The organism is Rice orange leaf phytoplasma (genome assembly GCF_001866375.1).
In the GTDB taxonomy this organism is placed as follows: Bacteria; Bacillota_I; Bacilli_A; order Acholeplasmatales; family Acholeplasmataceae; genus Phytoplasma; species Phytoplasma asteris.
The window spans coordinates 57672-113653 of record NZ_MIEP01000008.1 but is presented as its reverse complement, the minus strand read 5'-3'; the positions used below and the strand labels follow the sequence as shown (position 1 = coordinate 113653).

Here is a 55982-nt window from a genome sequence, read left to right as displayed (position 1 = left end):
AACTCAGTAATCGCCTACAAAAAACCCTTGGGGAACTGCACTTGGAGGACTTGGTGGAGGTATAATTGGAGGCGTGACTGCTGTAGCTACTAAATGGGATATAGTTAAAAAATGGTGGCCTTGGTAAATATTAACAAAAAAAAAGCCATCTAATTTAGTATTTGTGATAAAATAGGTTTGAAAGTTTTTGTATTATTGAGTAATTAGTAAAAAAAATGAAAAAAAGGAAATTAATTATGTATATTTTAGGAATAATAGTTATTTTAAGTTTAATTGGGGGGGTATTTATGGTGGCTCCTTTATGGATATATTTTATTGCAAAAAATGTCAATAATAAATTAAATAACTTAGAAAATATAAAAACTCAAATTGGAATTAACCAAGAAAAATTAATTCAAAAAGTAACTGAAGCATCAAGCAATAAAGTTTTATCAACTCAAGATAAAACTTTATTACAAGAAGAAATCAAAGCTTTAAAAATTGAATTAAACCAACAACAAACAGATTTATTACAAATCCAATTTTCACTAGGTAAATTAAAATTAAAAAATTTTAAAAAAGTTAATCCCCCAAAAATTATAATTATATATTATGTTATTTTATTAAGTATAATGGCTATTTTTGGAGGTTTGATATTTTTAGATAATAAATACGATATAACAAATTCAAAACCTAAAACTTATGATACCCCAAGTAACAAAACTGAAGTAAAAGAAGAATATTTTTTATACGAAGAAATTTAATACTAAAGAAACTGAAAATAATTAAAAATAAGGAGTTATTAACTTATGTTAAAATTAAAAAAATATTTTAAAATAATAAATGTTTTTTTATTAACTTTTCTAGGAATATTATTAATAAATAATAATCAAGTGATGGCAATGGAAAACAATAATAAAAACCAACAAAAAGAAGAATACGAGGAATTTGATGAAGCAATGGATATATTAACTGAAGGTATTAAGTATTTTAACAAAAAAGGAATTAAGATTAATTTAAATAAAATTACTAAATTATTATCAAGAAATCAAAAAAGAAATAGTCCAACAGAAAACTCATCAATAAATTCTAAAAAAATTAAAAAATAATTAATTTAATAAATATTTTAAAAAAATAAAATTTTGTTCAAAAGCAGAAATAAGTTTAGAAATAGAGAAAAAAATAAAATTATATTTTTGGATGATTGGATAGTTGTTAATTCCACTACTCACAGTTCAAGTTAAAATGAATTCAATGTCTACTGAAACACCACTCCACCACCCAAAAAACCTCAAGATTTAAAAATTAATTGATGTTAAGACTTTCCAATGAAGGTCTTTTTTTAGATTTAAAAAAAACTAATTTTAGAAAAAAATACCATACCAAAATCAAGAATGCCTCTTAAACGCATTATTTTGCCCCTCTCGCTTTGATTTAAATACAATTAGGGAATTAACCTAGGATTGATTTAGACCCCTTTTATATTCAATTTAGCCTCTAAGTGACCTCTTAAAAAGCTAGTAAAACACTTACTTTTAATTTTTACAATTTTGGCATAAATTAAAACGAATCATTTTTTTAACCTAATTTAGACCCCCTCATTTGAGGGGGATATTTTTTTTTCACTTTTTTCCATTTTTTATCTCTTCTGTCATCATTTTCGCTAGTGTTTATGGTGAGCATTTTTCCATTTAACCCTGTTATTATATGGCACAACTACCCCAAAATTAAAAACTCCGCATTATTACGTAAAAAAATTTAATCCATGTCGTTTTATAGGTGAGTTTTTCTTTTTTTCGGCCTATATATATAATGGTATGTTTCTAATAAGATTAAACCCTTGGGTAAAATTAAACACCAATTCAAAAAGCCCTCCAAGGCTGTTTTGAATTGGGTTATAATAATTAATACTTAATTCGGGTTTAATCTTATTAGAAACATATATCATTAATATTATTTTATTTAATATTAAATAAAATAATATTAATGATACTAATTAAATATAAAAACCTATCAAGAGTTTTTATATTTAATTAGTATATATAAATTTATTATAATATATCATAATTTATAATGTTTAAATGAAATATATTATCTAAACATGTGCCCGTCAAATTTAACAATTTAACGGTCAAATTGAAAAACCCCTAAATCCCCAAAGGGGACTTTATAGGAGGGGTGTGGGTGTAAGAGTTAATTTGGTTGTACTTCGGCTGGCCGCCTAGTTCGCTCTGCTCGTCTTGGAATACTAATCATATTATATAGTAATTTAATAAATATATTTTAAAATTCAGTTTTTTATTATTTTTTAGTTATAATTATTTTTGGAATTAATAAAAAATATTAAGATAATTGGTGTTAATGATGCAAAAATTAAAGAAAAAAATAAGATTATTACAAAATATGATTTCTCACATTCAAACTATTAATAAAAAAATAGTTTTTAAAATGATTAAACAATTTTCTCAAGAACTCAATTTAACTACCATTTTAAAAACAATTCGTATTAATCGAAGTACTTATTATTATTGGCTAAAAATTGAAAAAAAGTTAAAATTAAAACAAACAAAATATTTTTTGCAACAACAACGTATTCAAACTTTATGTTTGCAATATGAATATTTTTACGGTCATCGTAAAATTACTGATTTATACCAAGAAATTTTTAACGAACCCATTACTAAGAAAAAAGTTTATCTTATCATGAAAGAAAATAATATTTTTTGTAAGTTAAGGCCTAAGAAAAATAAATATTATTATCATAAAAATTTAAAATCTAACCTCAAAATAGTCCCAAATTTGATTAATCAAGACTTTACTACCTCCCAACCTATGAAAAAACTATTTACCGACATTACTTATTTTAAAACTCCCCAAGGTTTTATCTATTTTTCATGTGTTATTGATTCTTTCAACAATCAAATTATCTCTTCTCACATCTCCAACCGCCAAGATAAAGAATTAATTTTAAATACCATTAAAAAAATTCCTCCTTTGAAAAATCCTTGCATTATCCATTCTGACCAAGGTAAAGTTTATCAATCTCTAAAAGTACAAAAAGTTTTAACTAAAAAAGGGTTTTTAATTAGCATGTCTCGCAAAGCAACCCCACGTGATAACGCTGTCATTGAAAATCTTTTTGGCCAGATGAAAAGTATTTTATTCAACCAACATCCCTTTTTATTCCAAAAAACACCAGGCAAAATCAAAAAAATTATCAATCAATTCCCTTCTTTTTGGAATAATAAATGGATTTTAACTAAATTAAATAATTTATCACCTTTGGAATACTTTCAAACTTTTAGATAAATATTTAATTACAGATATTATAAACTTATAACCTTTGAAAAAGGTTGTTTTGTCATACATTTTTTTCTACCAAAAACAATAAATTCCGCATTATTGCGTAAAAAAATTTAATCTATGTCGTTTTATAGGTGAGTTTTTCTTTTTTTCGGCCTATATATATAATGTAGGGATAAAATATTTAAAAAAATATCTTTTGAAACTAGCAAATTATAAAAAAACATTAGACACTTTTTAAGTGTAATGAAATTACTTTGTTAGTTTGAAAAGATATGAAATTATCTATTTAATTTTAAGTCTTAAAGAGTAATTTTGAAATAAAAAAGTGTCTAAAAAAACGGAACAGTGCATTATTGCCATTTGGTATTTCTCCTATTCTTTTGATTATTTGTTTTGTGTTGGATTTCCAAGTTTTGGTTCCCATTGCATTTAAAATAATTTGGGGACCTAGTTTTTTGTTTAAAAACTCTTAAAAACCTTTTTCTACTTGTCGAAAATATGATAATGGGCTTGTTTCAATAACATCGAGTGTGTGATTAGTTTGATTTGCTTTACGGTTTAACCCTATTTGTGGGTCGATTTTTAAATAAACTGTTAAATTTGGTTTAATAAATAATTTAGTTAAATTGTTAAAAAAATAATATTTTTCATCAATTCGATTAGGATATACGCGATAGGTGAAATTAGAGCCTAACCAACGGTCGACTAAAATGATTTTGTTTGTTTCTAAGTGGGGTTTGATGCATTCTTCTTGGGTTTGAATCATATTGGCGAAATTTAAAAAATATCTAGTTAAATTGTGTAATTTGTTATGCGTTAAAAATGTTTCGCGTATGGATTCTCCAATTGTAGAACTTCCTAATCCGCGAATAACGATTACTTCTTTTCCTTGTTTTTTTAATCCGCGCTTAACGCTTTTTATTAAACCTGTTTTTCCGCTACCGCCTAGTCCTTCGAATATAATTAATTTCATTGTAATTCTCCTTTTAATCTAATTTTGGGTATAAAAAAAGACCTTCAAAAATTGAAGGTCTTATTTGTGATTTAGTTTGGTTAATTGTTTTAAATAAATTATTTGTGATAATTCTTTTTTTTGTGTTATGTAGTAATTCTAAATATTTTTTACTGTCTTTAATCATTTTATTAATGAAGTTATTATCTTGGTAAATGCGTACTACATGATAATTGGTTTCATCAAAATAAATTAAAAAATAAGCGAATTTAACTTGGCTACAGTAGAGTTGACATTGAACTTGGGCCCAGTAGTTTTTAGGGACTTCTTTGTTTGCAAAAAAGCCGTTCCAAGATGGGGATGTGGTGTTGAATTCGTTAACATAAGGGAATTTGATTTCTAATAAAGTGTTGGTTTTTGAGTTGTATCCATCAAGTGAGGATGAAAACATTTGGACTTTATCGTCGGTAAAGATGGTATCGGGAAATTTTAGATTAGTGGTTTTTTTAAAAGAAAATACGTACTAAGGGTTCGGTTTTGTTCCCGTGTTCGGTGTATTTGTTGCTTGTGAAAGTGGTTCCAAATATTTTGTCATGGACTAATTGTTCTAAGGTTCTGAATTTATCATTTCCTGTGATACTTCCTATTTCTGATGCATTAATGTATTTTTTACGGTGCAAGTACCATTGCGAGGTTCTTTGGTTTAGATTAGTTATTTGCATTTTGTTGCTCCTTTTTTAAAATTTAGGTAAAAAAAAGACTCTCGCGATGAGAGTCTTGGGTTGGATTTATTTTAAAATCAAAAATATTAGCCTTTAAACAGATTGAATGATGTTGTTTGAGGTTTACCAAATAATTATGTAAAATGTCATTAAGGGATGAAATAATGTGTTTTAGGGGTATTGTTAGTTTTGGGGGTTGTTAATATTTGTATTAAATATATATTAAATTGTTTTTTTAATTGGGATTATTTTAATTTATTTATTATATTTATGTTTTTCGCCATATCTTCTAATGATAAATTTTTATCTTTAACATAATAACTAATTTTTATGGGTTTATTTGGATTTTTTCTAACATTTTTGGTTTCAATGTTATAAATCGTTTGAAGGGGTTTATTTTTTTCCATTGCCATTACTTGATGATTATTGGTGATAAAAAATAATCCTAAAAAAGTAAATAGAACTATTATTAATAAATATAATTGTTTTTTTAATCTAAAAATTAACATTTTTCTCTCTTTTCTATTTTTTATTTATTTTATTTTATGTTGTGTTTTTGGGTGTAGAGGGTGATGTAGGCTTGTTTGGGTTGAAGTGGAGGTAGTAGGTTTTGCTTTTCAAAACGCCTTCAGGACTTCTTTCGTTTGAGGTGCAGTTTACTTCATCCATGAAAAAGTCCTTATCTTCTTCGAGTAGGTGTTTGGGGGCTTCGTATTTGAGTTTTATGTAATGATTTGATGGATCTATACGAACACCATTGCCCCCACCAAATTGTGAATCATTGTGTTTTTCTTTTGTGTAGAAACCATCAAACTCATCTACTCGCATACCCTCATCGTACCATTTGTTGAAGGGGTTTTTGCAAAATGTGACGAGGTCGGTGGGTTCATGTTAGCGGTGGTGACCGCGTCCTAGGCCGTTGAGTCCGTAGAAGGTGTAAGTTCTTTTAATCATCGGAACACCTTCTTGCGCGATATCGGTTAATAGCCAACTTTTATTATTATTTTTTTGTAAATTATTTTCATTATATGTGTATTTTGCACCGCTTTTTGTTTGAAACCGCTCCTCTTGGGTTTCTATTTTGGTTGAGGTAATTTCGTAGATTTTAGGTTTTGATTTGGTTATATCATATTTATTATCTAAAAATAAAAATACTCCAAATCCAACAACTGAAACAGACATCATGAAATAATAAATAATCAAATCCGTCTTTATATTGACTTTTTTAATCCTATTTGTATTTTCTCGTTTTTGAATAAACCAAATCCATAAAGGGATTGACCCAAAAATGATACCCAAAAAAAATACAATAGTTAATATCTTAAATAATTCCATTCTATCTTAAATTTCCTTTTTTTAACTTACTTTTATTTTAACATAAATAGAACAATAATGCAAGAATATGCATTATTGTTACCATCCAAGCCATTGTTTGTATGTGTCCCATTTTGATGCAACAGATGCGGCACCACTAATTAAACCACCTATGCCTCCGCCAATAATCGTACCGACACCAGGTAAAATGGCAGAGCCTAATGAAGCTCCCATTATGGCTCCTGATTTCGTTAAAATAACTGTGTTTACTACTGCACATGTTCTTTCTACACCTTTGTCCCATTTGGAGGTTTTGGTTTTTAGTTGTTCGGCTTTGATGGTTAGGGTTGATTTGTCTTCTTCTAATCTAAGGGTTTGGTCATCTAATTGCTTTTTCATTGCTTTGTGGGCAAGTTGTTCGGTTCTCAATTGCTCTTTTAGTTTTTTGATTTCATGTTGTAATTCTTTGTTTTCGAATCCTAATGAATCGCTTGCGCCTTCAAGTCCTGAGATTGCACCTTCTAGTTGTTGGATTTTGATTGCTTGTTGTTTAAAGGTTTTCATGTTGGCTTCAATTTCGGCGGTTAGTTTGATGATTTGTTCTGCTTGTTCTTGGATGGTTTGTTGTAGTTTTGCTATTTCTTCATCTTTTTGGTTGATTATTTCTTGTAGTTGAATTTCGTTAGCTTCTAAGATGTTGATTTTGCCTTTTAAGTCTTTGATTTGAGTTTGTTTGTTGTTTAATTGGTTGACTAATTCTTTGTTGGTGTTTTGGGTTTTTACTAATTCATCTTGAATTTCTGTTATTTCTTTTTCTAGTTGATGTTTTTCGGTTTTGGAAATATCAAGTTATTGTTGGATTTTGTTTAAATCGTTAGTGTATTTTTCTTTTAGGTTTTTGTTTTCTAATTTTAGAGTATCTATTTCGTTTCTAAAACCTTGTTCTTTAATTTCTAGTTGTTGTATTTTATTTTTTAAGGTTTTGAGGTTTGATTCTTTGTTGTTTATTTCTTTTTGTAGTTTTTCGGCATTTTCATTGTTTTTTGCAATTTGTTCTTTTAGGGTTTCGGTTCCGGTTTCTAGTTCTTTGACAATTTTTTTGTAATTATCTATTTGTTTTTGGATTTCTTCCAAAGTTTTTACGTGTTGTTTTCTCAGGCTTATTGTTTCATCTTGTTTTTGGGTTAATTGTTGTTTTAGGTTGTTTTCGTTTTGTTTAAGTTGGGTTGTTTCTTCTTCTTTGGGTGCTAGTTGAGCTTCGAAATCAACCTTTTCTTGGTTAATATCAGTTTTTAAGGTGTTAATTTCTGAATTTAGTTGTTGTTTTTCTTCATTAGATAAGTTAATTTGACTGGTTAATTGTTGTTCTTTGATGTGTAGTTGTTCTTCTTTTTAGTTAATTTCTTGCTGTAGTTTTTCTAAATCTTGTTTGTTTGAAAACAATTGATTTTCTAATTGATTTTTTTGGGTTTGTAAATTTTGGATTTCGTTATTTTTGTTTTGGGTATTTTCAATTTGATGGTTTAAATTAGTTTGGATATCGTTAATTTCTTGTTGTAATTTGTTTTTGGTTTCTTCTGTTAATTCTTGATTGTTTGCTAATTCTTTTTCTTTTGATTTGAGTTGATTTTCTAAGTTATCTTTTTGATTTTGGATGTTTAACATTTCTAATTGTTGAGCTTGTAAATTAGCTTCTAGATAGTTTTTTTCTTGTTCTAATTGTTGAGTTTTTGCTTTTTCTTGTTGGATTAACTCCTCAACTTGTTTTTTGCATTTCAGGATTTAATTCATTTCTCTTGTTTTCTATTTTTTGTTTATGAATTGGTTGTTGTGTAGTTAGTTGAGGAGTTTGTTCGTTATTGTTTAGTTCAGGAGGTTTGGCTGTTTGTTTGTTTTTTTTTGAGTTTCTCTTTCTTGGGGTTCATCGTTTGTGGTTTGGTTTGCCTCTTCGACGTTATTATTTGTTTGTATTGCCTCTTCGTGATGGTGTGTGTGAGTGTTTGGGTTTTCGATTTTATTTTCTAGTTGTTGAGGTGGATTTGGGTTTCGGGTTCCTTCTTGATAAAATTGGTAAAGTTCATAAGCGGTTGATGCTATAGAAACCCAAAATAAAATTTTACTACCAATTTTACATATTTTACTACCGACATTCGCTATTTTGGAAGTAGCTTTTTTTGAATTATTTTTTTAGTTCCTTTTCGGATAGCTTTTTTCGTGCCACCTTTTAACCAATTACCGATTTTACCAATTCCCAAACAAATACCGATTATACTCAGGGTAGTTGCGAGATAATAACCTAATTTATTTTGGCGTGAAGGTGTTTGATTAGGATTTTGATTATTGCCTGTTGCTTTATTATGGATATACTCGATAAAATCGCGAATTGGTTGAGTAATTTTATCGTATAACGATTTGGTTTTGGTAGCGGCATTGACTGTAAAAGTGTTTATTTGGGAGAATATTTCAGGAAAGAATTTAAAAAGAACCCAATAAATACCACCTACAATTAGTGTGAGTGGTAATAAAATGAGGATTGTAGTTTTTAGTGATTTGATTATTTTTACAAACCAATTATCTTGTTTTTGTTGGGTTTCAACAATTATTTTAGTAGGTTGTGCGGTTCTTTGTTGTTTAATTGGTTTTGTAGTTTTTGGGGTTGATTTAGTAATTCTTGTTGAAGTTTTTTTAATTATGGTTGCTTTGGTGGTTTTTGGGGTTAATTTTCTTTGATTTTTTGTGGGTTTTTTGGTTGTTTGTTGTTTTTTAGTTTTTTTGATTATGATTATTTTTTTTGCCATATTATTTTCTCTCTTTCTAATTATTTATTTTCTTTTGTGTTGTGTTTTTGTGTGTATAGGGTGATGTAGGATTGTTTGGGGTTGAAGTGGAGGTAGTAGGTTTTGTTTTTCAAAACGCCTTCAGGACTTCTTTCGTTTGAGGTGCAGTTTACTTCATCCATGAAAAAGTCCTTATCTTCTTCGAGTAGGCGTTTGGGGCCTTCGTATTTGAGTTTTATGTAATGATTTGATGGATCTATACGAACACCATTGCCCCCACCAAATTGTGAATCATTGTGTTTTTCTTTTGTGTAGAAACCATCAAACTCATCTACTCGCATACCCTCATCGTACCATTTGTTGAAGGGGTTTTTGCAAAATGTGGCGAGGTCGGTGGGTTCATGTTCGCGGTGGTGACCGCGTCCTAGGCCGTCGAGGCCGTAGAAGGTGTAGGTTCTTTTAATCATTGTTTGGTCTTTTGGGGGTTTTAGGTATTTGATTATTCCTTTTTTCCATGATGTATATTGTTCTTCGCATTCTTTTCTGCGTTTTTTGATATCATTCATGTTTTTGTTTTTATTTTGTTTGACGTCTATTGCCTCATCTAGGTCGGAAGGCAACATTACTTCATGAATTTTATTTTGTTTGACGTCTATTGCCTCATCTAGGTCGGAAGGCAACATTACTTCATGAATTTTATTTTGTGATTTATGTTTATTAGTTTTGTTATATGCTTCGTTTATGATAGTTGTTAAATCACGATTTGAATAGTTTTTACCCTTACATTTGTTGGCGATATCATTTAAATGTATATATGTGTGATAACTAATTTGATAAGGTGTGATTAGGAATTTTAAGAAGTCTTCAATTTCGTGGTCTTTGATTAAGTCGATTTTGATTTCTTTGCTAAATCTACTTCTTAGGGCTTTTTCGATTTGATTAAGGTAGTTAGTTGCCCCCATTAAGACAATTTTTTGTTATTACTATTAAATCCATCTAGTTTAGTTAATATATTGTTAATTATGTTTTGGCTTATTTTGTTAGTGTTTTTGTCTTCTCTATTAGCAAGTCCGCTGATTTCATCGATAAAGATAATTGCTTTACCATGTGATTCTGCTTCTTTCCAAATTTTTTCCCATTCTTCAGTTCCTTCGCCGATGTAAGTTTTATCTAGTTTAGAAGGTTCAAATTCAATAAAATGTGCTCCACTTTCATTACATAAAGCTTTCATTAAAAAACTTTTACCTGTTCCAGGAGGGCCGTACAGTAGGTACCCTTTGGGTTTGATTTTGTCATAGTTAACTAAATCGTTGTTATCATCTTTGAAATAATAAATTAAATCTTCTAATTCTTCTTTTTCCCTTTCCATTCCGTATACATCTTTGAATGTGACTTTCTTTTTTTCAAGTTTTGGGGTGTTTGGGTTTTGGATGATTTCAATTTCGTTTTTTAGTTGTTTAATTTGTTTTTCGAATTGGATTAATTGTCCGTCTAAGAATAAATCATAACTTTTTAGGTTTTAGATTTCTTGGGGGTCATCTTGGTGTTGTGGGATTAGTTCTTTTATTCGTTCTTTGTTTGCGTTATTGTAATTAATTGATTGTTGTAAGGTGTTTATTTTTTGATAAATATCTTTGAAGTTGGTGGTTTTATCTATTTCTAATTTAGTTGTTTGGATTTTGTTTTGATTAGTTAATTGTGATTGTGTGTTTTCTACTCGTTTTTTAGTTTGGGTTTTGGTTTCGTCATTGATTTTATCTCGTTTTTGGGTTGTTTTGGTTATTTCTTGATTTATTGCGTTTATATCATTTTCTAATTTTGTTTTTTCATCATCAGTTAAGTTTGTTTGTTTGTTATTTAATTGGTTGGTTTTTTCTTCTAATTGGTTTTTAAGGGTATTTATTTCTTGATTTAAAGTGTTGATTTTTGCTAAATTAGAATTAATTTGTTGAGATAAAATGTTGTCTTCTTCTTTTATTTTTTTTGATTTTTCTATATTTTTTTGGTTGAATAATTCTAATTCTTGTAAACGAGTTTGAATTTTACTAAGTGCTTCTTTTTCTTTGGGGTTTAGTTCTTTGTTATTTTGTTTTGCCTCTTCGTGTTTACGTTGGGGGGGTATTTGGTGGTGTATTTTGGTTATTGTTGGTTGTGAATGATGATTTGGTTAATCCGATAATAAATAAAACAATAAGGATTAAAACAAATATTGATAAAAAAACTAAGATATATTTTTGTTAATGTTTTCGTGTTTTCTCCTTTCGTGTGAATTGGTACAAAAAAAGACTCTCGTGGTGAGAGTCTTGGTTGTTATTTATTTTCCAGGGGTTGGATGGTTGGTTTTTGGATTAATTGGGTTGTTTATTTGTGAGTGGGGTTTTTGTTGGTTTTGAGTTGATTGTAGGGTTTGGGGTTTTGGTTGGCTATTGTTTGTATTGTTTGGTTTTGGGGTTGTTAATTCTTGTATTCTTCTTTTGAACGGATGAGTGTCGTTAGGGTTGAATAGTTGAAGAAAACTAAAAAATAGATGTTTAAATATAAAAAATAAAACGGTAATAAAAACTGCACCCACCATGAAGCCAATAGTAAAATTTGAATCAGTCATTTTCATTGTCCTTTCCGATTGAGGTGTTGTTGTGTTTTTGGGATTTTAACAATCTTTTTCTTTCTTTTTTGTCTCGCCAAAGAGCGACTTTTAATTTTTGGGTTGAGATTTGGGATTGTAGTTTGTTTTGAGAATCCCTTATTTCATCTAGTTTTTTTATTAATTGTTGTTCGCGGTATTCCTGTTTTGCGTTTTTTATTTCTAAGTTTTGTAGTTTTTTGTTTGGGAAAAAGAGGCCCAAAATGGTTTCTTTAATAAAAATAATTATATTTTTAATTAATTTAAAAACTGGTTTAAAACCAGTGACAATAAGAATGGTGAAAAGAGTTGTTTGGATTGCATCGGTTCTTCGTTCTGGGATTTCGGTTGTTGTAAATCCTTTGGTATAATTAAGGAAATAGTTTGTAATAGTTGTTAAAATTGTAAAAATAAACATGGTTTTGTTACCTTTCTGTTCTATTTAATAAGTAAATCGCAAAAAAGATTAAAATTATCGTTAATGTGGCTGATATATAACAAAGTGTTTGTAAATTTGGTTGGAAATAACTAATTGCTTGATACGTTAGAAATGTAGTTATTGGAATTAACAAAACTAAGAGTGTGTGTTTTAAAATATTCATTTTTTTTGGTTTCTACTTTGTTTTTTTGATCTTGTTATTTTTCATTTTGGTTTTTTGGGGACGGTCTTTGAAGTAAGTTCCACGATATGCTTCGGTCATTCCATCACTCATATTTTTTTATTTCTCCTTTTATTTTAATTTTAGTTCTTTAACTTTATCTTTGATGGTTTTAGAGAGTTTAAAAGTTACTACTGTTTTTGCGGGAATTTTTAAGTTTTTTCCAGTTCTTTGGGCGGTTTTTTTGCCTGTGCGTTTATTGATGATAAATTTAGTTTCGGGGGTTAGGTGGGCTTTTCTAGTTTTTAAGATGAATTTACCGAGTTTAGATGATAAAACTACTTCCGCGTTTGATGTGATTGCTTTAATTAGAGCCCTTTCAAATGAGTTATAAAATTCTTCGGTTTGGATTATTGAGGTTTTATTTGCCTCAGCTATTGATTTAATTAATTCTTTTTTTGTCATATTTTGTTTTCTCCTTTGATTTTGTTAATGTTATGTTGATATTGGTGTATAAAAAAGCCCCTTTTGGGGACTTAATTGTGTTTTAAAATTATTTGGTTTTGTTGTCTAAAAAATGATGTTTTGGATGATTACTTTGGTGGTGGTTCGCATTTGTTCTTCGTTAGTTTTATATTTTTGGATTGACAAGGTGCCTTCTACATATACTTTTGAACCTTTATATAGGTATTTGTGGCAGTTTTCGGCTTGAGTTCTAAAAACAACACAAGGGATATATTGAACTTTATCTTTGTTGTTGATTGCTAGATTGAAATCTATTTTTGCGATTTGTTCTTTATTACTGTTGATATATTGTTTTTCTAAGTCGTGGGTAATATTTCCGATTAATTGAACTTTATTTAACATTTTTGGGTTGCTCCTTATTTTTTATTGTTTGGTTTTAGTTTTTGTATTGCTTTATCTTTTAAATCTTCAATTTGTGAAATTTTTAAATTTAGTTTTTGGGCTATTTCTTGATTGGTGAAAATGGGTTGGTAAGTTTCGTTTATGTTTTCTAGGGTGATGCCGAAACTTAAACAAACAACTTTTAATTCGTTTTTACTCAACTTTGTTTTTAGTTTTTTTATGAATTGTTCATAGTTTAATTGTTTAATCCATAATTGATGTGGGTTTAGATTAATTATTCTATCAGGCTCATATTGTTCTTCTTTGAAACTCATATTGTTTGATTTGGTTGTTTTTTGAGGTATTGAAGGTGAGTGGCTTTTTCTTATTATTTCGTTGATTGCTGATTTTATGGTTGGTGTCGCGTAGGCGATGAAATCGTAACCTAAATCTTGGTAATTATTGAGGGCTTTTATTAATCCTAAGATTCCTTCTTGGTATAAATCCTCTCTAGTTAATAATTTAGGGTAATATTTGAATTTTGAACTAATTTTTTTTACTAATGGTAAATGAAGTTCAATTAATTGATTTCGTATTTCTAAATTCTTTTTGTTTTTTAAAAATTATTTAAATAAATTTTGTCTTAACATTTTAATCCTCTCTAAAAACATTTTTAGAAAAGATATGAAAATTATTTTAGTTTTGAAAACAAAAAAAAGAATTTTTAAAAATCAAAAAGTGTCTAAACTTTTGGAACACCTGAGTTTTTTTGTTACTATCAAAAGTTTTCATTGCTTCTGCAACAACTTTAGCTTGTTTATCTGTATCTTGGTGAAATTGTTTTTTGGCTTCTTCTTCCAATAATTCTTTAACAGCAGCTTTAACTGCTTCTGCCACATTTCCAAATGGTTTTTTGTCAGTTACAACTGAAAGTGTTTTTGTCACCATCTTTTTAGCAACTGCTTCTTTAAATACATCTTGTGTAACATATAAAGCTGCCTTATCTTTATAGAAAAAATTCATAAAATTTTCATCCCCAAAAAGATTATTTGTTACAAAAGTGGAAAGAGTCGCGCTTTGGGTGGGATTTAATTTGTATTCGTTCAATTTGCCTTTAAATTTTGCATGAAGACCCTGCGCTCCATCTAGTTCGTAGTTTGTTGTTTCTGTAAGAGAGTCTACATAAGTTTTAAATGATCCAAAATCTTTTAATAAATAATTTACCAATTAGACTTTATGATTAGTAGGAACAGAAGGACCTTGTCCTGAAGTCGATGTTAAAGTAAAAGTTTTATCAACAGCCTCATTTTGGTCTTGTTCATTACCAAAATATTTAGCTGCTTGTTCTTTTGCTAAATCATGAGCTAATTTATCAAAGGCTTTTTCAACTGCCTCTGTTTTGGGGTATTTTTCTCCCCAAACAATATTACTATTCATCATATTAAAAGTAAAAAATAAACTTAATAAAGATAATACATATACTAAACGATTTGTTTTTTTATTGACTGTGTCTGTTGGCATTTTTGTTATTATGCACCTTTCTTTCTTTTTTCTTTCTTTATTTTTATACAAATATACAAAAAATAGCATATTATTAATGAGAGTGAATTTTGAAGAATTAATAAAATGCTATTAATTATATTATACCTCACAAAAAAAAGAAAATAAAAATGCAAAAATTTTGAAGATAGTTTTAATATGTGAAATATAATAAAAAACTACCTAAATTAGGTAGTTCTTTTAGTTTAAAAATATATTTAATTATTTAATGTTTTTATTTAATGATTGAAAAATAAATTAAAGGTTTATTTTTTGCAATCTAAAATATTTTGAATTTGTTGAGGTAATTGTTTGTAGATATTTGTCCAATTTTCATTAAACATTTTTTGACATTTACGAATTTTGGATTTTAATTGTGACATTATATTTTTAACTTGATCTTGATTGGATTCATTTAAAATTAATGTGTTTTTTATATTTTCAAATTCTTCATTAGTTGTTAAAAGTCTTAAATTAGTATAAATTAAATGTTTTATTTTGTTAATATTAACTTTTTTTGGATTGGTTTTCATAGAATATAAAAAATGGAATTTATCATATCCAATAGGACAACAAACACCTTTTTCATCAATGAAAAAAATATTCTTTCAATATTATTAATTCTTATTTGGTAAACTCGTTGTTCATCCATAATTTTTTGATAAAAATATTTACAAACATGTTTTATACGAATTTCTGAAATAGAATGGGAACTATTGGAGTTTTTATTTTCTATAATTTGACGCCAAGTATTTTTTTTATATTTTTCTAAAGAATCAAAAATATTAAAAATAGTTTTTAAAGGAAAATTATTAAAATCGAATTCACCTTTTTTAATAAAATTACTCTTTAGAAAATTACTCTTTAGAAAATTACTCTTTAGAAAAATATAATTAAAATTTTTATCTAAATGTTGTTCTAAATTTAGATCTATATTATCATTGATTTTATTATTATCTAATTTCATTTTCAGAATAAAAATAATAAATTTCTTAATCGCTTATTTCATTTTCATGAAAAAAATTATTTTCATTGTAAGAGTTGCGCCAAGGATCTTCCATATGAGTTTTTTCAGCTAATTGACATGCTTTTAAATTACCATATATATCAAGGATATGATTTATTGATTCTAAGTGTTTTGGTAGGAGCGCCTTCTACTGTAGTTGTTTCGGTTTTAACTCCGTTTGTAGTTTGAGTAACAACTGTTTTGGTAGGTTGGTTGGATTGGGTTGTTGTTTGTGTAGTTTTGTTGTCTTCTTTAACTGTTTTAACTTTTTTAGTTTAAGTTTCTTTTTCAGTTGTTGTTTCAGTTGTTGTATTTTATTCGGTAGTGGTTGTAGTTACTTCAGTTTTAGTAACTGTGCCACCATCTCCAAAAGTTTTAACTGTTACTTTGTTAAGTGATGGTTCAGTAGTTGTTTCGGTTTTAACACCTTCAACAGTTTTAGTAACAACTTTTTTAGTAACTTTTCCATCAGCGTCTTTAGTAGTTACAGTTGTTTTGTTTCCTTCTTTAACTGTTGTAACTGTCTGAACAAATTTATCATCTTCCCCCAAAGTTTCTACTACTTGAGTTGTTGTTGTTTCAGTTGTTAGTTCTGCTCCAACTGTTTGATAAGTATTAAATAAAGAAATAAAAAGTACACTAAATAAAAATAAACTAAAAAATAAAGATTTTTTCTTGCCTAAGCTTACTATTTGCATTTATGCTTGTCCTTCCTTTTACAATATTAATATAGCAAAACAAAATTGCTATTACTTCTATTATAACTCAAAAAACCAATTTAGAGTATTTTTTACTCAATAATTGTAAAAACCACAAAATAACTAGTTTTTATGTTATAATATGTTGTGATTAAGTTGTATGAAATATCATCTTTTTATCCAAATTATCAAAAACAATAATAAATATTTTACCAAAAATAATGAATTAAAAAATAATTGGTAAATGTTTTTCATAATTAATATTTTGCTATTTGCAAAGTTTTTTTATTTATCTTTTTACATGTTTTTCATGTTTTACAATTTTATTTTTATTCTTTATTCTTTAATCTATTTTTAATATTTTATAAATTTACAAAAAAGGAGCTATTCTTTTGAAAAATTACAATGCCGATAGTATTCAAATTTTAGAAGGTTTGGAAGCAGTTCGCAAACGACCAGGAATGTATATTGGTTCAACTGCTCAAAAAGGACTTCATCATTTAGTCTGGGAAATTGTTGATAATTCCATTGATGAAGCTTTAGCAGGACACGCTAACAACATTACTTTAGAAATCCTACCTGGAGAAATTATTAGTGTTTCTGACAACGGTAGAGGAATCCCAGTTGATATTCACACCAAAACAGGAAAACCAGCAGTAGAAACAATTCTAACTACTCTTCATGCTGGAGGAAAATTTGACAGTTCTTCTTACAAAGTTTCAGGAGGACTTCATGGTGTAGGAGCCTCTGTGGTAAATGCTCTTTCTACTTGGTTTACTGTAGAAATTCATCTCAATAAGCAAATCTATTTTCAAAAATACAAAAAAGGAATTGCAGTTTCGCCTTTGGAAGTAATTGGAAAAACTAACAAACGAGGAACTACTATCCAATTTTTAGCAGATCCTGAAATTTTCCAAGAAACTACCATTTATAACTTTGATACTCTCAAAGAAAGAATGCAACAATTATCTTTTTTAAACAAAGGTCTTAAATTAAACATTGCTGACAAAAGATACGAAAAAGAAACTGTTTTTAACTTTTGCCATGAAAAAGGTTTGCAAGACTACCTAGATTTTATTAACACTAGTCACAAACAAACTCCTTTTCACGAAATTTTTTATCTGGAAAAAGAATCCCAAAAACTAGCTTTTGAAATTGTCTTTGAATACACTACCAAAATTCGTCCCCCTAAAAAAGATGCACAAGGAAACGAAATAGAAGAAAAAGAAGGCAAAGATGATATTCCTAACTACACCCAAAGCCAAAAAATCTTTTCTTTTGTTAACAATATTCCTACTCATGAAGGAGGAACTCACGAAGAAGGCTTTAAACTAGCCCTAAACCGTGTTATTTCTAAATATGCTAAGGAGTTCAATCTTTTAAAAAAAGACGAACATTTATTAAGTGAAGACATCTTAGAAGGAATTACTGCTATTATTTCTTTAAAACATCAAGACCCTCAATTTGAAGGACAAACTAAAGCCAAACTAGCAAATACTGAAGTAAGACAAATTACATCCCAATTATTTGGCGAATTTTTAGAAAAATATTTATTAGAACATCCCCAAGATTCAAGAAAAATAATTGATAAATGTCTTCTTTCTGCAAATGCCCGTCTAGCTGCTAAACGTGCTCGTGAAGTAGTAAGAAACAAACCCCTTGATTCTTTAGGTTTTGCCTCCAAATTAGCTGATTGTAGAAGTAAAGACCCTCATATTTCTGAACTCTACATTGTCGAAGGAGATTCAGCGGGTGGTTCTGCTAAACAAGGAAGAGACTCACGTTTTCAAGCTATCCTTCCTTTACGTGGTAAAGTCCTTAATGTAGAAAAAAGTCTAGATGCCAAAATTCTTACCAATAAAGAAATTAAATCCTTAATACAAGCAATTGGTGCAGGAATTAACATTGGTAAAGGCAAAGACTTTAATATGGATAAAATCCGTTATCACAAAATTATCATTATGACAGATGCCGATGTTGATGGAGCTCACATAAGAACTTTACTATTAACTTTCTTTTTCAGACATTTCCGTAAATTAATTGAAAAAGGCTACATCTATTTTGCTCGTCCTCCTTTATACAAATACCAAAAAGGAAAAGGCGCTCCAAAATATTTTTATGATGAAAAAGCCAAACAAACTTTTGCAACTAAAAACAACTTAAAAGATGGTTTCCAAAGATACAAAGGGCTTGGAGAAATGAATCCTAATCAACTTTGGGAAACAACTATGGACCCAGAAACTCGTACTCTTCTCAAAGCAAGCCTCAAAGATGCCCTTAATGCTTTAAGTGATGAAGAAGCCTTAATGGAAGCAGACCAAACTTTTAACATGTTAATGGGAGAAAAAGTCTTACCAAGAAAAAACTTCATCTTAGAAAAAGCCTTAGAAGCTGATTTAGACGTTTAATTATAAATAATTATTTTATACAACTAAAACTAACAAACTATAGCATTAAATAACAACTAATATATATATTTAAAAAGAGGTTAAAAATGAGCGAACAAAAAACTCAAAACAATGAAGCCAACAACCACAAAGACCACGATCATGGCAACATTCAAGAAGTAAACTTAAGCGAGGAGATGAAAAAATCCTTCTTAAGTTATGCAATGAGTGTAATTGTATCAAGAGCTTTACCAGACATTAAAGATGGCTTAAAACCAGTCCAAAGACGTATTTTATATAGTATGAAAGAATTAGGCGTCTACAGTCACGCAAGCTACAAAAAAGCAGCTCGTGTAGTTGGGGATGTTATGGGTAAATACCATCCTCATGGAGATTCAAGCATTTATGAGGCAATGGTAAGAATGGCTCAAGATTTTAGTTACCGTTATCCTTTAGTAGACGGTCATGGAAACTTTGGTTCAATTGATGGCGACAAAGCAGCAGCTATGCGTTATACTGAAGTTAAAATGGCAAAAATGGCAATGGAACTAATCAAAAACATTGACAAAGACACAATTGATTTTGTTGATAATTACGATGGTACTGAAAAAGAACCATTAGTGCTTCCAACAGCTCTTCCCAACTTATTAATTAACGGAGCTACAGGAATTGCAGTAGGAATGGCAACCAAAATCCCTACTCATAATTTAGGCGAAGTCATTGATGGTTTAATTAACTACATTAATAATAAAGACATTTCCATTGATGAATTAATGCAACACATCAAAGGACCTGATTTTCCTACTGGTGGCGAACTTTTAGGCTTACAAAGTTTAAAAAGCGCTTATCACACCGGACAGGGAGCTGTTATCTTAAAGGCTAAAAGTCACGTTTCGGAAGAAAGAGGAAAAACTTCAATCATTGTTACAGAAATTCCTTATCAAGTCAAAAAAACTGATCTAATTGAAAAAATTGCTTTTCTAGTTAAAAACAAAATAGTAGAAGGAATCACAGACCTTAGAGACGAATCCAGTCGCAAAGGAATGAAAATTGTAATCGAACTTAAAAGAGACGCAAACAGTAAAATTATTCTTAACAAGCTTTACAAACATTCCCAATTAAGAATTTCTTTTGGTATCAATATGGTTGCCTTAGTTGGAAAAACTCCCCAATTAGTTTCTTTAAAACAAATCTTAGAAGCTTTTTTCAATTTCCGCATCGAAATTATTAACCGCCAAAAAAGCTTTGAACTCAAAAAAGCAATCGCAAGAAAACATTTAGTAACAGCTCTTATCACTATTTTAGAAGACATCGAAACTGCTATTAAACTCATCAAAACTTCTACAGATTTCAAAGAAGCCCAAAGCAAATTAATGCAAAGATACAATTTTGATGAAATACAAAGCAAAGCCATTTTAGAAATGAGCCTCCAAAGACTTGCTAACCAAGAAACTCAAAAACTTATCACTGAAGAAAAAAACCTCACTCAAGAAATTTTAGAATGCCAAAGTATCATTGATTCCCAAAAGAAAAAAGAACGCATTTTAGAAAAAGAACTTCTAGAAATGAAGAAAAAATACCAAGATGACAGAAAAACTACCCTCAATTTTGATGCGCCCCTAAACTTTGAAGACGAAGACTTAATCGAAGAAAAACCTATCATTATTACAATTACTAACAAAGGCTACATCAAAAGCATGGATATTGATACTTACAAACAACAAAAAAGAGGTGGGCAAGGCGTTTCTGGTATGAAAATCTACGAAGAAGACTTTATTGAACATCTAGCAATCACTTCTACTCACGATTATCACTTATTTTTTACTAACAAAGGCAAAGTCTATCAACTCAAAGGCTACGAAATTCCTTTAGGTCAAAGACAATCCAAAGGAAGCCATCTTGTTAATTTCTTACCATTCGAAAAAGACGAATTTTTAACTTCTTTCACCAGTGTTAAAAACTTTGATCAATCCCAAGATTACTTATTCTTTGCTACCAAAAAAGGCATAGTCAAAAAAACACCTCTCAAAGAATACAGCCACATTTCCAAAAGAGGTCTTATTGCAATTAGGTTAAAAGAAAACGATGAAGTCCTTACAGTAAACAAAACCACAGGCACTAAAAATATCATTCTAGCATCTAACAATGGCAATGCTATTTGTTTTTGTGAAACCAAAATTAAAAGTATTAGTCGCAACAGCATGGGTGTAATTGGAATGCGTCTTGGAAGTGATGAATTCTTAGTAGGAGCTGCTTTATTTGACACTGATTCCGAAGAACAAAACATTTTAGTAATGACTGAAAACGGCTTTGGAAAAATAACCAATGTCAACCAATACCGCATTCAAGCACGTAGTGGCAAAGGCTCTAAAACTATCAAAGTAAACGACCAAAAAGGAAGACTTATTACCCTACAAGTTGTCCTCCCTACAGATGATCTTATTGTTTCTTCTGACAAAGGACAAGTAGTAAGAGTAGCAATTGACCAAATTACCAAAACCAAAAACAAAGCTACCCAAGGAACGCGCATCATCAAATTAAAAACAGGTCATAAAGCAGTTTCAGTAGCGGTTGTCAAAAAAGAAGTACTTGATGTAGATGGCGTAGAAAATTAATTTTAAAACAACAACAAAAGAACAAAACACCAAAGGAAAAAGAACAAAGGTCTTATCATATTATTTTAATCTCATAATTAAAGGTCTAAACGCATATGAAAACCAAAATATATTTAGAAACAATTACTAATACCCCAAAAGAAACCCAAATATTAGGTTACAATTTAGGAAAAAAACTCATCAATCAAAAAAAAAACACTCCCAAAGAAAAACAAAGCAAAACAATCATTTTATTACAAGGCTCTTTGGGTTGTGGAAAAACTATCTTTACTAAGGGTTTTATTAAAAGTTTTGCCATCCTTCAAAATATTTGTAGTCCTACTTTTGTCATTTCTAAAACCTACAAGAACAAATTGCACACTATTTATCATCTTGATTTATATCGCACAGGCCTTGAGACTGAATTTTTAGAAGAACTATTAGAAGACCTTACTTATCAAGATTTTGTTATAGTAGAATATTTTCAAAATTGCAGTTACATTTTTCCTGATTTTGCTTTTTTAGTAGAAATGACATTTTTAAATGAAACTCAAAGAAAAATTACTATCTATCAAAATAGCAACCTTGATAATAAAAATAAAAATGGATCAAAATGATATGCAAAATACTTATTCCAAAATCAACCTTTAAATTTTTTTGCAAATCTCTAACCAAACTTTTGAAAGCGATACGACAATGAATCACAAAAACATTTTAATTCTAGATACTGCCACCAAAAGCCAAATAGTTATTTTAGTTATCCAAGGAAAAATTACTACTTTCAAATCCCGCCTTGGCAAAAACGATTATGTTCCTTGCATGATTCCTTTAATTGAAAGCGTCTTACAAGAAAATAATTTAGGTCTAAACAACTTAGATGCTTTAATAGTTGGTGTGGGTCCTGGTTCTTATACTGGCACTCGTGTAGCAGTTCTTACAGCCAAAATGTTAGCCTTCAACTTACAAATACCTTTATACCAAATAAGCAGTCTATTACTTTTATCTAGTGGTTATTCTTATGCTTCACTTACTCCTTTAATTGATGCTAGAAGTAATGCTTTTTTTGCTTTAAGCCTCAAAGAAACCCACATTTACTTAAACGAAGATAGATTTGAAAGCAGTTTCTTGCAATCTTTTCCTAATCATTTATTAATTGAACCAACTACTATCAAAATAGATTTTTGCACCATCAAACAATTTGCAAAAATTGTTTCCAATTGCCATTTATTAGTTCCTAACTACTTAACCAAAACCCAGGCAGAACTCAATTTAGAAAAAATCGATTGACAAAAAAAGTAAAAATGTTTTTAAAAAAATTAAATAATCCCAAAAAGAGACTTTTAAAGTCTCTTTTTTTTATATATAAAATTGCAAGGAAAGCACTCATGATATACAGATTAGTGAGCAAAAACCTTGTTTTTTATTTTTTTGTGATAAAATGACATTAATAGCAAGTTTTTTATTTTTTGAACTGCTGTGGCAAATTTGTAAAAAGATGGGGTTAAAAAATGTAAAAATGTACATACAAAATAAAAATTATTTTTTCATTTCAATATTTACTTTTTGGTTTTAAAAAAATATATATTATTATTTAATTTTTTTAGTTTTAATGATTACAATTGTTTTTATTTTTTTTAAAAAACATAAAATAAAAAAGGATCTATATTATAAAAATGAATAATGCAAAAAGAAAAAAATCATTTTATTTAAAAGTATCTAAATTATATTTATTAATTTCTTTATTATTTTTTATATTAAATATTACTTATGTTTTTGCAACAACTAATAAGGAAACACAAACATACACTTCATCCAGTAGAGCATATAAACCTCATAATGAAGGCGAAGAAAAACAATTAGACTGGGAAAATCCTAATACTTGGGATAAAGTTTATGATTCTAATAATAAACAAATTTCACAAAGATATTTTAAAGAAGGCAGCGACGAAGATAACAAACAAGTTAATTGGGATCACGATAAAACTTGGGATAAAACGTATTATGATGGCAACTTTGCAGAAGAAGTTCAAGCTGAAGAATATATATTAACTGAAAGGCATTACACATCAAATAGCAAAGAATATAAAAAAATAGTTAATTGGAATCACGATAAAACTTATTATATAGAATTAAAAATTATTAATAATAGACCTTATAAATTAAATAAAAGAAGTTATCTCAATAACAATAAAGAAATAAATTGGAAAAGCCCTAATACTTGGAATAGAACTTTAGATGATAATAGTGGACATACATTAGAACAAAGACATTTTAAAACCTCAGAAGATGATATTTATTGGGAACATAAAGAAAATTGGAATAAAGAATATCAAGATAATGAAATGACAAAACAAACATTTTTTAATTCAGATGGAAGCGAAAAGACAACCAGTTATAGTTCAAGTTCCGAAGATGATGATAGTTCTATTAATGTGTATCTTGCAGATGGCGATGCTTCTATGGATGTGAATTCTGAAGATGATGGTGGCTTTGTACCTTTGGATTCCTTTGGTAATAAGGATGATAATGTGTTAATTACATTTGTAGATGATTCTAAAAAAGAAGTTTTGGAACAAGATGAAAATAACAATATAAAAAAACAAAGACTTTATACAATAGAAGATGATAAAAAAGTAGATTGAGAAAATGATGAAACTTATGATGCCGAATATGATGAAAATAATATAAAAATATCTGAAACACATTATTTAAGAGACAGCGAAAATGAAGATGAACAAAAACCAATTGATTATAAAAAAAGTTGGTTCTTCATACCAAAATCAGCAACTACAACAATAGAAGAAACCATAGAAGAAGGAAGCCCAACTGTAACTTTAATAAAAGTTAATAATTCAATAACTAAAAAAACAAATAAAACAACTATTGTAGGTGATGAATTTCGACAATCTGAAATAACAAAAGAAAAAGATGAAACAACTGAAGTAGATAAAAAAGATGAAACAACTGAAGTAGATAACGAACCAGTAGTGCCAGCAAATACTCAATCCCCAGAAAAAGAACCACAAACAAAACTTACCCCCAAAATTGTTATGGGTGTTTTAGTAACCACTATTTTTGTTTCTTTGATTTATGTATATTTCAAAAGAGAACAACTTTTTAAAAAATAATGTTTAAAATATTTTTATTATTATAATTTTTGATATAAATAATAAATTTCATTAAAAAAATAAGGGATATATATTGTAATATATATTATAAAAATAAATAATCTAAAGAAAAATATTTATCTAAAATATTGTTTTATATTATATTTAATATTTTGTTCTTACAAATTAACTAATATTTTTGCAATAACTAAGGAAACTAAATATACTACTTCATCTCATAGATCATATAAAAAAGAAAGCACAGAAGAAAATCCGCAAATTGATTGGGAATATTCTTGGGATAAAACTTATGATGAAAATGGTAATTTAATTTCTAAAAGATGATACAAAGAAGGGAGTACAGAAGATAATAAAAATGTTAATTGGAAAAATTCAGACACTTGGGATGTAATGCCTAAAGGAGTTATCTTTGAAGGACCTCCAGGTACAGGAAAAACCTTACTTTCAAAAGCCTTAGCTGGAGAAGCAGGTATCCCTTTTTACGCCGTTGCTGGTTCTGAATTTGTCCAAATGTATGTTGGAGTTGGGGCAGCACGTGTAAGAAAACTCTTTGAAGAAACTAGAGAAGCCTCCCCATGTATTATTTTTATTGATGAAATTGATGTTTTGGGAGGCAAAAGAAGTGAAGGAGATTTTGGAGGAAACAGCGAAAAAGACCAAACCCTAAATCAATTACTTACTGAAATGGACGGTTTCCACCAAACTAAAGGAATCGTAGTAATTGCAGCTACCAATAGAATAGATATTATAGATGATGCCTTACTACGTCCAGGAAGGTTTGACCGCAAAGTAACTGTTGGCTTGCCTGATTTAGAAGCAAGAGAAGCTATCTTAAAATACATACCAAAAAGAAAAAAATAGCTACTGATGTTGATTTATTACAAATAGCTAAAAGAACTCCCGGTATGTCAGGCGCAGAACTTGCAGCTATTGTAAATGAAGCTACCATCTTAGCTACTAAAAATAAACAATTAGAAGTTAATATGAAAGATTTAGAAGAATCCATTGACAAAGTGAGTATAGGTCCTGCCAAAAAATCACGCAAAACTGAAGAAAAAGAAAAAATCATGACAGCTTATCACGAAGCAGGGCATGCCGTTATTTTAATGAAACACCCTCATTCAGAATCCAAAGTAAGAACCATTATAATTACTCCAAGAGGAGGAGCTCTAGGTTATGTGTGGCACACTTCTGATAAAGAATATTTTAGTCAAACCGAAGATAAATTAAAATATACTATAGTTTGCTCTCTAGGGGGAGCAGCAGCCGAAGAACTTTTTTTGTAAATCTAGAACAAATGGAGTTTATTCAGATCTAAAATCAGTTACTCGCATTGCTTTTGGGATGGTTGCTTATTCTGGAATGAGTCCTTTAGGATATATTAATTTTGAACATTGTTCAGAACAAACTCGTTATCAAGTAGACCAAGAAGTTAAAAAAAATAGTTGATAAATGTTATAAAACATCCAAAGAACTTTTAATAACTAATAAAACATTAGTTGAAAAAATAACCAAAGCTTTATTAGAAAAAGACACCCTCAACCAAAAAGAAGTTTATTCTTTAGATGAAAAAAATCAAACTCCAACAAAATCCAAAGCAAAAAGTAAACCAAAAATAACAACAACCAAATAAAAAATAAAAGAGTCTTTTTGGGACTCTTTTTTTGTTATATATTATATAAAAAAGGGGTATTATCAAAAATCAAAAAAACAAATTAGGATTTGCTGTAAGATCATATTTTTTAGAAGCTTTAGTAATTTGTTTCTGATAATACGCTGCAATACCTATCATAGCAGCTTGATCAGTACAATATTGCAAACTAGGAAAAATAACTTCCAAGTTAGCAAAAGATGCCATAAACTTTTGTCTTAAACCAGAATTAGAAGCAACTCCACCAGTAACAATTAATTGTTTAGCACGATATTTGGTTAAAGCTCTTTTAGTTTTTTCATATAAAACATCAATAACACTAGCTTGAAAAGAAGCGCACAAATCAGGAATGTTGATATCTTTTAGGTTTTGTTTCATCACTAAATTTACCAAAGTGCTTTTGAGTCCTGAAAAACTAAAATTCAGATTATCATTTTTTAAATAAGGGCGCACCAAATGATAAGTGTCTTTTCCTTGTTGGGCTAATTGATCAATCAAAGGTCCTCCAGGATAAGGCAGATTGAGGTTTTTAGCAATTTTATCATAAACTTCTCCTACTGCATCATCAAGAGTAGTGCCAAGAGGTTTGATTTGGAGGTGGTCCGTAAGATAAAAAAGATCGGTGTGTCCTCCAGAAACTAAAAGTACTAAGGCAGGAAAATTAATTTCATGTTCAATTTGAGCAGAATAGATATGCCCTAATAAATGATTTACTCCCAAAAGAGGCTTTTGATAAGTGTAGGCAAAAACATTAGCGGCGTTAATGCCAACTAGCAACGAACCTACCAAACCAGGTCCTTGGGTAACTGCTACTAAATCAATTTCTTGGGGGGTAAGGTTCGCTTCTTTAAGGGCTTGTTGTAATACCAAAGTCATAAATTGAATATGTTTTCTAGAAGCTATTTCAGGGACTACTCCACCAAAAATTTGATGATCTTTAATTTGGGAAAAAACTACATTAGAAAGTACTTTTTTACCATTTTGAGTAACTGCACAACTCGTTTCATCACAACTAGTTTCGATTGATAAAATATTCATATAATTTCCTTTTTACAATTTTATTTTTACATTAATAAATATAGTTTAAAATAATTAAGTTATCTAAAAATGAAACAGTTAGGTTTTTTAAAAAGAAGGTTGATACCATTGATTATTTTCAATTATTTTAACTGCATTTTGATCTAATTGGTTTTTCCATTCTAAAATAGTTTTGGTTTGTATTATTTGGTTAGGCAAAATATCTGCTAAGGGAGCAAGGACAAAAATTCTTTCTAACATATAGGGATGAGGAATAGTTAATTTAGGAGTTTTGCAAGTATGATTACCCAAAAACAAAATATCTAAATCAATAGTACGCGGTCCCCATAATTCCAGTCGTTTTCTTTTGAGTTTCATTTCTACAGATAATAAAAAATCTAAAAAAAGTAAGGGAGGTAGGAAAGTTTTGATAAGAGCAGCAGCGTTTAAAAATAAAGGTTGGTCTGTTTTTCCCCAAGGAAGAGTTTCATACAAAGGAGAAACTTTCAAAACTTCGCATTGAGGATGCAAATTAATCATTTTTAAAGCAGTTTGTAAATTATTCTTTTTAGCTCCCAGATTACTACCAAGTCCTATGGCTGCTACATTGTTATTAAGTTTCATTGTTTTATACGTTCTTTACTTGGGTATAGTTATAAAAAATAGAAAAATGTTTGCAAAATATTTGTTTTTAGAAAAATATTTGATAAGTTTGACAAGTCATAAATTCTTTTTTTAAAATGTGTTTTATTTGCGTTTTTTATGTTGCAAAAAATTAATGTTTTTCATTATTTTAAAAGGGATAATTTTAAAATATATTTAGGATAACAATATTTGTATTTTTTTCATTAAAGTATCTGCTAAAAGCAAACTATTTTTATTCATTTTGACATTATGTACTCGAAAAATCGAAGCTCCTTTAGTTCTTAACAAAAAATTAGCAGTGGCAGTAATGGCATCTAATGATTCTACTTGCAAAAAGTTTTCAGTTGGAATTATTGCTTTAAGAAATCTTTTACGTGAAAGACCTACCAATATGGGTAGTTCCATTTTAGTTAATTGCTCAAATTCTTTTATAATATCAAAGTTTTCATCAATGTTTTTTTCAAAACCAAACCCAGGGTCAATTACTATTGCCTCTGTTGCAATTTGGGCTTGTTTGGCAATTTCTAAGGAATGATTTAAAAAATAAAATTGGTCTTGCAAGGCATTAGAAAGTTTTTTGCGATTTCTGCCTGTATGCATAATACAAACACCTGCATTTAATGAGGCAATTGTTTGTGCCATTTGAGGATTTTGTTGCAAGCCACAAACATCATTGATAATATGAGCTCCTGCTTTAATGGCTAATTTAGCGGTTTGAAAATGATAAGTATCAACAGAAATAATGGCTTTAGGATGACGTAATAATTCTTTAATAACAGGCAAAATGCGTTTTTGTTCTTCTAAAGGAGTAATTGGGATTGCTCCTGGACGAGTAGATTCGCCTCCAATATCAATGATATCAGCACCTTCTTTGAGACAACGAAGAGCATGATTAACTGCTTTTTGAGTAGTAAAATGTTGGTTCCCATCTGAAAAAGAATCAGGAGTAACATTAATAATTGCCATAATTAAGGCTTTATGAGAAATTTCAATTTGGCGGTTGTGAGCCAGTTTCCATATTTTAGGGTGTTTGGAATAGAAATTAATTGTTTGATTGTTAAGTCCCATCATAAACTTGGTTACCTTTATATCTATGTTTTATAATTTTAAGAATTGGAATAAAGTTATTTTGCCCAAAGATGTTTATTATTAAAGAGGGTTGCCAAAAGACACAAAAAATGTTTTTTCATCAATTCATTTTAGAAAAAAATAATAAGGCTAGGGGGGTTATTAAAATAGATATTTTTATAACAAATTAATCTTTTTCTAAAATAAATGTGAAGGAAAAAAAAGAAAAGACCGTGCTGATACGGTCTTCGCTTATTTGAAAATTAAGTATTGAAATAAATAAGCAATTTATATAATTTAAAATTTTAAAGGAGCTTAAAATTAAAAATAGTTGTTACTTGCAAATCACAAATAATAAAAATAGCAAAACAATATTATGGTTTTTGTATGTTATATTTTATCTGTAATTTTTTTTCTTTAGCTTGGAATCCAGAAGGAAAAACTTTAGAAGCATAAATGGTAAATTGAACAATAATTTTTTTTAAATTACCGTTTTGATCAATAATAACTGGTTTATTTTTATTGTCATAAGAAACAAAACTTTGTTGAGGTTGTTCTTTGTATTTCCATAAAATCTGAACATTAAAAAAATCTTTTAATTGTTCGTTTAAATCAAGGTTTTCAAAAAAATAATTAATATCTAGTTTGCTATTTTTTCCGTTTATAAAAGTTAATTTGTCATTTTGAGTTTTTAGAGTAGCTTCTTGTTCAAAAATAACTCTATCTGTTTGTTCTGTTGTCATTAAAAAATTATGTTCTGTAGGAACTAAAAATTTTTTATTGGTGTCGTGAAGATCTGCGGGTTTAGAAACTGACAATTCTGCAGGAGCAGCAATTTTTAATCCAAAATTACTATCCTTTTTTAATTTATGCCAATCTTCTATAGCATAAGCGATGGTTGTAATAAAAAAAATTAATACTAAAACCAAAAGTATTTTGAAAAAAAGTTTTTTTCTTTGGTAAAATATAGACACTTATTTGGTTCTTTCTAACATCAAGGATATAAAAATATAATGTAACTAAAATATAGCTACAATTTTATTGTATCTTAAAATAGCCAAAAAGATAATCAAAAATATTGTTTAAGTGTTTTTTAAAGGTAGGTTTTAAAAATTTTTGGGATAAAAAGTTTTGACTGTTCTAAAACTTTAAACAAAATAAGGGATTAAAAAATAATGCATTCCATTATAAGTTAATCTGTAATTTCGTTAAGATAAAATCCAAATCCTTTATAGCCAATATGAGCTGCTACTACAGGAGAAATAGCACCATAAAGAGTAGCTTTAATTTGGGGGTTAGCTAAGTTTGTGATTTGTGCTAAAAGTTCTTTGGCATCTTTGTCATCATCTACATAAATAACTTGAATATCAAGTTTATTATTTGCAGTTTTGTGTTCTAATATTTTTTTAAGACAATAATTAAAACAGTTTTTTAAGTTTCTTACTTTTTTTTCAATTGATAACACTCCTTGTTGAAATTTTAAAATAGGATGTATTTTCAAAAGATTGCCAATTAAAAATCTAAATTTGGAGATACGTCCATTATAAGCTAATATTTTTAAATTATTAACAGTGCATAACAAAAAGCCTTTTAGTTTTTCTTCATTGATTTTATCAGTGATTGTTTGAGGGCAAACATCAGGGTTTTGAGTAAGCCAATCATTGATTCTTTGTAAGAAAAAATAAACTCCAGGACCAATATTTTGAGTATCAATAACAGTAATATTAGGATTGTTAAGCATTTTTTTAGCTAAAAGAGCACTATTATGAGTACCACTTAGTTTACTGGATAAAGTTAAACAAATAACGTGTTTATATCCTAAGTCAAATTGTTCCTTGAAAGCTTTAATAAAAAGCTCTGGATTGGGTTGGCTGGTAGTTACTTTTTGTTTGTTTTCAATAAAATTTAGTAAAGTGGTATTGTCAATGGCACCATCCATATAGCTAGTTTCTCCAACAATTAATGTTAAAGGCACTACTGAAATATCTTCAAAAAAGTTTTTGCCATAAGTATTCCCGCAAGTAGAATCAACTACAATGCCTAATTTTCGTTTATTCATTTATTTGTTTCCTTTTCGTCTTTGATTGGTATATTTGGTTTGGGGGTTGAGGTTAGTTGGGATTGTTTTATTTTATAAAATGGGGTTGTATTTTATTTATTTTGTATTTTGAAGAATTTTTATTTTAATTAATTCATAAAAATAGCTAAATATTCTTTAAGTTTTTCTTGTTCGTTAGTTTGAAACATCATCCCTTCTAAAGCAATAGAAATATTTCCTGTTTCCTCAGAGACAACAATTGTCATACTATCTGTAGTTTCGCTAATCCCTAAAGCTGCACGGTGACGCGAACCAGTTTTTTTGTCTAAGTAATCAGCTGATGAAGACAAGGTAAAATAGGCACTAGCGCACAAAATTTTATCTCCTCTAATAATAACTGCTCCATCGTGTAAAGGTGTGTTGAGAGCAAAGATGTTTAATAACAATTCTTTAGAAACATTACCATCAATTAAGATAGCTTTTTGGGCGTATTGTTCCAAAGTATTATTTTTTTCAATCGTAATTAAGGCTCCTATTTTACGAGAAGCAAGTTCTAAAGTAGCTTTAATAATTTCTTTTTGGGTATTATCTCCACCCATAAAAAAGTTTTTTCGTTTGATGTTCCAATGCTTAGACCAATTATTAAAAGCAACTCTTAAATAAGGAGCTTTGATGATGATGATACTAGTTAGAATAAAATTTAATAAACAATCATAAATGTTTTCAGAAATATCTAAACTAAGATATCTTTTAAAAATAGGTTCAACAAAGGTATCATGGTAGCTTTTCAAACAATAAACAAGGGAAAATAACAGCAAAAATAAAAATACCATATTTAAAACTTGATATTTGCGTAAGAAAAAATGAAAAACAATAAAGATACACAAAAACAAAAAAACTGTCCATAAAGGAGAAGTGCCAAACATAGAAATTCCTTTCAAAAATGATTATGATTGATAAATTGCAAAATTTGGGAGGCGAAAAAAGGGGCGATATTAGAAAGCAAAACAATCAATTTATAATTAATTTTTAGCAAGCAAAAAACCAAAGCAAACCATTTTATTTTGAAATAATAAATTTTGAAATAATAAAATAATACAATGATAAAATAACGAAATTAGTTAATACAATTTATAATAATTGTTTGTGTTTTTGAATAAAGATTTTTTTAGCCCATATCATAACTAATGAATAAATAACTACTAAAAATAACAAAAAGGAAAAAATTGTAGGTTTTTCAAAAATTGATTTATCTAAATTAAGGGCTTGACTTACAATAGGCATTAAAGGAAGGAAAGTAGTAATTACCAAACCTAAACAACAACATGCCATAATAAGAAAAGAAGGAAGGTTTTTTTGATTGTTTTTAGCAATAATTTTGTCAGTTCGCAGTAAGAAAAGGGTTAATGTTTGTGACCACATTGAAAAAATAAACCAACTAGTTTGAAATAATTGTGGACTTTGGGATAAGTTTTTTAAAATAAATTTCATTCCACTTAAAAAAGCCACATCCAATAAGAAAGAAAAAAAACCAAACCATAACATAAAACTTTTAATACTTGCAAAATCCCATTTGCGTGGTTTTTGTAAATAAATATAATCAACATTATCAAAAGGAATAGCAAAACAAATCAAATCATAGATAAGGTCTAAAAATAAAACTTGTAAAACTATCATAGGTTGAAAATTAAGACATAAACTAGCAAGCAAAATACTGAGGGAATTGGCAAAATTAGAAGATAGAGTAAATTTAATGTATTTAAGGGCGTTAGTATAGGTTTTTCTTCCTTCTACAACTCCTTGTTCTAAAACGATAAGTTGTTTTTCTAACAAAATAATATCTGCAATTTCTTTAGTAATTTCAGCACCACTATCAACACAAATACCTAAATTAGCTTGTTTCATAGCAGAAGCATCGTTAATTCCGTCACCCATAAAAGCAACGATATTGCCTTTTTGTTTAAAAACAGATACAATTCTTGCTTTTTGTTCGGGGGATAATTTAGTAAAAAGATTAGTTTTTTGAGAAGCTTCGTAAAGAGTATCATCACTTAAATTATCGATGATACTTCCTTGAAGACAATAAGTTGTTTGAATATTTAATTTTTGGGCAATAGCTTTGGTAAGAATATCGTTGTCTCCTGTAAGGATTTTAACAATAATACCTTTTTGTTGCAAAGAGGCAATAGTTTGGGTTGAACTTTCTTTAATAGGGTCTAAAAAAGTAAGCAATCCGATGAGAACCATTGATTTTTCTTCAATTTGTCCAGGAGTAAAACAGGGTTGTTGTTTGGGATTTGAGATAAGTTTTTGGGCTACTCCAACTACGCGATAACCTTTTTGATTATAAGTTATGGTTTGTTGCAGGACTATTTGTTTGCTTTGGTCACTTAAAGGAACAACTTTGCCTTCAAGTTCTACATGATCACAAATAGCAAGTATTTCTTCAATTGCTCCTTTAGTAATCATTTGTTGTTTTTGGGAAACATCTTGTATTACTACACTCATTTTTCTTCTTTTAAAATCAAAAGGAATTTCATCAATTTTGGTAAATTGCTCGGTGATTCCTTGTAAAGAAGGATGTAGAGTTTGGGCATTATTTGTTTTGGTAATAATGGCTTTATCAATTAAACTTTTAAGCCCTGTTTGAAAAAAACTATTCAGATAGGCATGACGCAAAACACGGATATCTTCGTTGCCATTAAGGTCTAAGAAATTTTCCAAAAAGATTTGGTCTTCGGTAAGGGTTCCTGTTTTGTCAGTAAATAAAATATTCATTGCTCCAAAACTAGAAATAGCATTTAGGTTTTTAACAATTACTTTGCGCTTGGATAAAGCAACAATTCCTTTAGAAAAAGAAGTAGCAACAATTAGGGGAAGCATTTTAGGAGTAAGTCCAAAGGCAATAGTAAGAGCAAAAAGAAATGATTGTAATAAAGTATTTTGAGGTTTTTTAAAGTTGAATAAAAATACTAAAGGCGCCATTAAACAAATACATATCATAAGTAATTTAGCAATGGTATTAATACTTTGATCTAAGTGTGAAAGGGATTTTTTTTTAGTAATTTCCTGGCTGATATTACCTAAATAAGTATCTTTTCCGGTGACTAAAACAATACCTGTAGCATAACCAGAAATAACAGTTGAGCCTGCTAAAACTAATTTAGGATCGTCTAAAATAGTTTCACTTTGTAAAAAAGCACACGCCATTTTTTCTACTGGTTCTGATTCACCAGTAAAAGTAGTAGTTTTTACAAAAAAATCTTTAGTTTCTAATAATTTAATATCAGCTGGAATAATATCTCCTGCCGAAAGAATAACAATATCTCCTCTTACTACTTCTTCTAAAGCGATTTCCAATTTAGAATTATTTCGTTTAACTGCAGTTGTATTTTGTACCAAAGTTTTTAATTGAGAAGTAATTTTTAAATGTTTACTTTCTTGACTAAATTGGACAATGACAGAACCCAAAAACATTAAAATAGTAGTTATAATAGTAGCATAACTTCTATTTTCTGGACTGGGAGTAAGAACATCATTAACCAAAGAAATAAGAGTTAAAATTAATAAAACAATATTAAAAGGAGTAATTGCAATTTGGAGTAATTGTTTAGTAAAAATGGTTTTGATTTCTTGGGATAAAATATTTTTACCATACAAACTTTGATGCAACATTACTTGATTTTGATCTAATCCTTGCAAAGAAGAATTAAGGGTTTGTAGAGTTTGTTCTTGGGATTTTTGACTCATAGTTTTTAAAAAATCAATTGTTTCTTGGCGTTTTAAATTTACTTTTTTCATATTAATCAATTCCTTTTTTGAGATTTTTAAAAGTTAAAAGTTAATCAAAAACGATTAAAAACTGAAACTTTAATAATTGATAATTAGGGTAAAATGTTAATATTATAATATAAAAAGCTATGTTTATTATAGACAATAAGTTTTTTTGGTAGTTTTTTGGGTGGGGGGTTGTGTTAGTTTATATATACTATTATATTTGTTTTATAATTATTATTTTATGTAATTAGTTATCTTAATTATGGATTATTAATAAATAAATTAGTTTTGGTTGTTTTTTATTATACAATGACAACTAATTAACTACTATTTTATATATTCCAAATACACAAAAAACACCCTATTAAAGGGCGTTTAGGTTATCTATTATAATATTCAACTATTAATTGTTCGTTAATATCTGGTAAAAATTCGTTTCTTTGAGGGTATCTTACATATTTACCCACTAATTCTTTATCTAAAGAAACATAATCTGCGCGAACAAACTTACTATTTACAGCTTCTTGGACAATATTTAGATTTTTAGATTTTTCTCTTAAAGTAACTGTTTGCCCTGGTTTTAAACGATAAGAAGCAATATCTACTTTTTTTCCATCTACTAAAATATGACCGTGATTAGCTAATTGTCTTGCTTGAGCTCTTGTTTTGGCAAATCCTAAACGATAAACTACATTATCAAGACGAGATTCTAATAGTACTAAAAACATTTCACCATGAATCCCTTTTAGTTTGCTTGCATTATCAAAAATTTTGCGAAATTGCTTTTCTGATACGCCGTAAGTAAAACGTAATTTTTGTTTTTCTTGCAATTGAAGCCCATAATCACTTAATTTAACTTTTTTTTGACCGTGTTGTCCTGGACCATAAGCTCTTTTGCGTAATTCTTTTCCAGTTTCTGAAACCGAATAATTAAGGCGTCTTGAAACTTTCCAAAGTGAACCTGTATAGCGTGACATTTGTAAACTCTCCTTTTTTAAGGTAAGTTTGTATAACCAAATAATTAATAATCGCCTGCTTTCTTTTCTTTCTTAAACAGCAAAGAATTACTTAGAAAAGCCTCTAAAAGGCAAGGGATTAGTTTAATTATTTTAGCTACATCTATTTTACCATCACTAATATTTTATAAAAAAAAGATGAAATAGTCAAGTGTTTTAGTGATTTTCTTTTAATTTTAGTTAATTTGGAAGATGTTTTTTATTTATAGTTAGTTATTTGGATATAAAAACCCCAAACTAAGTAAATAGTTTGAGGTTGTAATTATAAATGATGTTTTATTATTTTGCAGTTAATGAATTATTTTTTATATTTTGTTTTGATTCTAATTGTTCTTCTAATAATATTTTTTCTTTTAACAATTTATTATTAGGTAAATAAGCAAATAGCAAATAGCAACTAACTATCAATACAAAAAGAATAAAATCATAATACATCAATAAATAATTTATCTTGGGAATATTTAATGTTTATGATGAACCTTTATTAGAAGGCACAATATAATAATTATATAAGAGGATATGGAACACATTTTATTTCTGTATTTTTTTCTATTATTACATTGTTTTTCTTTGGATTACTTATGTTAAGGCAAGAATTACTTTTTAAATGTTTGTTTATGGCTTGCTATTTTGTTATAGGTTTGTTGGCTTTTAGGATATATGTAGCTGTAGAAATGTTTGAACATAAACGCTATTATCCTTTAATAAAAAGAAGAAATAAAAAAATTACAAATAATAGGTGTTTTGCCAAAAGATATTAATCAAATTTTAAAAAAGACTTTATTATTCAATTTTGATAAATTGGAAATAATTGGAGAAGCTATAATTAATTCTATATTTTATATCATTTTACTTTGGCTTTTTGTATTTATACCTAAAAATATAAAATGGTTTAAAAATATATCTGATTTTTTTTATTATTTATCTTTAATAATAATATCTGTTGTTTGGGCTGTTATCATTAGATATTTATTAAACAAAACAATTATTAATAAATTTATGAAATTATATCAAAAACAATTATTTAAATAATCATTTATCATATCTTAAATTTCAATCAATAATGAAGGCTAACTTTTTGAAAGTTAGCCTTTTAATAATAACAAATAAATTATAACTAAATATCTTATATTATATAGTTTAAACTTGTCTTACTTTTTCCATTTTTTTCAAAAAGAAAATAACAGTTCCTATAATAATCAAATAAATAATAGAAGAAATATAATAAGGTTTAGGGCTTGCAACACTACTATACAAAGCATTAGAAGCACAAGCAATATCAATAATTCCACCTAACATACTAAAAACAACACAATCTTTTAAATTAATAATAAACTCATTTAAAATAGGAGTTTGTGATCTTTTAATAGCTTGGGGCAAAACAATATAGCGCATTGTTTGAGTATGTGTCATTCCCAAAGACAAGGAAGCCTCAATTTGTCCTTTATCCAAAAAGGAAATATTTTTAGTAATAATTTCTGAAATATAGCCCATAGTATTTAAAATAATTACCATATAAGCAGCAAACATTGGAGTATACCAAGTAGCATTTTGGAAAAAAGCAAACTCTTTTAAGAAAAAATAACTCACAAAAGCTTGCACTAACATAGGAGTACTTTTAATAATCCATATATAAAAATTAATAATTCTACATCCTATTTGATGCAAATAATAAATTAAAAAATGACTTTTCTTTTTGGTAATATTTAACAATTGGAAAAGAACTAACAATAAAGATAAGACAAATCCTCCAAAAGTTCCATAAATCCCAAATTTAAGAGTTGTTAAAATCCCTCTTTTATAAAGAGAAAAGTTATTTTTAAAAATAGACCATATATTTAATGTATCTTTTTCTGAGGTTTGTTTATACATGAATTCTTTTCTTTTATCTGAGGTAAGTTCTTTTGTTAAAAAATCTTCAATGTCTTCTTTGGTAATTTGTTTGTTGTTAATAAATTCTTTGTTAATGTCTTTTTGTTTTTTAAATCCAATAGCAAGTATTCCAGCGGCTTGTTTTATTTCTTTATATAAAGCTGTTTCTTTATCTTTTTCGATGATTTGAGCTTGTTTTATTTCTTCATCTTGTTTTATTTTATTATCTAAAATTATTTCTTTTTTTATTTCTATTTTATCTAAATTATTATGAGTTTGTAAATGTTTTTGGGCAACAGTTACATCAGCTAAATAAAAATATTTGGAATCTGTTTGAACTTTTTGAGCTTGAACATCAAAATTGTTAATTCCTTCTACTTCATTTCCTTTTAATGTTTTTGCTATTTGTTCGTAAAAAGTTCCTCGTTGATATAACATTTTTCCAGGTAATTGAATTTTGTCATTAACTATAAATTCACCCTTATTAGGATTATTTTTATTTATAACAATAACATAAAATTGATCTTCATCATAATAAGAATTATCAGTAAAATCAATTTGGTCTTGTCTTTCTTTTGTTTTACTCATCCCTGAAATAATTAAATCAATATCTCCATTTTGACAAGCAGGAATTAAACTATCAAAATCTATTTTTTTAATTACTAATTTAATTTTTTTATCATACTTTGCATTTAAATAATCAACTAATTCTTTAGCTACTAAAACATCATATCCAGCAACTAAAATATCACTTTCTTTACCATTTATTGTTAAAGGATGCAAGTCTTTTTTATCTTTATTATTAGAAAGATAATTATAAGGTTTATAATTGCATTCCATTCCTACAACTAAAGTATTTTCATCTTTGTTTTTAGTATTTTGAGGATAAAAATCATCATATAATAAAAAAGATACAATAATAGTTAAAATTGTTAAAAAAAGATATTTAGCTTTAAAATAATTCTTAATTCTTGAAAAAGATAATGTTAGCAAATGATTTTCCTTCCTATAAAACAAAAAACCTTCTTAAAAGAAGGTTTGAGAGAGACTTGATTAAAGCGCCTTTACTGTTAAAACAGCAAGAATATTATAGATATTTTCTATAATCTCATAATAAATTATTGCCATAATTATTATTCGGCGATGGTTACCTTTCTTATGCTTCACAGAATGCCTTCTTCACATAATACTCTTTTACACCGCTACCTCTTTTTGATTTTATATAAAATTTTATTTAGTAATCGAAACATATAATAAAAATTTATTATATAGTAAATTATAACATAATTTTTTAAACTGTTTCATTTATTTAGACAACTTAATATTTTAAGATGATGTAGTTTCTATTTTCATTTCATCTGCAATTGTAATTTTTTCATAATCACTTTTAGCAAATTCAATTTCATATTTAATATCAAAAAACACCATCTTTTAAGATTTTATCTATTTTAATAAAGGTAATATTTTCATCTTTAATATCTTCTATATTGATATTTTGATTATGTTTTGTTTGTAATTCTTTTGGATGTGCTCCATTATGCTGGTATTATTATTTTTATTGTTTTTAGTTTTCATGTTTTTCATATTTTGTTCTTTTCCTTTGTTTTTTTACTATAATAAAACTTACTATACTAAAACTTTTACAAATAAAACAGTTTTACGACATGCCAAGATCAAAAGAAACAAAAGAAACATAAAGCAAAAACACAAGGAAAATTAAGGACTTGATTGCTTTGTGACTTATGGCAAAATAATTAAAATGCGATTTACAACAATTTGCACTAATCCTATTTTAACACGTTTTGACAAAATATCCAAATTAAGGAATAACATAAACTAAATTTGGAATTCCATTATAAATATTTTCATAATCTTGATAAACTTATATATCACTTTACAAATTTATCATATAACTATTTAAATTTATTCATTTTGTTCCATTTTTGCATAAAAAAGTTCCAAAAAATCAATTTTTTTCAAAAAAAGCACTTTTTGCTGTTGTTTTTTTAGTAAAATATTTTATCTTAAAAAAACAAATGGAGTTTAAAATGTATAACGAAGGAATGTTTGATGCTTCATCAGGAATGATGACAGGATTAATTGTATTTTTAGTAGCTTTAGCAGTTTTCTTTATTGTCCTTTTTTTACAAATGGGGATATAGTTGCGAAATGAATAGCAAAAGCATTGTATTGCCTTTAATAGTTACTTTTTTATTAGGCGGTATTCTTTGATTTCTTATCGGTTATTTGGTTGGAACTAATAAAAAAACAACACCAAAACCACGATATAAATAATTTTTAATATTTACTTATTTTTTTAAAAACATCCTTTTAAAAATTATCTTTTTTTGCAAATCATCTCTTTTAAAACTATTTTGATTTCAAATTTTAATTCATCAATCAAAAACAAAAAGCAATTTTAATTTTGTAAAATTCAATTACCAACCCAAAAGCATTCTTTAATGAGTGTCTTTTTTTATTTTATCCAAACTAATTAACTTTTTTTGCTTTTTCAAACCACCAAATAAAAAAAATTGCATTTCCCCACAAAAAAACTCCAACCCCTCCAAAAACATCACCAAAACCCAAGTTTTTTTGGTATAATAAAGGTTAAATGTTTAAAAAAATTAAATGATGCAAGGAGCATATAAATGGCAACAAAATTAAGCGAACAAGAAATTATTAGACATCAAAAAATGAATGAATTAAAAAAAAAAAACATTGATCCTTTTGGAAAAAAATTTGTCCCTTCTCATTCCATCGAACAAATTCTTTTGCAATACCAAAAAGCAGATAGTCTAGCTCTCGAACAATCACAAATCAATGTTTGTGTAGCTGGCAGAATCGTTTTAAAAAGAGGACAAGGCAAAGCAGGTTTTTTGCATTTACAAGATTTTAATTTCCGAATGCAAGCATATATAAAACTGGATTTAGTGGGCAAAGATGCTTTTCAGATTTATCAAAATTGTGATTTAGGAGATATCATAGGAATCAAAGGTTTTTTATTTAAAACGAAAACACAAGAATTAACCATTAAAGCCTTGGAATTTATTCATCTTACCAAAGCCCTAAAACCTTTACCTGACAAATTTCATGGCTTGCAAAACCGCGAAGAGATGAGAAAAAATCGCTATGTTGATCTAATCGTAAACGAAAAAACAAGACAAGTATTTTTAACTCGCAGTTTGATTATGAAATACATTAGAAATTTTTTTGATAATCAGGGCTTTTTAGAAGTAGAAACTCCTATTTTACAACCAACTTTGGGAGGCGCTTCTGCCAAACCTTTTATCACTCATCACAACGCTCTTAATTATGATTTTTACTTGAGAATTGCTACCGAATTACCCCTTAAAAAATTAATTGTTGGTGGAATGAATAAAGTCTATGAAATCGGACGTCTTTTCAGAAATGAAGGAATTGATGCCACACATAATCCCGAATTTAGCACTATTGAGGCTTACTTGGCTTATGCTGATATGCAAGATATTATGGACTTAACAAAGCAATGCTTGCAAGAATTGGCCCAAAAATTGTTTGGCAAGTTGCAATTTACTTACCAAAACCAAGAAATTGATTTTTCCCATTTTGCAAAAGTAAGTATGGTTGCATCAATCAAGGAAAAAACAGGAATTGATTTTACAGATAATTTTACCTTGGAACAATGCCTTTCTTTGGCAAAAAAACACCAAATTGAAGTTATGCCCCATTTTAGTAAAGGACATATCATTGAGGCTTTTTTCGGAAAATACGTAGAAAACACTCTCATTCAACCTACTTTTGTCTACGGACATCCACTGGAAATAAGTCCTTTGGCAAAACAAAACGAAGCTGATCCTCGCTTTACTGAACGTTTTGAACTTTTTATTGTAGGTAAGGAATTTGCTAATGCTTTTAGTGAACTTAACGACCCTATCGAACAAGAAAAACGTTTTTTAAATCAATTACAACAAAAACAATTAGGCAATGACGAAGCCAATGACATGGACTATGATTTCCTAAACGCCCTTAATTATGGCATGCCTCCAACTGGTGGTCTTGGAATGGGACTTGATCGTTTGGTTATGCTTTTAACCGATACTGCAAATATTCGTGATGTTATTTTATTTCCACATTGTAAAAATCAAAATAAATTTAGTCAAAACAAAACAGCAAATAAAGTCCTAACGAATAACGATAACGAATAAAGCAAGCAAAAACAAGCAAGCCAAAAATAAATTATTCCCAAAAGCAAAAATCTCCAAATCACCAAAGCCCAAAAATCCGAAAATAAAAAAGGGTAAAAAATATTTTATATAAAATGGGTTAATGATAATTAAATATTTTGTGTTGCAAAAACAACCGAAGGGATAAAAAAAATTAAACAAAAGACAATTATAATTATTTTAGGAGCAATTTTTACATTTTTTTCCTTAATTTTAATTTGTGGAGTTTATTTTTTAACTAACTTTACTTTTGCCAAAATACCAAACTCAAATCATAATTCAACATTCCCAAAACCCAAAGTTCACGATATTTATCTAGATTCAGCCGAACAAGTCCAAAATTATATCAAAGAAAAATTCCCCGATTCTTTTCCTGTTTGCATTAACTACCCTTCTTTTTGTTATTATTTGTGTTCTTTGCAAAATTCAAAAAAACCTTTTTACCTCAAAAATGGCCCAAAGAAATTAATATATGTCTATCAAAAAGACATTGATTTATCCAAATACGGCTATTGCAATAACACTCATAGTGTCGAAGATTTAAAAAATTCTCGATTAGGTATTAAAAAATTTATACCTTTTTGGGTTAAAAGATGGTTCGCAAGCATAACCAAAACAAAGAGATGTAATAATAAATTCGTCGTCATCAAGAACTAGACAGAAAAACTGGGATGGTTCGCCAAATTTGTAAAATTGGCAAAGCCAAAATTGGGAAGACGAATTAGAAGAAAATTGGGAAAAAGAGTTCCAAACAGATTGGGAAGATGAATAAAGTTTTTGCAAATCACAAAAAATAAATAAAATTAGAAAATCCAAACAAACATCCAAACAAACAAACAAACATCCAAACAAACAAACATCCAAAACAACAATACTTTTATTTTTCAGCCAGCAAGGAAGTGCAATTATGAGAGGCGTTTTTTATTTGCAAAGTTTTTATAGCTTATTACAAAGTCTTAATTCTTTAGAAACTTTGGTACAAAAAGCCAAAGAAAATGATTATGATTTTGTTGCTTTGAGCGATGATAATTTATATGGCATGCCAACTTTTTTAAAATTATGCCATAACTATCAAATCAAACCTATTTTAGGACTAAAAATAAATTTTTTGCACAACAATCAACTAGCAACACTTTTAATTTATGCCAAAAAAGACCAAGGAATCAAAAATTTAATTCAAATTTCAACTATTATTAAAAATGAAGAAACACCCCAAATTACCTTAAATCAAATTGCTCATTTAGGTAAAGATTTGTTTGCTTTGATTCCTGGAGAAAATCCCTTTTTTGATGATATGTTTTTTCGCGACCAAAAAGATAAATTTTTTCAAATAGCTACTCAATTACAAAAAATATTTGACGAACTTGTATTAGGTATTTCTTATCAAAACTCCTTTTTGGAATTACTTTCTGAAAACATCATTGATTTTGCAAACCACTTCCAAATTCCTTATGTACCAATTAACAAAACTTGCTATGATACTTTTCAAGCCCAACCAACCTATCAAATACTTGCACAAATGGAAAATAAAAAAAACGACGACCAAACTGATTTATCTTTTTTAACCAAAGATAATTTTGATAGCACATACAACGCCCAAACACATAAAGCAATGTTTGCTTATTTAAAAAAATTAATCTTTTCTATTAAATATCAAAATTATTTACCACAAAAAATGTTGTTGCCTTCCTTTGTTGATTTTTTACAACCCCAAAAAATAACTGCCAAAGAGTACTTAAAACAAATTTCTTATAAAGGTTTGCACCAATACATCGATTTTAAAAACTCTAAATATACCAAATACCAACAAAGGCTAGATCAAGAATTACAAATTATAGCTAATATGGAATATGACAATTATTTTTTAATTGTAGGTGATGTTGTAAGATACGCCAAAAAACAAGGTATTTTAGTAGGTCCTGGTAGAGGCTCTTCTTCGGGTTCTTTGGTGTGTTTTTGTTTACAAATTACAGAGATTGACCCTTTACAATATGACCTTATTTTTGAGCGTTTTTTAAATCCTCAAAGAAAAACTATGCCAGATATTGACCTTGATTTTCCAGACAATACAAGAGATTTAATTATTCAATATGTTTGTCAAAAGTACGGCACCAAACACGTAGCAAGTATTATTACTTTTGGTAGATTTGTAAGCCAAAAAGCCATTATCAATGAATTAGTTAAATTTATGCCCACAGTAAGGGAATTCCAAACTAAACGCGTTTTGGCATATTTGGATAAAAAAAGCACTTATCAAAAAGAAACTTTGGATTTGCAAATGAAAAACTTACTTATAATGGCATCTTATATCGAAGGAATACCACGGTTTACAGGAACCCATCCAGCAGGAATTATTTTAAGCCAAATGCCCCTTGATCAAATTATTCCCTTACAAAAAGGCACTCATAATAACTTACAACAAACCCAATGGGAAGCTTCTTTCCTTGAATCAATCGGACTTCTCAAAATAGATTTTTTAGGATTAAGAAGTCTTACTTTGATTAATAAAATGGTTTTAGCCATTCAAAAAACTAATCCCCATTTTGGTCTTTTTAAAATCCCTTTAAACGACACAAAAACTTTCGAGCTGTTGCAACAAGGAAAAACAATAGGGATTTTTCAATTAGAATCTTATAACGCCAAAATCTTTTTACAAAAAATGATGCCCCAAAAGTTCGAAGACCTAATTGCCTTACTTGCCTTAAATAGACCAGGGCCCTTCGATTCTTTTAATATGTTTTTAAAAAACCGCCATCAAAAAACTACCACTTTTTTTAGCCCCTTAATTGATTTTATCCTCCAACCCACTTATGGCATTATTCTTTATCAAGAACAAATTATGCAAATTGTAGCTGTCTTTGCCAAATACAGTCTTGCCCAAGCAGACCTTTTTAGAAGAGCTATTAGCAAAAAGGAAAAAGATTTATTATTGCAAGAAAAAAACAACTTCATTGCCCAAAGCAAAGAACAAGGACGCGACCTTACAATAGCTAACAAACTTTATGATTATATTTTAAAATTTGCCAATTACGGTTTTAACAAAAGTCACAGTGTCGCTTATTCTTTAATTAGTTATCGTATGGCTTATTTGAAAGCTAATCATTTTATTGCTTTTGTAATTACTTTATTAAATGATGCTATTGGAGATGCAACCCAGACAGAAATTTTGCTCAAAGAAGTTATCCAAAAAGGTATCATTATAGAACCACCCCATATATTTAGTAGCCAAGATAAATATTATTTCAAAGACAATAAATTATTTTTGCCTCTAACTATTATTAAAGGAATAAATGTTGCTTTTTGCCAAGAATTAATGAAAGAACAAAAAAAATTAATTAAAGAACACCAAAAATTAACTAAAACTACCCAAATGCCCCTTTATTATTCTTTTAAAACCTTTAAACAACAATTGTTTCCTTTCCTCACCGAACCTTTATTAACTAATTTAATTTTTGCAGGCACCCTTGATAAAATGGGGTTAAACCGCAATACTTTAGAAAAAAACAAAGATTTAAAAGAAGTTAAATATTATCCATATTCGGATTACGAACCTAAAATACACCCCGAATTACCTTTAAAAGAACTTGTCATTAAACAAAAAAAAATATTAGGCTTTGGACTTCATAATTTATTAATTAATCAAAAAAATAAATCTTAAATATTATTTTATTATTCAAAATTATTGTAAATATAAACACATTATTAAATTATTTAAAATTATTATATTTCTATATTTTGCTCCTTTTGCTTTTTTCATATTTTTTGCTTTGCTTTTCATTTTTTTGTTTTTAATTTGATTAAATCTGTTTTTTAAACAATTACACAATCAATAAAAATAAATAAAAGAGGATAAAAATGAATAAATTATTAATTGTAACAATATTATTAATCATTTTTTGCGCAATACATTTTAAACAAAAAGTCAACATCAAAAAAAATATTGTCTTTTTATCAGAAAAAAATCAGTTTATGGATGCAAACATTTTATTTTTATCATGCCATTTATTGTGAATTAAAAAAAATAAATAATTTCTTTTTGATGAAATTTCTTTGGAACTTCAATCGTAAATGCAACAATATATTAAAACATTTACAAGACATTCACACCATTTTTGATAAATTACAACAAGACCAAAAAAATAACTGATATTTAAATTATGATGCTTTTAACATACGATCAATCAGTAACTTTTTTAAAACAAAAATACGGTTTAGTAAGTGGCTCTTATTTTATGGATGCAAGTTTTACTCAAACTAACTCAAATATCAAAAAAACAGCTGAAGGCTTAGAAATACACCACATAAAAGAATATCAAGCAAGAGGATTATCAAATCCCAAATACGCCAAACACCACCCTTTTGAATACCAAAAAGGCATTAATTTGGTGTATTGTAATTTATTAGAACATTTTCTTTTGCATTTAAAATTTGTGATTATTCCAAAAACCTTTTACATCCTGAAGTTGGCAAAAAGGGAGTAGAAATTATTTTTCATCGTTTAGCTAAAATCTTTTTTGACAATCCTTTTGAATATCAAAAAAAACAAATGCATATCAGCCCAAAAAATTTATTATCAAAAAAGTGATTTTTGGAAATGCTTTTATTTATACCAAAGTTTAAAAGTTTATTTATGACAAAATAAAAATATTTGATTTGTATAATATTTTATGTCATTTATTTTTTTCATCATTTTTGCATTAATTAGTTATCTTTTGATTATAATATATCAAGGAATAAAGGAACAAATATGAAAAAACTATTCTTTTTTGATATTGACCAAACTTTATACAACGGCAAAACCAAAGAAATTCCTTCACAAATCACAAAACTTTTACAAACCCTAGCGTAAAACCCCAATAATATTTTAGGAATTGCTACAGGAAGAAACTACAAAGGTTTAAGCGTTTTAAAGGAACTTACTTCTTTATTTAAGTATTTTGTTGTTCTAAATGGAGCTATTACTTGTAAAGCCACAAATATCGTCCAACAAACTTGCATCCCCCAAGAACTTGTAATTAAACTAAATTGCCAAGCCCAAAAAAAAGGAATCATAGTTCTCAATGTCAGTTTAGAAGAAAAGGGCATAACCCAAACAACAGATCCTGATTATAAAAGTTTGTTTGATAATGCAATGTTGCAAAAAAAATCCCATCAAAAGCAATCTTCATTTAGAAAAACCTATTTACAAAATTAATTTATTCCATCCAAATACCTCCCTTGTTGTTGATTTTTTAAAAGATTTTGAACAACTCCACGCTTATTATTGTAAAAATGGTGTTGTAAGTTTAAGTGCCAAACAAGTTAATAAAGCTTATGGTATCCAAGCAATTATAAAAGACCACAAAGACTGACAATTAATTTGCATGGGAGATGGTTGCAACGATTTTGAAATGCTTCAATTTGCAGATATAGGAATCGTCATGGCAAATACTCATTATGAAACTCTTCACAAAGTTGCCAATTTAACTGCTCCTCACATCGAAAAAACGCTTTATATGATTTTTTTAAAGATTATAATTTGTTATGAAGTTTTTTATCGAAGAAAAAATAAAATGTGTTTTCAATGCGTTTAAAAGGAGAATAAAATGTGTTCAATTTTTGGAATACTAAATATTAAAACCGATCCACAAATGTTGCGTGACCAAGCTCTTAAACTTTCCAGTTTGATGCGTCATCGAGGACCTTATTGGTCAGGAATTTTTGCCTCTCAAAAAGCCATTTTAGCACACGAAAGACTATCAATTGTAGATGTTAATGCTGGAGCTCAACCACTTTATAATAAAACCAAAACCTTAGTACTTGCAGTAAATGGAGAAATTTATAACCACCTAGATTTGCACCAACAATACAAAGATAAATACGAATTCCAAACAGAATCAGATTGTGAAGTTATTCTAGCACTATATCAAGAAAAAGGTGTTAATTTTTTAGATGAATTACAAGGAATGTTTGCATTTATTTTATATGATCTTACAAAAAACACCTATCTTATAGGACGCGATCATATGGGAATAATTCCACTTTATATGGGATATGACCTTAACCAAAATTTTTATATATCTTCCGAAATGAAAGCCTTAATTCCCATTTGCCAAACCCTTTCTATTTTTCCTCCAGGAAATTATTTATCTAGTGAATCTGGCAAAATGGTGAAATATTATAAACGCAATTGGATGGATTATCAAAATGTTTACAACAACCAAACCAACACAATCCAATTACGCAATTTTCTTGAAGCATCAGTAAAAAAACATTTAATGTCTGATGTTCCTTATGGCGTACTTTTATCTGGTGGTCTTGACTCTTCTATTATTTCTGGAATCACTAAAAAATTTGCCAAACACCGCATAGAAGAATCAAGTAAAAAGAGGCTTGGTTCCCTTCACTTCATTCTTTTGCTGTAGGTCTTAAAGGCGCTCATGATCTTAAAGCTGCCAAAGAAGTAGCCAATCATTTAGGAACAGTCCATCATGAAATTAATTTTACTATTCAAGAAGGCATAGATGCTTTAAAAGATGTTATTTATCACATTGAAACGTATGATATTACAACTATTCGCGCATCAATTCCTATGTATTTAATGGCTCGCAAAATTAAAGCTATGGGCATCAAAATGGTTCTTTCTGGTGAAGGTGCTGATGAGATTTTTGGAGGTTATCTATATTTTCATAAAGCCCCTAATGCTCAAGAATTCCAAAAAGAAACAGTCCGTAAATTAGCTTCATTACATTTATATGATTGTGCACGAGCCAACAAAGCAATGAGTGCTTGGGGAGTAGAGGCGCGAGTTCCTTTCTTAGACAAAAACTTTTTAGATGTTGCTATGAGACTTAATCCCAAAGATAAAATGTGTGGCACAAATGGCAAAATAGAAAAACATATTCTACGACAAACATTTGAATCTTATTTACCCAAAAAGATTGTATGGCGCCAAAAAGAACAATTTTCTGATGGAGTAGGCTACAGTTGGATTGATGCTTTAAAACAATTTGCCCAAACCAAAATCACAGATACACAATTAAAAAATGCTTATGTTCGTTTCCCTTACAATACTCCTACAAACAAAGAAGGCTACATGTATCGCGAAATTTTTGAAACCTTATTTCCTTTGCCAAGTGCAATAAGTCTTGTTCCTGGTGGTCCTTCAATTGCTTGCTGTACTGCAAAAGCTATCGAATGGGACAAAGCTTTTAAACAAATAAACGACACTTCAGGAGGCGCTGCATTAGGAGTGCATAATGAAACTTATAAGGACAAATAAATTTTATTCAACAATCCCCAACTTAAATTAACTTTATTTTTTGCTTTTAATTGTTTTGTGCGAACCAAATAATAAAAAACAAATAATAAAATAAAAAAACTAATCCAAAATCACAAATCACAAATTATATTTTTTGCAAACATTTCTAACACCCATTTTGCAACTCCAAATTTTTACAACTTTATCCCAGAAAGGATATTTATATGAACCAAAAACCAAGAAAAGCCTTAATTAAAAAAAACAATTTGCCCCAAACTAACACACCCAAAAAACCTTTTTTAAGTAGCAAACTATTAAGCAATTGCATTATTTTTAACTCTATTGTCATTGTTGTATTAGCAATTTATTTAAGTAAACCTACTCAAACAGATATTTACCAAAAAATCACCCAACTACATTTAACAGCAATGGTAGCAGGAATGTTTTTAGGAGGTACTATTTTAGGATTAAAAAAAGGATCTTTTGGCGTTTCTTTAGGAGTTTTATTAGGAGCTACCTTAGGAATGTGGATATCGTTACTTACTAAAGGAAACATTATTTCGATAATTCAAATTTAGTTTTTAATTTTAATCCCAACCCCAATATTTTTCATTTCCAAAATAAAGAAAGTGTTATCATTTTTATGCAAACCAAAATCAAAAATCTAACCGCACAATTTTACACCAGTTTACAAAAAAACAAACATGATTTAGACCAATTAATGACCTTAGACAAAGAATTTTTAGGAAAAAAGGGCATCTTGTTTGAACTTACCCAAGAGCTAAAAAGCCTTCCTCATGCCCAAAAAGCAGTTGCAGGCAAATTAATTAACGTTTTAAAACAAGAAATTATTTTAACTTTACAAAAAGAAAAAGAAATTTTACAAAGAAACCAACTAAACGCCAAATTGCTCCAAGAAGAAATTGATCCTACTTTACCAGGATTGAAATTTTTCCAAGGAAGCACCCACCCCCTTAATCAAATCATTGAACAAATTGAAGATTTATTTTTATCTTTAGGTTATGAAATTAAAGAAGGCAACGAAATTGAAACTGATTTTTATAATTTTGAAATGCTCAACATGGGCAAAGGCCACCCCGCAAGAGCAATGCAAGACTCTTTTTATATTGACCCCCAAAAACTTTTGCGCACCCACACTTCCAACGTCCAAGTCAAAGAAATGAAAGCTCGCCAAGGAGGACCCCTCAAAATTATTTCTCCTGGAAAAGTTTACCGCAAAGATGATGATGACGCCACTCATAGCCATCAATTTATGCAACTCGAAGGACTTGTCATTGACAAAAACATTAATTTTTCCCATCTCAAAGAAACTCTTTTACTCATTACTAAAGAATTATTTGGCACTTCCCAAGAAATTCATTTAAGACCGTCTTATTTTCCCTTTACCGAACCTAGCATTGAAGTTGATTTAGTAATTACCAAAAAAGATGACACCAAAGAGTATTTAGAAATTTTAGGAGCTGGTTTAGTGCATCCCCAAGTTCTTAAAAACGCTAATTATGACCCTGAAAAATATCAAGGTTTTGCCTTTGGAATAGGTATTGAAAGAATTGCTATGATTAAATATCAAATTGACAATATTAGACATTTTTATACTAATGATATTCGCTTTTTAAAACAATTTACAAGGAACACCTCCAACAATGAAAATTATTGAAAATATTTTAAAAAACCATTTTTCGCAACCCCTTTCCCAAAATATTTCTGCCTTAACTAACAATTATATTACCGAAGTGCAAAATTTTTTCCCCATATCCAAAAACACTAATTTAGTGGTGGGGCAAATTCTTAACTTTCAAAAAATTAAAGGTTCCCAAAAATTAAATTTAGTAGAAGTTAACACCGGCACAAAAGTAGTCAAAATTGTTTGTGGAGCTTCTAATTTACAAAATGGCAAAAAAGTTATTGTAGCTTCAGAAGGTTCTTTTTTGGAAGGCATCAACGACACCCTTAAAAACAAAAAAATTTATGGAGTTTTTTCAGAAGGAATGCTTTGTGCTTTGGAAGAATTGGGAATTAGTACCAAATTTTTAACTCCCCAAGAACAAGAAGGGATTTATCTTTTTGATGACCCCAACGACCAAATTGCTTTGGGAAGTAATGCTTTAATTCCTTTAGGACTTGATTGTTTTATCTTAGAATTAGGGCTTACACCCAATCGTGGTGACCTTTTATCTCACCTAGGTTTTGCCAAAGATCTCAAAGCAGTTTTGTCTTCTCAAAGTTCCAATAACAATCAAGAAACAAAAGCAACCAACTACAAAACAAAAAATAGCGAAGACCAAACAACCCCAAAAACGCTCCCCCAATTAAACCCCGATTTTTTTGCAAACTTGCCTCAATCTCCTTTAAAAGTCCAAATTGAAAACGACAGTTGTTATGAATACAACGCTTGTATCCTGGAAAACATCAAAATCAAACCTTCTCCTTTATGGTTGCGAAACGCCCTCTTACAATCAGGCATCAACCCAATCAACAATGTTGTTGACATCACTAATTTAATTTTAATCGAATACGGTATTCCCCTACACGCTTTTGATTCTGAAAACATCAAACAAATCAAAGTTAGAAAAGCCTTACCACAAGAAAATATTACAACTCTTAACCAAAATGATTTTGTTTTAGATGAAAATGATTTAGTTATTACAGATGGCAAAAAAGCCATTGCTCTAGCTGGTATTGTAGGACTTTTAGAAAGTAGCATTAAACCTACAACTACTAAAATTATTCTTGAAGCTGCTTATTTTTCGCCCCAAACTATTGCCCAAACTTGTCAAAAACTCAAAACCAAAACTGAAAGTTCCCTACGTTTTGAAAGAGGCATTGACCAAAGTCTTATTCCTTTAGCTTTTCAAAAAGCATGCCAACTTTTAGTCACTTTAGCAGATGCCAAAATTACTTACCAACCTATAATTACAAAACAAAAAAACCGTACCAATCCTACTATTTCTTTGAATCTTGATTTTGTTACAAGAAAAATTGGCGTTTCTTTGTGCCCTACTCAAATCAAAAATTGGTTATTAAACCTAGATTATCAGATACATACATACAAACATTTAGGACCACAGAACAAAAACGAACAATTAAACCTCCAAGCTCCTTTACGTCGTTATGATGTCAAAATTAAAGAAGATATCATTTCTGATTTAACTAGACTTTATGGTTGCCATAAATTACCTCCCCAAACAATTCAAATCCCTACTCAAGGAAAATTAACCTTAAAACAAAAAAATATTAGAGAATTGCGCAAACTCTTAGTTAATTTAGGATTTTATGAAACTATTACTTACAGTTTAATTAGCTCTGAGATGTTTGAAGCTTTTACTCCTCAAAAACCCTTTATCAAAATAATGAATCCTTTGTCACAAGACAAAATGATTTTAAGACAAAGTTTGCTAAGTAGTTTAGTAGAAGTTTTAAGCTATCAGCACAAACGACAAACTTTTGATACTGCTTTTTTTGAAATTGGAAAAACTTATTTTCCCAACCAAGAAACATTAAGTCTTGCTTTTGCTTTGAGTGGTCATTTCTTAAATTCCTTGTGGCACAAACAAGATGTTTCAAGTTCTTTTTTTGTTACCAAAGGCATCCTTGAAAAAATTAGTGCTTTTCTAGGCATTACCCTTACTTATCAAAAAACACAACAACATAGTAATTTTCATCCAGGAATGCAAGCCGATTTGTTATTTAACAATCAAATAATAGGAGTTATCGGAAAAACACATCCCCAACTTAATACCAAATACCACTTAAAAGAAAGTTTTCTTTGTGAACTTTTTTTAACGGATGAAATTCTTAACACTACAAAAACGTTTACCTTCCAACCAATTCCTAAATTTCCTACTGTTATTCGTGATTTAGCCTTTTTAGTAGATACCAAATATTCCTTTTATCAAATCGAACAAACCATTAAACAAACTACCCCTTTTGATTTAATCAAATGTGAATTATTTGATGTTTATCAAATACCTACAACCAAAGAAAAACATTCTCTTGCCCTTAGACTTTTTTTCAATAACTTAGATAAAAACTTAGAAAAACAAGATGTAGAACATTGTATGGAAAAAATTACTTCTAATTTGATTAAACACTTTCATATTGAAATTAGATAAAAATAGATAAAAAAATATTGCTTTTTAAGTGTATATGCAAATATAATAATTGTGGTAAAATAATAGGGTATGTTAAATTAGTTTTTTTTACCCTTTTTATCTTTTTGCCTTTTTACATTTGTATAATTATAAATTTTTTTAATCCATAAAACAATAAAACAACTAAAGGAGTATTTAAAAATGTTTGATGTCAACCATTTAAGCAAAAATTACGTTACTAAACGCGGTAATATGACGATGGCCTTACAAGACGTTTCTTTAAAATTACCTGATAAAGGTATGGTTTTTATCTTAGGTAAATCAGGTTCTGGTAAATCTACTTTATTAAATGTTTTAACAGGCATTGATGTTGCAAACGGCGGCGTAGTTGAAGTATGCAAAGTTTCTATTACAACTTTTAATCAAAAATATTTAGATAATTATCGTAATGGAATGATTGGTTTTATTTTCCAAGAATTCAACTTAATAGAAGATATTAATGTATTTGAAAATATTGTCTTAGCATTACAATTACAAAATAAAAAACCAGATGTTGCCTTAATTAATGATTTAATGAATCAAGTAGGATTGGATATTTCATTCCTAAATAGAAGAGTTAATGAACTTTCAGGAGGACAAAAACAACGTGTTGCTATTGTTCGTGCTTTGGTGAAAAATCCTAAAATGGTCTTTGCTGATGAGCCTACAGGAAATCTAGATTCAGAAACAGGAACCCAAGTTTTTGATTTACTTCAAAATTTAAGTAAAGAAAAATTAGTAGTTATTGTATCTCATGATAGCGAAAGTGCTTATAAATATGCTGATCGTATTTTAGAATGTAAAGATGGTAAAGTCGTATCAGATATGACAAGAAAAAAAGACACTACTAAAAAAAGCAAAGATAAAAAACAAGTATTTAAAGAAGGCCAAGTTCTTACAGCTGAAATGATTGCAAACTTAACTAACTTAACTAAAAATCCTGCTTTAGAAAAATTTGATAAAACTGATGAGACTAAAGTATTACAACAAGATACTGATTTTGTATCTTTTCCTAGTTGTTTGCCTTTTTCGTTTGTTGCTAAGGCTGCTTTAAAGAGTTTTAAAAATAAAAAGTTTTTCTTGGCATTGGCTGTTTTAGTAACTGCTATTGCAACTTTTATTTTTATGTTTTTTGCTTTTACATTTTTGAGTTATAAATGGTTCGGAATTTGTGATAAAATATATCAAATGTATGAATTATTTGAAGGATATAAAGGATATGGAGAATTATATTTGTTTGTTGGTGTTGTACAAATAGCTTTTAAAACTATTCAAATTATAAGTAGCCCTATGTTCTGGGTTTGGATTTTATCTGTTCCAGGTGCTATGATTATGCTTTATTTTTCTATGAGTGCCAAACTTCAAAATAAAAAAATGGGTATTCTAAGAGCTTTAGGTTCTAATGGTGTTAATGTTGGTAAAATCTTTTTAGTTGAAGCATTCTTTTTTGCTTTATTCCAAATGGTTTTAACTTTTGTATTATTATTAAGTATTTTACTTTGGTTTAAAGATGCATCTATATTATTTTCATCTTTCGATATGAAACCGTTGCCCAATTTTGAAAGTGAAAATGACATTATGGTTTTCGTTAATTCTTTAGTAAATTCGAAAAATAAAGGCATTTTATTATGGTTTACATCACCATATTTAGTTTTCAATCCTTTTGTAAGAGTCCTTTTATTTAATTTATTATCATTTAGTTATGTCTTTTTCATGACTCTACTATTTATATCTTTTATTATTTATAAATGGTCTAACAAAAAACCAGTTGACATCATCAACAATAAATAAATATTAATTGAAATACCATATATTATAATATATGGTATTTTTTTTATCTCTTAAACTTGCAATTTTCATTATTTTGTTTCATCATTTGTCTTAATTTCAAGTACAATTTAAGTGTAGATGTATATCATCAAATAACACTAAATTAATTATATTTAGTAACACAATAAAGATATAATACATTTAATCAAAAACAAACTAATATAAATAAAATAAGGAGTATTACAATGTTAACGAATGTGTACGACCCCCTAAAAGGTAAACAATTCCAAATACTTGACGAAAATGGCAACCTTGTTCAACCTGAATTAGAACCAAAATTATCTAAAGATGTTTTATTAAAAATGTATAAAACAATGGTTTTAGGTAGACAAGCTGATTTAGCAGCCTTAAAATATCAACGCCAAGGACGTATGGGAAACTATTTACTTAACTCAGGGCAAGAAGCATCTCAAGTAGGTGTCGCTGCTGCCTTAGAACCCCAAGATTGGGTATCACCTTATTATCGTGATGCAGGAATTTTTCTTTACCGTGGAGTTTCTTTAGAACAATTTTATCTTTACTGGTATGGCAATGAAAAAGGCTCTCAACTAGACCCTAAGTTGCGTATTTTACCAGCTAACATTATTATTGGCTCTAGTGTTAATTTAGGAGCAGGACTTGCCTTAGCAAGCAAAATGCAAAATAAAAAAGAAGTAACTATTGCAACTATTGGAGACGGAGGAACTGCACACGAAGAGTTTAATGCAGGTCTTAACTATGCTGCTGTTTTTGGAGTACCATTAGTAGTATTTATTCAAAATAACCAGTATTCTATTTCTAATCCTCGTAACAAAGTATCCAAAGCTAAAACTTTAGCTCAAAAATGTTATGCTTGTGGAATTCCTGGCATGCAAGTAGACGGCAACGACATTTTAGCTGTTTATGTAGCAGCCCAAGAAGCCTTTAACGAAGCGCGCAAAGGAAACGGACCTACTTTAATTGAAAATGTTTCTTATCGTCTAGAAGCACACTCCACTAATGATAATGCTTCTGTTTACCGTA

At 28.6% G+C, this 55982-nt stretch carries 48 protein-coding genes, 5 pseudogenes and 1 riboswitch (1 of these 54 only partly in view); of the genes and pseudogenes, 24 read left to right on the top strand and 29 right to left on the bottom strand.

The window, feature by feature from the left end; all coding sequences use genetic code 11:
- The first annotated feature begins 236 nt into the window (after window positions 1-236).
- The 3 genes from BHE82_RS03000 to BHE82_RS02990 all read left to right on the top strand — a co-directional run bounded on the left by BHE82_RS03000 (window position 237) and on the right by BHE82_RS02990 (window position 3288).
- A complete protein-coding gene (locus BHE82_RS03000) occupies window positions 237-743 on the top strand; it encodes a hypothetical protein (protein WP_071345747.1) in 507 nt (168 codons plus the stop codon).
- 45 nt (window positions 744-788) lie between these two features.
- Complete coding sequence (locus BHE82_RS02995; RefSeq protein ID WP_071345746.1) at window positions 789-1088, top strand: SVM family protein; 300 nt, start codon at window positions 789-791, stop codon at window positions 1086-1088.
- Between the two features lie 1255 nt (window positions 1089-2343).
- On the top strand, window positions 2344-3288 hold the full coding sequence (locus BHE82_RS02990; protein WP_143549442.1) for an IS3 family transposase: 945 nt from the start codon (window positions 2344-2346) through the stop codon (window positions 3286-3288).
- A 466-nt stretch (window positions 3289-3754) separates the two neighbouring features.
- On the opposite strand, the gene tmk is transcribed toward BHE82_RS02990, so the two are convergent.
- The 20 genes and pseudogenes from tmk to BHE82_RS02900 form a co-directional block, all read right to left on the bottom strand.
- Window positions 3755-4258 (bottom strand): dTMP kinase, encoded by a 504-nt coding sequence (gene tmk, locus BHE82_RS02985; protein ID WP_257608409.1) that lies wholly within the window; start codon window positions 4256-4258, stop codon window positions 3755-3757.
- A gap of 60 nt (window positions 4259-4318) precedes the next feature.
- A pseudogene (locus BHE82_RS02980) lies at window positions 4319-4959 on the bottom strand (YqaJ viral recombinase family protein).
- A 245-nt stretch (window positions 4960-5204) separates the two neighbouring features.
- Window positions 5205-5366 carry a hypothetical protein gene (locus tag BHE82_RS03460; RefSeq protein WP_240682838.1) on the bottom strand — a complete coding sequence of 54 codons (162 nt, stop codon included), beginning with the start codon at window positions 5364-5366 and terminating at the stop codon, window positions 5205-5207.
- Between the two features lie 9 nt (window positions 5367-5375).
- Window positions 5376-5468 (bottom strand): annotated as a pseudogene (locus tag BHE82_RS03455) (SVM family protein); the annotation flags it as partial.
- Between the two features lie 34 nt (window positions 5469-5502).
- Window positions 5503-5787, bottom strand: coding sequence for a hypothetical protein (locus tag BHE82_RS03475; protein ID WP_307876256.1), 285 nt, complete (start codon window positions 5785-5787; stop codon window positions 5503-5505).
- A gap of 63 nt (window positions 5788-5850) precedes the next feature.
- The gene (locus BHE82_RS03470) at window positions 5851-6294 is read right to left on the bottom strand and encodes a hypothetical protein (protein ID WP_307876255.1); all 444 of its coding nucleotides are present in this window, start codon (window positions 6292-6294) and stop codon (window positions 5851-5853) included.
- A 78-nt stretch (window positions 6295-6372) separates the two neighbouring features.
- Window positions 6373-7755, bottom strand: a pseudogene (locus BHE82_RS03545) (hypothetical protein); the annotation flags it as partial.
- A gap of 381 nt (window positions 7756-8136) precedes the next feature.
- Window positions 8137-9071, bottom strand: a pseudogene (locus BHE82_RS02955) (hypothetical protein).
- Between the two features lie 20 nt (window positions 9072-9091).
- On the bottom strand, window positions 9092-10012 hold the full coding sequence (locus BHE82_RS03540; protein WP_440480368.1) for a hypothetical protein: 921 nt from the start codon (window positions 10010-10012) through the stop codon (window positions 9092-9094).
- Complete coding sequence (locus BHE82_RS03535) at window positions 10012-10419, bottom strand: AAA family ATPase (protein WP_440480367.1); 408 nt, start codon at window positions 10417-10419, stop codon at window positions 10012-10014. The genes BHE82_RS03540 and BHE82_RS03535 overlap by 1 nt, the downstream gene beginning before the upstream one ends.
- A 945-nt stretch (window positions 10420-11364) precedes the next feature.
- On the bottom strand, window positions 11365-11655 hold the full coding sequence (locus tag BHE82_RS02945) for a hypothetical protein (RefSeq protein ID WP_071345742.1): 291 nt from the start codon (window positions 11653-11655) through the stop codon (window positions 11365-11367).
- Window positions 11648-12091 (bottom strand): hypothetical protein, encoded by a 444-nt coding sequence (locus BHE82_RS02940; protein WP_071345741.1) that lies wholly within the window; start codon window positions 12089-12091, stop codon window positions 11648-11650. The genes BHE82_RS02945 and BHE82_RS02940 overlap by 8 nt, the downstream gene beginning before the upstream one ends.
- Window positions 12092-12404: 313 nt before the next feature.
- Window positions 12405-12737 carry an HU family DNA-binding protein gene (locus BHE82_RS02935; protein WP_071345740.1) on the bottom strand — a complete coding sequence of 111 codons (333 nt, stop codon included), beginning with the start codon at window positions 12735-12737 and terminating at the stop codon, window positions 12405-12407.
- Between the two features lie 105 nt (window positions 12738-12842).
- On the bottom strand, window positions 12843-13139 hold the full coding sequence (locus BHE82_RS02930; RefSeq protein ID WP_071345739.1) for a single-stranded DNA-binding protein: 297 nt from the start codon (window positions 13137-13139) through the stop codon (window positions 12843-12845).
- 14 nt (window positions 13140-13153) lie between these two features.
- Complete coding sequence (locus BHE82_RS02925) at window positions 13154-13714, bottom strand: sigma-70 family RNA polymerase sigma factor (RefSeq protein ID WP_257608411.1); 561 nt, start codon at window positions 13712-13714, stop codon at window positions 13154-13156.
- Between the two features lie 100 nt (window positions 13715-13814).
- Window positions 13815-14345: a hypothetical protein gene (locus BHE82_RS02920; protein WP_071345738.1), complete on the bottom strand. Its 531-nt coding sequence runs from the start codon at window positions 14343-14345 to the stop codon at window positions 13815-13817.
- Window positions 14346-14639 (bottom strand): hypothetical protein, encoded by a 294-nt coding sequence (locus tag BHE82_RS02915; protein ID WP_071345737.1) that lies wholly within the window; start codon window positions 14637-14639, stop codon window positions 14346-14348.
- A gap of 284 nt (window positions 14640-14923) precedes the next feature.
- Window positions 14924-15190 (bottom strand): hypothetical protein, encoded by a 267-nt coding sequence (locus BHE82_RS02910; protein WP_071345736.1) that lies wholly within the window; start codon window positions 15188-15190, stop codon window positions 14924-14926.
- The gene (locus BHE82_RS02905; RefSeq protein ID WP_071345735.1) at window positions 15187-15624 is read right to left on the bottom strand and encodes a hypothetical protein; all 438 of its coding nucleotides are present in this window, start codon (window positions 15622-15624) and stop codon (window positions 15187-15189) included. The genes BHE82_RS02910 and BHE82_RS02905 overlap by 4 nt, the downstream gene beginning before the upstream one ends.
- Window positions 15625-15977: 353 nt before the next feature.
- Window positions 15978-16361 carry a hypothetical protein gene (locus tag BHE82_RS02900; RefSeq protein WP_071345734.1) on the bottom strand — a complete coding sequence of 128 codons (384 nt, stop codon included), beginning with the start codon at window positions 16359-16361 and terminating at the stop codon, window positions 15978-15980.
- A 392-nt stretch (window positions 16362-16753) separates the two neighbouring features.
- Between BHE82_RS02900 and BHE82_RS02895 the strand changes: the two genes are divergently transcribed.
- From BHE82_RS02895 to BHE82_RS03430, 8 genes are all read left to right on the top strand, one after another.
- Entirely contained in the window at window positions 16754-18769 is a 2016-nt protein-coding gene (locus BHE82_RS02895; protein ID WP_071345733.1) for a DNA topoisomerase subunit B, read from the top strand.
- 86 nt (window positions 18770-18855) lie between these two features.
- The gene (gene gyrA / locus BHE82_RS02890) at window positions 18856-21363 is read left to right on the top strand and encodes a DNA gyrase subunit A (RefSeq protein ID WP_071345732.1); all 2508 of its coding nucleotides are present in this window, start codon (window positions 18856-18858) and stop codon (window positions 21361-21363) included.
- A 95-nt stretch (window positions 21364-21458) separates the two neighbouring features.
- Window positions 21459-21959, top strand: a complete 501-nt coding sequence (gene tsaE / locus BHE82_RS02885; protein ID WP_071345731.1) for a tRNA (adenosine(37)-N6)-threonylcarbamoyltransferase complex ATPase subunit type 1 TsaE — start codon at window positions 21459-21461, stop codon at window positions 21957-21959.
- 79 nt (window positions 21960-22038) lie between these two features.
- On the top strand, window positions 22039-22629 hold the full coding sequence (gene tsaB / locus BHE82_RS02880; RefSeq protein ID WP_069028148.1) for a tRNA (adenosine(37)-N6)-threonylcarbamoyltransferase complex dimerization subunit type 1 TsaB: 591 nt from the start codon (window positions 22039-22041) through the stop codon (window positions 22627-22629).
- A 386-nt stretch (window positions 22630-23015) separates the two neighbouring features.
- Window positions 23016-23984, top strand: coding sequence for a hypothetical protein (locus BHE82_RS02875; protein WP_071345730.1), 969 nt, complete (start codon window positions 23016-23018; stop codon window positions 23982-23984).
- A gap of 345 nt (window positions 23985-24329) precedes the next feature.
- Complete coding sequence (locus tag BHE82_RS03270) at window positions 24330-24470, top strand: hypothetical protein (RefSeq protein ID WP_180365503.1); 141 nt, start codon at window positions 24330-24332, stop codon at window positions 24468-24470.
- Between the two features lie 390 nt (window positions 24471-24860).
- Window positions 24861-25331, top strand: a complete 471-nt coding sequence (locus BHE82_RS03435) for an AAA family ATPase (protein ID WP_084024654.1) — start codon at window positions 24861-24863, stop codon at window positions 25329-25331.
- Window positions 25332-25375: 44 nt separating this feature from the next.
- Complete coding sequence (locus BHE82_RS03430) at window positions 25376-25756, top strand: hypothetical protein (RefSeq protein WP_084024653.1); 381 nt, start codon at window positions 25376-25378, stop codon at window positions 25754-25756.
- A gap of 416 nt (window positions 25757-26172) precedes the next feature.
- On the opposite strand, the gene tsaD is transcribed toward BHE82_RS03430, so the two are convergent.
- The 9 genes from tsaD to BHE82_RS02820 form a co-directional block, all read right to left on the bottom strand.
- Entirely contained in the window at window positions 26173-27159 is a 987-nt protein-coding gene (tsaD, locus tag BHE82_RS02865; RefSeq protein WP_071345729.1) for a tRNA (adenosine(37)-N6)-threonylcarbamoyltransferase complex transferase subunit TsaD, read from the bottom strand.
- Window positions 27160-27246: 87 nt separating this feature from the next.
- A complete protein-coding gene (gene folK / locus BHE82_RS02860; protein ID WP_071345728.1) occupies window positions 27247-27762 on the bottom strand; it encodes a 2-amino-4-hydroxy-6-hydroxymethyldihydropteridine diphosphokinase in 516 nt (171 codons plus the stop codon).
- 195 nt (window positions 27763-27957) lie between these two features.
- On the bottom strand, window positions 27958-28854 hold the full coding sequence (folP, locus tag BHE82_RS02855) for a dihydropteroate synthase (RefSeq protein WP_071345727.1): 897 nt from the start codon (window positions 28852-28854) through the stop codon (window positions 27958-27960).
- 371 nt (window positions 28855-29225) lie between these two features.
- On the bottom strand, window positions 29226-29825 hold the full coding sequence (locus BHE82_RS02850; protein WP_071345726.1) for a hypothetical protein: 600 nt from the start codon (window positions 29823-29825) through the stop codon (window positions 29226-29228).
- Between the two features lie 218 nt (window positions 29826-30043).
- Window positions 30044-30910 carry a DegV family protein gene (locus tag BHE82_RS02845; RefSeq protein WP_071345725.1) on the bottom strand — a complete coding sequence of 289 codons (867 nt, stop codon included), beginning with the start codon at window positions 30908-30910 and terminating at the stop codon, window positions 30044-30046.
- Between the two features lie 128 nt (window positions 30911-31038).
- Window positions 31039-31830, bottom strand: a complete 792-nt coding sequence (locus BHE82_RS02840) for a diadenylate cyclase (RefSeq protein ID WP_071345724.1) — start codon at window positions 31828-31830, stop codon at window positions 31039-31041.
- A gap of 190 nt (window positions 31831-32020) precedes the next feature.
- On the bottom strand, window positions 32021-34690 hold the full coding sequence (gene mgtA / locus BHE82_RS02835; RefSeq protein WP_071345723.1) for a magnesium-translocating P-type ATPase: 2670 nt from the start codon (window positions 34688-34690) through the stop codon (window positions 32021-32023).
- Between the two features lie 356 nt (window positions 34691-35046).
- Window positions 35047-35643, bottom strand: a complete 597-nt coding sequence (rpsD, locus tag BHE82_RS02830; protein ID WP_071345722.1) for a 30S ribosomal protein S4 — start codon at window positions 35641-35643, stop codon at window positions 35047-35049.
- Between the two features lie 1179 nt (window positions 35644-36822).
- The gene (locus tag BHE82_RS02820) at window positions 36823-38547 is read right to left on the bottom strand and encodes an ABC transporter permease subunit (protein WP_257608404.1); all 1725 of its coding nucleotides are present in this window, start codon (window positions 38545-38547) and stop codon (window positions 36823-36825) included.
- 55 nt (window positions 38548-38602) lie between these two features.
- Window positions 38603-38773: riboswitch (Lysine riboswitch) on the bottom strand.
- Window positions 38774-40205: 1432 nt separating this feature from the next.
- On the opposite strand from BHE82_RS02820, the gene lysS reads away from it, so the two are divergent.
- The 13 genes and pseudogenes from lysS to pdhA all read left to right on the top strand — a co-directional run.
- The gene (gene lysS, locus BHE82_RS02810) at window positions 40206-41741 is read left to right on the top strand and encodes a lysine--tRNA ligase (protein WP_071345718.1); all 1536 of its coding nucleotides are present in this window, start codon (window positions 40206-40208) and stop codon (window positions 41739-41741) included.
- Between the two features lie 925 nt (window positions 41742-42666).
- A complete protein-coding gene (gene dnaE, locus BHE82_RS02800) occupies window positions 42667-45417 on the top strand; it encodes a DNA polymerase III subunit alpha (RefSeq protein ID WP_071345716.1) in 2751 nt (916 codons plus the stop codon).
- A gap of 315 nt (window positions 45418-45732) precedes the next feature.
- Complete coding sequence (locus BHE82_RS03260; RefSeq protein ID WP_180365502.1) at window positions 45733-45906, top strand: hypothetical protein; 174 nt, start codon at window positions 45733-45735, stop codon at window positions 45904-45906.
- Between the two features lie 10 nt (window positions 45907-45916).
- On the top strand, window positions 45917-46240 hold the full coding sequence (locus BHE82_RS02795) for a hypothetical protein (protein ID WP_071345715.1): 324 nt from the start codon (window positions 45917-45919) through the stop codon (window positions 46238-46240).
- 380 nt (window positions 46241-46620) lie between these two features.
- Window positions 46621-46953, top strand: coding sequence for an HAD hydrolase family protein (locus tag BHE82_RS03525; protein ID WP_143549439.1), 333 nt, complete (start codon window positions 46621-46623; stop codon window positions 46951-46953).
- Complete coding sequence (locus BHE82_RS02785; protein ID WP_071345713.1) at window positions 46886-47110, top strand: hypothetical protein; 225 nt, start codon at window positions 46886-46888, stop codon at window positions 47108-47110. Before BHE82_RS03525 ends, BHE82_RS02785 begins: the two co-directional genes overlap by 68 nt.
- Window positions 47111-47122: 12 nt before the next feature.
- Window positions 47123-47332, top strand: a complete 210-nt coding sequence (locus tag BHE82_RS02780) for an HAD hydrolase family protein (protein ID WP_071345712.1) — start codon at window positions 47123-47125, stop codon at window positions 47330-47332.
- A 12-nt stretch (window positions 47333-47344) separates the two neighbouring features.
- Window positions 47345-49020, top strand: a pseudogene (gene asnB / locus BHE82_RS03520) (asparagine synthase B).
- Between the two features lie 203 nt (window positions 49021-49223).
- Entirely contained in the window at window positions 49224-49577 is a 354-nt protein-coding gene (locus tag BHE82_RS02770; RefSeq protein WP_071345711.1) for a hypothetical protein, read from the top strand.
- Window positions 49578-49642: 65 nt separating this feature from the next.
- Window positions 49643-50677, top strand: a complete 1035-nt coding sequence (pheS, locus tag BHE82_RS02765) for a phenylalanine--tRNA ligase subunit alpha (RefSeq protein ID WP_071345710.1) — start codon at window positions 49643-49645, stop codon at window positions 50675-50677.
- Entirely contained in the window at window positions 50664-53132 is a 2469-nt protein-coding gene (gene pheT, locus BHE82_RS02760; protein ID WP_071345709.1) for a phenylalanine--tRNA ligase subunit beta, read from the top strand. The genes pheS and pheT overlap by 14 nt, the downstream gene beginning before the upstream one ends.
- A gap of 180 nt (window positions 53133-53312) precedes the next feature.
- Entirely contained in the window at window positions 53313-54941 is a 1629-nt protein-coding gene (locus BHE82_RS02755) for an ABC transporter ATP-binding protein/permease (protein WP_071345708.1), read from the top strand.
- 224 nt (window positions 54942-55165) lie between these two features.
- Window positions 55166-55982 carry the 5' portion of a pyruvate dehydrogenase (acetyl-transferring) E1 component subunit alpha gene (pdhA, locus tag BHE82_RS02750; RefSeq protein WP_071345707.1) on the top strand. 275 nt of this gene lie beyond the right edge of the window, so 817 of the gene's 1092 nt are visible here — the first part of the coding sequence; it begins with the start codon at window positions 55166-55168; the stop codon falls past the right edge of the window.

What these genes read in the sequence shown, in the direction of transcription:
- BHE82_RS02990 (WP_143549442.1), top strand. Translation starts at nt 2,344, where the DNA reads ATGCAAAAATTAAAGAAAAAAATAAGATTATTACAAAATATGATTTCT.
- tsaB (WP_069028148.1), top strand. Translation starts at nt 22,039, where the DNA reads ATGAATCACAAAAACATTTTAATTCTAGATACTGCCACCAAAAGCCAA.
- BHE82_RS03460 (WP_240682838.1), bottom strand. Translation starts at nt 5,366, where the DNA reads ATGGAAAAAAATAAACCCCTTCAAACGATTTATAACATTGAAACCAAA.
- BHE82_RS02770 (WP_071345711.1), top strand. Translation starts at nt 49,224, where the DNA reads ATGAACCAAAAACCAAGAAAAGCCTTAATTAAAAAAAACAATTTGCCC.
- BHE82_RS03540 (WP_440480368.1), bottom strand. Translation starts at nt 10,012, where the DNA reads ATGGGGGCAACTAACTACCTTAATCAAATCGAAAAAGCCCTAAGAAGT.
- BHE82_RS03000 (WP_071345747.1), top strand. Translation starts at nt 237, where the DNA reads ATGTATATTTTAGGAATAATAGTTATTTTAAGTTTAATTGGGGGGGTA.
- BHE82_RS02755 (WP_071345708.1), top strand. Translation starts at nt 53,313, where the DNA reads ATGTTTGATGTCAACCATTTAAGCAAAAATTACGTTACTAAACGCGGT.
- tsaE (WP_071345731.1), top strand. Translation starts at nt 21,459, where the DNA reads ATGAAAACCAAAATATATTTAGAAACAATTACTAATACCCCAAAAGAA.
- BHE82_RS02845 (WP_071345725.1), bottom strand. Translation starts at nt 30,910, where the DNA reads ATGAATAAACGAAAATTAGGCATTGTAGTTGATTCTACTTGCGGGAAT.
- BHE82_RS02995 (WP_071345746.1), top strand. Translation starts at nt 789, where the DNA reads ATGTTAAAATTAAAAAAATATTTTAAAATAATAAATGTTTTTTTATTA.
- BHE82_RS03475 (WP_307876256.1), bottom strand. Translation starts at nt 5,787, where the DNA reads ATGCGAGTAGATGAGTTTGATGGTTTCTACACAAAAGAAAAACACAAT.
- BHE82_RS02910 (WP_071345736.1), bottom strand. Translation starts at nt 15,190, where the DNA reads ATGAAAACCAATCCAAAAAAAGTTAATATTAACAAAATAAAACATTTA.
- tmk (WP_257608409.1), bottom strand. Translation starts at nt 4,258, where the DNA reads ATGAAATTAATTATATTCGAAGGACTAGGCGGTAGCGGAAAAACAGGT.
- rpsD (WP_071345722.1), bottom strand. Translation starts at nt 35,643, where the DNA reads ATGTCACGCTATACAGGTTCACTTTGGAAAGTTTCAAGACGCCTTAAT.
- BHE82_RS02945 (WP_071345742.1), bottom strand. Translation starts at nt 11,655, where the DNA reads ATGACTGATTCAAATTTTACTATTGGCTTCATGGTGGGTGCAGTTTTT.
- BHE82_RS02900 (WP_071345734.1), bottom strand. Translation starts at nt 16,361, where the DNA reads ATGCAAATAGTAAGCTTAGGCAAGAAAAAATCTTTATTTTTTAGTTTA.
- lysS (WP_071345718.1), top strand. Translation starts at nt 40,206, where the DNA reads ATGGCAACAAAATTAAGCGAACAAGAAATTATTAGACATCAAAAAATG.
- BHE82_RS02940 (WP_071345741.1), bottom strand. Translation starts at nt 12,091, where the DNA reads ATGTTTATTTTTACAATTTTAACAACTATTACAAACTATTTCCTTAAT.
- folP (WP_071345727.1), bottom strand. Translation starts at nt 28,854, where the DNA reads ATGATGGGACTTAACAATCAAACAATTAATTTCTATTCCAAACACCCT.
- BHE82_RS02915 (WP_071345737.1), bottom strand. Translation starts at nt 14,639, where the DNA reads ATGCCAACAGACACAGTCAATAAAAAAACAAATCGTTTAGTATATGTA.
- BHE82_RS02935 (WP_071345740.1), bottom strand. Translation starts at nt 12,737, where the DNA reads ATGACAAAAAAAGAATTAATTAAATCAATAGCTGAGGCAAATAAAACC.
- folK (WP_071345728.1), bottom strand. Translation starts at nt 27,762, where the DNA reads ATGAAACTTAATAACAATGTAGCAGCCATAGGACTTGGTAGTAATCTG.
- gyrA (WP_071345732.1), top strand. Translation starts at nt 18,856, where the DNA reads ATGAGCGAACAAAAAACTCAAAACAATGAAGCCAACAACCACAAAGAC.
- BHE82_RS02785 (WP_071345713.1), top strand. Translation starts at nt 46,886, where the DNA reads ATGCAATGTTGCAAAAAAAATCCCATCAAAAGCAATCTTCATTTAGAA.
- pheT (WP_071345709.1), top strand. Translation starts at nt 50,664, where the DNA reads ATGAAAATTATTGAAAATATTTTAAAAAACCATTTTTCGCAACCCCTT.
- pheS (WP_071345710.1), top strand. Translation starts at nt 49,643, where the DNA reads ATGCAAACCAAAATCAAAAATCTAACCGCACAATTTTACACCAGTTTA.
- BHE82_RS02780 (WP_071345712.1), top strand. Translation starts at nt 47,123, where the DNA reads ATGGGAGATGGTTGCAACGATTTTGAAATGCTTCAATTTGCAGATATA.
- BHE82_RS02875 (WP_071345730.1), top strand. Translation starts at nt 23,016, where the DNA reads ATGAATAATGCAAAAAGAAAAAAATCATTTTATTTAAAAGTATCTAAA.
- BHE82_RS03435 (WP_084024654.1), top strand. Translation starts at nt 24,861, where the DNA reads ATGCCTAAAGGAGTTATCTTTGAAGGACCTCCAGGTACAGGAAAAACC.
- BHE82_RS02905 (WP_071345735.1), bottom strand. Translation starts at nt 15,624, where the DNA reads ATGAAATTAGATAATAATAAAATCAATGATAATATAGATCTAAATTTA.
- BHE82_RS03535 (WP_440480367.1), bottom strand. Translation starts at nt 10,419, where the DNA reads ATGGAAAGGGAAAAAGAAGAATTAGAAGATTTAATTTATTATTTCAAA.
- BHE82_RS02795 (WP_071345715.1), top strand. Translation starts at nt 45,917, where the DNA reads ATGATGCTTTTAACATACGATCAATCAGTAACTTTTTTAAAACAAAAA.
- BHE82_RS02930 (WP_071345739.1), bottom strand. Translation starts at nt 13,139, where the DNA reads ATGTTAAATAAAGTTCAATTAATCGGAAATATTACCCACGACTTAGAA.
- tsaD (WP_071345729.1), bottom strand. Translation starts at nt 27,159, where the DNA reads ATGAATATTTTATCAATCGAAACTAGTTGTGATGAAACGAGTTGTGCA.
- mgtA (WP_071345723.1), bottom strand. Translation starts at nt 34,690, where the DNA reads ATGAAAAAAGTAAATTTAAAACGCCAAGAAACAATTGATTTTTTAAAA.
- BHE82_RS03470 (WP_307876255.1), bottom strand. Translation starts at nt 6,294, where the DNA reads ATGGAATTATTTAAGATATTAACTATTGTATTTTTTTTGGGTATCATT.
- BHE82_RS03260 (WP_180365502.1), top strand. Translation starts at nt 45,733, where the DNA reads ATGCAAACATTTTATTTTTATCATGCCATTTATTGTGAATTAAAAAAA.
- BHE82_RS03430 (WP_084024653.1), top strand. Translation starts at nt 25,376, where the DNA reads ATGTCAGGCGCAGAACTTGCAGCTATTGTAAATGAAGCTACCATCTTA.
- dnaE (WP_071345716.1), top strand. Translation starts at nt 42,667, where the DNA reads ATGAGAGGCGTTTTTTATTTGCAAAGTTTTTATAGCTTATTACAAAGT.